The 57671-nt window shown below is 41.1% G+C and carries 54 protein-coding genes, 1 tRNA gene and 1 pseudogene (2 of these 56 cut by a window edge); 43 read left to right on the top strand and 13 right to left on the bottom strand.

The window, feature by feature from the left end; genetic code table 11:
- The 3 genes in view from ACVRYP_RS02030 to ACVRYP_RS02020 are tightly spaced (at most 15 nt apart) and all read left to right on the top strand, a layout consistent with a single transcriptional unit that may run on beyond the window.
- A protein-coding gene (locus ACVRYP_RS02030; protein WP_447467104.1) for a BglG family transcription antiterminator crosses the window boundary here: on the top strand, positions 1–1017 show its 3' portion. It extends 960 nt beyond the left edge of the window; the window shows 1017 of its 1977 coding nt (coding positions 961–1977); its start codon lies beyond the left edge, outside the window; the stop codon is at positions 1015–1017.
- Positions 996–1433, top strand: a complete 438-nt coding sequence (locus ACVRYP_RS02025; RefSeq protein WP_447467103.1) for a PTS mannitol transporter subunit IIA — start codon at positions 996–998, stop codon at positions 1431–1433. Before ACVRYP_RS02030 ends, ACVRYP_RS02025 begins: the two co-directional genes overlap by 22 nt.
- Positions 1434–1448: 15 nt before the next feature.
- A complete protein-coding gene (locus ACVRYP_RS02020; protein ID WP_447467102.1) occupies positions 1449–2597 on the top strand; it encodes a mannitol-1-phosphate 5-dehydrogenase in 1149 nt (382 codons plus the stop codon).
- 326 nt (positions 2598–2923) lie between these two features.
- On the opposite strand, the gene ACVRYP_RS02015 is transcribed toward ACVRYP_RS02020, so the two are convergent.
- Positions 2924–3775: a DUF975 family protein gene (locus ACVRYP_RS02015; RefSeq protein WP_447467101.1), complete on the bottom strand. Its 852-nt coding sequence runs from the start codon at positions 3773–3775 to the stop codon at positions 2924–2926.
- Between the two features lie 130 nt (positions 3776–3905).
- Here ACVRYP_RS02015 and tgt point away from each other — a divergent pair, with 130 nt between their 5' ends.
- The 7 genes from tgt (at position 3906) to ACVRYP_RS01980 (ending at position 12241) form a co-directional block, all read left to right on the top strand.
- Positions 3906–5048, top strand: a complete 1143-nt coding sequence (tgt, locus tag ACVRYP_RS02010; protein ID WP_447467100.1) for a tRNA guanosine(34) transglycosylase Tgt — start codon at positions 3906–3908, stop codon at positions 5046–5048.
- 47 nt (positions 5049–5095) lie between these two features.
- Positions 5096–5599 carry a free L-methionine (R)-S-oxide reductase MsrC gene (gene msrC / locus ACVRYP_RS02005; RefSeq protein WP_447467099.1) on the top strand — a complete coding sequence of 168 codons (504 nt, stop codon included), beginning with the start codon at positions 5096–5098 and terminating at the stop codon, positions 5597–5599.
- Complete coding sequence (gene dnaX / locus ACVRYP_RS02000) at positions 5599–7299, top strand: DNA polymerase III subunit gamma/tau (RefSeq protein WP_447467098.1); 1701 nt, start codon at positions 5599–5601, stop codon at positions 7297–7299. Before msrC ends, dnaX begins: the two co-directional genes overlap by 1 nt.
- 1 nt (position 7300) lies before the next feature.
- Positions 7301–7687 carry a YwiB family protein gene (locus tag ACVRYP_RS01995; RefSeq protein ID WP_447467097.1) on the top strand — a complete coding sequence of 129 codons (387 nt, stop codon included), beginning with the start codon at positions 7301–7303 and terminating at the stop codon, positions 7685–7687.
- A 241-nt stretch (positions 7688–7928) separates the two neighbouring features.
- A complete protein-coding gene (locus ACVRYP_RS01990; RefSeq protein WP_447467096.1) occupies positions 7929–10616 on the top strand; it encodes a cation-translocating P-type ATPase in 2688 nt (895 codons plus the stop codon).
- A 75-nt stretch (positions 10617–10691) separates the two neighbouring features.
- Complete coding sequence (locus ACVRYP_RS01985; RefSeq protein WP_447467095.1) at positions 10692–11480, top strand: DUF2785 domain-containing protein; 789 nt, start codon at positions 10692–10694, stop codon at positions 11478–11480.
- 20 nt (positions 11481–11500) lie between these two features.
- On the top strand, positions 11501–12241 hold the full coding sequence (locus ACVRYP_RS01980) for a glycerophosphodiester phosphodiesterase (RefSeq protein WP_447467142.1): 741 nt from the start codon (positions 11501–11503) through the stop codon (positions 12239–12241).
- Positions 12242–12326: 85 nt separating this feature from the next.
- On the opposite strand, the gene trhA is transcribed toward ACVRYP_RS01980, so the two are convergent.
- The 3 genes from trhA to ACVRYP_RS01965 form a co-directional block, all read right to left on the bottom strand.
- The gene (trhA, locus tag ACVRYP_RS01975) at positions 12327–12974 is read right to left on the bottom strand and encodes a PAQR family membrane homeostasis protein TrhA (RefSeq protein ID WP_447467094.1); all 648 of its coding nucleotides are present in this window, start codon (positions 12972–12974) and stop codon (positions 12327–12329) included.
- Positions 12961–13416: a DUF1836 domain-containing protein gene (locus ACVRYP_RS01970; protein WP_447467093.1), complete on the bottom strand. Its 456-nt coding sequence runs from the start codon at positions 13414–13416 to the stop codon at positions 12961–12963. The genes trhA and ACVRYP_RS01970 overlap by 14 nt, the downstream gene beginning before the upstream one ends.
- Positions 13417–13494: 78 nt before the next feature.
- On the bottom strand, positions 13495–14346 hold the full coding sequence (locus ACVRYP_RS01965; RefSeq protein ID WP_447467092.1) for a putative phosphoesterase: 852 nt from the start codon (positions 14344–14346) through the stop codon (positions 13495–13497).
- 94 nt (positions 14347–14440) lie between these two features.
- On the opposite strand from ACVRYP_RS01965, the gene ACVRYP_RS01960 reads away from it, so the two are divergent.
- The 5 genes from ACVRYP_RS01960 to ftsX all read left to right on the top strand — a co-directional run bounded on the left by ACVRYP_RS01960 (position 14441) and on the right by ftsX (position 19129).
- Positions 14441–15082, top strand: a complete 642-nt coding sequence (locus tag ACVRYP_RS01960) for a DUF4352 domain-containing protein (protein WP_447467091.1) — start codon at positions 14441–14443, stop codon at positions 15080–15082.
- Positions 15083–15184: 102 nt separating this feature from the next.
- On the top strand, positions 15185–16306 hold the full coding sequence (gene queG / locus ACVRYP_RS01955; protein WP_447467090.1) for a tRNA epoxyqueuosine(34) reductase QueG: 1122 nt from the start codon (positions 15185–15187) through the stop codon (positions 16304–16306).
- 33 nt (positions 16307–16339) lie between these two features.
- A protein-coding gene (gene prfB / locus ACVRYP_RS01950; protein WP_447467089.1) for a peptide chain release factor 2 occupies positions 16340–17435 on the top strand; the annotation gives its coding sequence in 2 pieces (ribosomal slippage) (positions 16340–16411 and positions 16413–17435; 1095 coding nt in all).
- A gap of 79 nt (positions 17436–17514) precedes the next feature.
- Positions 17515–18207 carry a cell division ATP-binding protein FtsE gene (gene ftsE, locus ACVRYP_RS01945; RefSeq protein ID WP_447467088.1) on the top strand — a complete coding sequence of 231 codons (693 nt, stop codon included), beginning with the start codon at positions 17515–17517 and terminating at the stop codon, positions 18205–18207.
- Positions 18200–19129 carry a permease-like cell division protein FtsX gene (ftsX, locus tag ACVRYP_RS01940; protein ID WP_447467087.1) on the top strand — a complete coding sequence of 310 codons (930 nt, stop codon included), beginning with the start codon at positions 18200–18202 and terminating at the stop codon, positions 19127–19129. The genes ftsE and ftsX overlap by 8 nt, the downstream gene beginning before the upstream one ends.
- Positions 19130–19166: 37 nt before the next feature.
- Here ftsX and ACVRYP_RS01935 read toward each other — a convergent pair whose 3' ends face one another.
- The 5 genes from ACVRYP_RS01935 to ACVRYP_RS01915 all read right to left on the bottom strand — a co-directional run bounded on the left by ACVRYP_RS01935 (position 19167) and on the right by ACVRYP_RS01915 (position 23737).
- Positions 19167–19910 carry an alpha/beta hydrolase gene (locus tag ACVRYP_RS01935; protein ID WP_447467086.1) on the bottom strand — a complete coding sequence of 248 codons (744 nt, stop codon included), beginning with the start codon at positions 19908–19910 and terminating at the stop codon, positions 19167–19169.
- Entirely contained in the window at positions 19898–20533 is a 636-nt protein-coding gene (locus ACVRYP_RS01930) for an MBL fold metallo-hydrolase (RefSeq protein WP_447467085.1), read from the bottom strand. The genes ACVRYP_RS01935 and ACVRYP_RS01930 overlap by 13 nt, the downstream gene beginning before the upstream one ends.
- Before the next feature lie 3 nt (positions 20534–20536).
- A complete protein-coding gene (locus ACVRYP_RS01925; protein WP_447467084.1) occupies positions 20537–21112 on the bottom strand; it encodes a beta-class carbonic anhydrase in 576 nt (191 codons plus the stop codon).
- Between the two features lie 415 nt (positions 21113–21527).
- The gene (locus ACVRYP_RS01920) at positions 21528–22763 is read right to left on the bottom strand and encodes an aminopeptidase (RefSeq protein ID WP_447467083.1); all 1236 of its coding nucleotides are present in this window, start codon (positions 22761–22763) and stop codon (positions 21528–21530) included.
- A 98-nt stretch (positions 22764–22861) separates the two neighbouring features.
- Positions 22862–23737, bottom strand: coding sequence for a LysR family transcriptional regulator (locus ACVRYP_RS01915; RefSeq protein WP_447467082.1), 876 nt, complete (start codon positions 23735–23737; stop codon positions 22862–22864).
- Between the two features lie 125 nt (positions 23738–23862).
- Here ACVRYP_RS01915 and ACVRYP_RS01910 point away from each other — a divergent pair, with 125 nt between their 5' ends.
- Positions 23863–24414, top strand: a complete 552-nt coding sequence (locus tag ACVRYP_RS01910) for a sugar O-acetyltransferase (RefSeq protein ID WP_447467081.1) — start codon at positions 23863–23865, stop codon at positions 24412–24414.
- A 108-nt stretch (positions 24415–24522) separates the two neighbouring features.
- Here ACVRYP_RS01910 and ACVRYP_RS01905 read toward each other — a convergent pair whose 3' ends face one another.
- A complete protein-coding gene (locus ACVRYP_RS01905) occupies positions 24523–26064 on the bottom strand; it encodes a BCCT family transporter (protein ID WP_447467080.1) in 1542 nt (513 codons plus the stop codon).
- Positions 26065–26142: 78 nt separating this feature from the next.
- A complete protein-coding gene (locus tag ACVRYP_RS01900) occupies positions 26143–27387 on the bottom strand; it encodes a threonine/serine exporter family protein (RefSeq protein ID WP_447467079.1) in 1245 nt (414 codons plus the stop codon).
- Between the two features lie 184 nt (positions 27388–27571).
- Here ACVRYP_RS01900 and ACVRYP_RS01895 point away from each other — a divergent pair, with 184 nt between their 5' ends.
- The 5 genes from ACVRYP_RS01895 to rpsU all read left to right on the top strand — a co-directional run bounded on the left by ACVRYP_RS01895 (position 27572) and on the right by rpsU (position 31466).
- On the top strand, positions 27572–28687 hold the full coding sequence (locus ACVRYP_RS01895; protein ID WP_447467078.1) for an aminotransferase: 1116 nt from the start codon (positions 27572–27574) through the stop codon (positions 28685–28687).
- Positions 28688–28761: 74 nt separating this feature from the next.
- Positions 28762–29577, top strand: a complete 816-nt coding sequence (locus ACVRYP_RS01890) for an ABC transporter substrate-binding protein (RefSeq protein ID WP_447467077.1) — start codon at positions 28762–28764, stop codon at positions 29575–29577.
- Between the two features lie 233 nt (positions 29578–29810).
- Positions 29811–29882, top strand: a tRNA-Arg gene (locus ACVRYP_RS01885).
- A 799-nt stretch (positions 29883–30681) separates the two neighbouring features.
- The gene (locus ACVRYP_RS01880; RefSeq protein ID WP_447467076.1) at positions 30682–30996 is read left to right on the top strand and encodes a GNAT family N-acetyltransferase; all 315 of its coding nucleotides are present in this window, start codon (positions 30682–30684) and stop codon (positions 30994–30996) included.
- A gap of 293 nt (positions 30997–31289) precedes the next feature.
- Complete coding sequence (gene rpsU, locus ACVRYP_RS01875; protein WP_002884573.1) at positions 31290–31466, top strand: 30S ribosomal protein S21; 177 nt, start codon at positions 31290–31292, stop codon at positions 31464–31466.
- A gap of 88 nt (positions 31467–31554) precedes the next feature.
- Here the strand turns inward: rpsU and mscL are convergent, their stop codons facing one another.
- A complete protein-coding gene (gene mscL / locus ACVRYP_RS01870; RefSeq protein WP_447467075.1) occupies positions 31555–31935 on the bottom strand; it encodes a large conductance mechanosensitive channel protein MscL in 381 nt (126 codons plus the stop codon).
- A gap of 270 nt (positions 31936–32205) precedes the next feature.
- Between mscL and dnaG the strand changes: the two genes are divergently transcribed.
- From dnaG to ACVRYP_RS01825, 9 genes are all read left to right on the top strand, one after another.
- Positions 32206–33984 carry a DNA primase gene (gene dnaG / locus ACVRYP_RS01865; protein WP_447467074.1) on the top strand — a complete coding sequence of 593 codons (1779 nt, stop codon included), beginning with the start codon at positions 32206–32208 and terminating at the stop codon, positions 33982–33984.
- 3 nt (positions 33985–33987) lie between these two features.
- Positions 33988–35106 (top strand): RNA polymerase sigma factor RpoD, encoded by a 1119-nt coding sequence (gene rpoD / locus ACVRYP_RS01860; RefSeq protein ID WP_447467073.1) that lies wholly within the window; start codon positions 33988–33990, stop codon positions 35104–35106.
- 94 nt (positions 35107–35200) lie between these two features.
- The gene (locus ACVRYP_RS01855) at positions 35201–35533 is read left to right on the top strand and encodes a metal-sulfur cluster assembly factor (RefSeq protein WP_447467072.1); all 333 of its coding nucleotides are present in this window, start codon (positions 35201–35203) and stop codon (positions 35531–35533) included.
- A 171-nt stretch (positions 35534–35704) separates the two neighbouring features.
- Entirely contained in the window at positions 35705–36613 is a 909-nt protein-coding gene (locus ACVRYP_RS01850; protein WP_447467071.1) for a LysR family transcriptional regulator, read from the top strand.
- Positions 36610–37074: a signal peptidase II gene (gene lspA, locus ACVRYP_RS01845; protein WP_447467070.1), complete on the top strand. Its 465-nt coding sequence runs from the start codon at positions 36610–36612 to the stop codon at positions 37072–37074. Before ACVRYP_RS01850 ends, lspA begins: the two co-directional genes overlap by 4 nt.
- A complete protein-coding gene (locus tag ACVRYP_RS01840; protein WP_447467069.1) occupies positions 37058–37951 on the top strand; it encodes an RluA family pseudouridine synthase in 894 nt (297 codons plus the stop codon). The genes lspA and ACVRYP_RS01840 overlap by 17 nt, the downstream gene beginning before the upstream one ends.
- Positions 37952–38157: 206 nt before the next feature.
- Entirely contained in the window at positions 38158–39228 is a 1071-nt protein-coding gene (locus ACVRYP_RS01835; protein WP_447467068.1) for a GntR family transcriptional regulator, read from the top strand.
- A 206-nt stretch (positions 39229–39434) separates the two neighbouring features.
- Positions 39435–41381, top strand: a complete 1947-nt coding sequence (locus tag ACVRYP_RS01830) for a glycoside hydrolase family 127 protein (protein WP_447467067.1) — start codon at positions 39435–39437, stop codon at positions 41379–41381.
- Positions 41374–41616: a DUF6171 family protein gene (locus ACVRYP_RS01825; protein WP_447467066.1), complete on the top strand. Its 243-nt coding sequence runs from the start codon at positions 41374–41376 to the stop codon at positions 41614–41616. The genes ACVRYP_RS01830 and ACVRYP_RS01825 overlap by 8 nt, the downstream gene beginning before the upstream one ends.
- Before the next feature lie 62 nt (positions 41617–41678).
- Here ACVRYP_RS01825 and ACVRYP_RS01820 read toward each other — a convergent pair whose 3' ends face one another.
- Positions 41679–42569 (bottom strand): ArsR/SmtB family transcription factor, encoded by an 891-nt coding sequence (locus tag ACVRYP_RS01820; protein ID WP_447467065.1) that lies wholly within the window; start codon positions 42567–42569, stop codon positions 41679–41681.
- A gap of 275 nt (positions 42570–42844) precedes the next feature.
- On the opposite strand from ACVRYP_RS01820, the gene ACVRYP_RS01815 reads away from it, so the two are divergent.
- The 13 genes and pseudogenes from ACVRYP_RS01815 to ACVRYP_RS01755 all read left to right on the top strand — a co-directional run.
- Positions 42845–44182: an ABC transporter substrate-binding protein gene (locus ACVRYP_RS01815; protein ID WP_447467064.1), complete on the top strand. Its 1338-nt coding sequence runs from the start codon at positions 42845–42847 to the stop codon at positions 44180–44182.
- 148 nt (positions 44183–44330) lie between these two features.
- Positions 44331–45242: a carbohydrate ABC transporter permease gene (locus tag ACVRYP_RS01810; protein ID WP_447467063.1), complete on the top strand. Its 912-nt coding sequence runs from the start codon at positions 44331–44333 to the stop codon at positions 45240–45242.
- 9 nt (positions 45243–45251) lie between these two features.
- Entirely contained in the window at positions 45252–46085 is an 834-nt protein-coding gene (locus tag ACVRYP_RS01805) for a carbohydrate ABC transporter permease (RefSeq protein WP_447467062.1), read from the top strand.
- 4 nt (positions 46086–46089) lie between these two features.
- Positions 46090–46356: pseudogene (locus tag ACVRYP_RS01800) on the top strand (DUF624 domain-containing protein); the annotation flags it as partial.
- Positions 46357–46413: 57 nt separating this feature from the next.
- On the top strand, positions 46414–46704 hold the full coding sequence (locus ACVRYP_RS01795) for a hypothetical protein (protein ID WP_447467144.1): 291 nt from the start codon (positions 46414–46416) through the stop codon (positions 46702–46704).
- Positions 46697–48133, top strand: a complete 1437-nt coding sequence (locus ACVRYP_RS01790; RefSeq protein WP_447467061.1) for a glycoside hydrolase family 43 protein — start codon at positions 46697–46699, stop codon at positions 48131–48133. Before ACVRYP_RS01795 ends, ACVRYP_RS01790 begins: the two co-directional genes overlap by 8 nt.
- Positions 48130–49089, top strand: a complete 960-nt coding sequence (locus tag ACVRYP_RS01785) for a glycoside hydrolase family 43 protein (protein WP_447467060.1) — start codon at positions 48130–48132, stop codon at positions 49087–49089. The genes ACVRYP_RS01790 and ACVRYP_RS01785 overlap by 4 nt, the downstream gene beginning before the upstream one ends.
- A gap of 60 nt (positions 49090–49149) precedes the next feature.
- Positions 49150–51537, top strand: coding sequence for a family 43 glycosylhydrolase (locus tag ACVRYP_RS01780; protein WP_447467059.1), 2388 nt, complete (start codon positions 49150–49152; stop codon positions 51535–51537).
- A 39-nt stretch (positions 51538–51576) separates the two neighbouring features.
- Positions 51577–52770: an arabinan endo-1,5-alpha-L-arabinosidase gene (locus tag ACVRYP_RS01775; RefSeq protein ID WP_447467058.1), complete on the top strand. Its 1194-nt coding sequence runs from the start codon at positions 51577–51579 to the stop codon at positions 52768–52770.
- Between the two features lie 23 nt (positions 52771–52793).
- On the top strand, positions 52794–54302 hold the full coding sequence (gene arfA / locus ACVRYP_RS01770; RefSeq protein ID WP_447467057.1) for an arabinosylfuranosidase ArfA: 1509 nt from the start codon (positions 52794–52796) through the stop codon (positions 54300–54302).
- Between the two features lie 60 nt (positions 54303–54362).
- The gene (locus ACVRYP_RS01765) at positions 54363–55802 is read left to right on the top strand and encodes an alpha-N-arabinofuranosidase (RefSeq protein WP_447467056.1); all 1440 of its coding nucleotides are present in this window, start codon (positions 54363–54365) and stop codon (positions 55800–55802) included.
- Positions 55803–55818: 16 nt separating this feature from the next.
- Entirely contained in the window at positions 55819–56637 is an 819-nt protein-coding gene (locus tag ACVRYP_RS01760; RefSeq protein ID WP_447467055.1) for an aldo/keto reductase, read from the top strand.
- Positions 56638–56749: 112 nt separating this feature from the next.
- Positions 56750–57671: the 5' portion of a xylulokinase gene (locus tag ACVRYP_RS01755; protein WP_447467054.1), read on the top strand. Its footprint extends 668 nt past the window's final position; 922 of the gene's 1590 nt are visible here — the first part of the coding sequence; its start codon is at positions 56750–56752; the stop codon falls past the right edge of the window.

The following is a 57671-nucleotide window of genomic DNA, read 5'->3' as shown; positions in this document are numbered from 1 at the left end:
CCTATCCTTTTCCCCGAGAAAAGCACGACAAACATTGCTTATCTAGCAACTCAGCAACATCAATTTCTACACAGCATTGTTAGTTTGGTTATGCGTGATATTTTTCCGTCATACATACAACATGAATTTGAATATGAATTGGTTACTCTTCACTTTGCATCCAGTTTACGACGAAGTCCGGATATTTATCCGATTCGAATCTTGCTGTTAACAGATGAACGGCCTTTAACGACTAGTGTTTTAGTATCAAAAATAAAAAATATCGCCCCTTTTGTGGAATGGATTGATGTTCGCAATACACGAGATTGGTCCGTTGTGAATCAGAATCAATACGATTATTGGTTGACAACTCGCCCCATCCCAAATCAGGATATTGATTTGATTTCTACGTTTCCAAATACCCAAGAAATATTGGAACTCCAAGAGAAGTTGCAGAACATACAAGAACACCGAACAATTTCCAAGAGAGAAGATGTGGTTAAGCAGCCAACTCATGATTTACAGCAATTTTTATTTGCAAGCTCTCATATCTTGCACCATTTTTCTCTAGTTCAGTTAGACAATCCGGTAGAATTTGAAGAAACGGTAGAATTAATTGTTGAACAGATGGAAGTAGTTTCTGATACATCTTATCTGGTCAAAAAACTTCTCTACCGCTTCGAATTAAGTCCACTGGCGATTCCAAATACAAATTTGGCCCTTCTTCATACACAATCCAGAACTGTAGAAGAAAGTCAATTTAGAATTATTGAATTGAAGAATCCGGTAGAAGCTAGAGCCATGAATGGTCAAACAGAAACGGTTTTTCGAATCTTAGTTATGTTGACCAAGGATTCCGAAACGGAGGAAATCAGAGAACTAATGACGGCTATTAGCCAGTCGATTATCGAAAATAATTTATACACAGAAATTTACCGTACAGGAAACCAAGAGATCCTGTACCAATTGCTTAATGCGATCTTTACTGAAAAAATTAAAAAAATGGAGAATGAAACATGGAATTTCAAAAAGAATTGATCAAACTTAATCAAAGCTTTTCCACCAAAGAAGAAGCTATTCGCTATTGCGGACGAGTCCTTTGTGATGCAGGGTATGTAAACAAAGCTTATATTGAATCTATGATTGACCGCAACAATGATTTATCAGTCTACATGGGGAATTTTATTGCCATTCCTCATGGGACAGATGCGGCCAAAAAAGAAGTGCTTTCATCAGGAATCACCATTGTTCAAGTCCCAGCTGGTGTAAATTTTGGAACGGAAGAGAATCCTCAGATAGCTACTATTTTATTTGGAATTGCAGGATTGGGTGATGATCATTTGGAGATGATTCAACAAATTTCCCTGTTTTGTGCCGATGTCGAAAACGTAGCTCAATTAGCAGATGCTCAATCAGAAGATGAAGTGATTGCCTTGTTAAACACTGCAGGGTAAGCAGGGAGGTAGAAGATGAAAAAAGCAGTTCATTTTGGTGCCGGAAACATTGGCCGAGGTTTTATCGGAGAAATTCTATTTGAAAATGGTTTTGAGATTGCTTTTGTAGATGTTAACGAAACCATCATAGATGCATTAAATGCGCGTGGTCAATACGAAATTGAAATCGCCGAAGAAGGCAAGCGGCGCATCGCTGTTTCGGGTGTCCGTGGCATTAACAATGGCAAGCATCCTGAAGAAGTTGTTGCAGCAATTTCAGAAGCTGATATTGTGACAACGGCTATAGGCCCTAATATCTTACCTTTTATCGCACCACTGATTGCAGAGGGCATTGAGGCGCGTTTGAAAAAAGGAAATACTCAACCCTTGGATGTATTGGCTTGTGAAAACATGATTGGTGGATCTAGCTTTTTGTATGAAGAAGTGCAAAAACACCTTACTTTAGAAGGTCTAGCATTCGCCAAATCCTATATTGGATTTCCAAATGCTGCAGTAGACCGTATTGTACCAGCACAGAGTCATGAGGATCCTCTATTTGTAATAGTAGAACCATTCAGTGAATGGGTCGTTGAGACAAAAGCTATGATGAATCCAGCTTTAAGTCTAGAGAAAGTTCATTATGAAGAAGACTTAGAACCCTTTATTGAGCGCAAATTATTCTCAGTGAACTCTGGTCATGCAACATCAGCCTATACAGGAGCTTTTTATGGCGCAGCAACTATTTTAGAAGCCCTTCAAAATGAGACGGTAAAAGAGAAAGTCGAAGCTGTTTTAGCAGAAATTCGTAGCCTATTGATCGCTAAATGGCAATTTGATGAACAGGCTTTAGTGGACTACCATCAAGTCATCATTAGCCGTTTTGAAAATCCATACATTGTAGATGAAGTGAGCCGAGTTGCCAGAACACCAATTCGCAAATTGGGATACGATGAACGCTTTATTCGCCCGATTCGAGAACTAAAGGATAGAGGCTTGCCGTACGATAGCCTCTTGCAAACTGTTGCTTATGTCCTCAACTATTATGATGAAAATGATCCTCAATCAGTAGAGCTTCATAAACTAATAGCAGAGGAACCAATCAAAGGGGCAATTAGTCAGATTACTGGAATTAAGGATGATGAATTAATTTCGCAGATAGAACGAGCTTTTTTTAGCTTAAATTAAGTTATCTTTTATTCAGTTTTAATTATTATTAAAAGAAGCATATTATGCTTATTTAATTCTAAAATCTGATTGTGATGAACTTCTTGATGCATTGTTTTTCGCTGTTGATTCATTATACACATATTTAATTTAGGTTGCCAAGTTGATTTAGATTTTTATTTGGTATTACTTGCAGCAATGCATAATACTAGAGAGGCTGGGTAAAAAGTCTCGAAAAATAGAAAATGGCATAGAATAACGTTGTTAAAACGTTATTCTATGCCATTTTGCTTTTAAAATAATAATTAAAATATAACTTTTTCCCCCAGCCTCTTTTATATCATAGGTTAATGGGTTTGTAAATAGTTGGTCAGTCGATTGTAAAAAACAGTTTGAGCAGTGTTATAGTATGGGATCACATAAACAGCTGCTATACCCAGAGTAATTGCGACCAAAATCCACCAACCAATAAAACTAAAGTGTAAAAGAAACAATTGGAATTTGTAGCCATTCATCATGTGTCTACTAGCAGTAATACATGAACTTGCAGATGTGTAGGTGTTGTTTTTCAATTCATCATAGAGGATGTATTCTGTCATAGCATAGCTATAGGACTTGATGATGAGGGGGATCAATCCTAATACTGATAGGAGAGCTCCAGCCAACAAAATGAGACCAAGCCTTGTTGGATCAATGGTTAAGGTGATTTCTTGCAGGTAATCTAGAAACAATAGGACTGTAGAAACGATCACAGTCGTAGCTCCAATTAAGAGAGGGAGGCTCCATAAGAAGAGAAAGAGGCCTTTCATGAACAAGGTAGCAAAGACTTTTCCAAAATGCTCCGATGAGAATGCGCGAAGACTATCTTTAAAGGCTACCTCAGAGCGAAGACCACGGATAGCTTCTAGCATTGTCCAAAGAATGCCAAGGGTGATAAAGGACATCAAGATGGAGATAGCAAAACTAAAAATATCTCCAGAGAATCCCCAAACTAAATTGGGGGCATTAGAGCTAAGGGCAGTTGGATTAGTAAGAGCTGGATTACTCATTCCTTGTTCACCTAGTGTGTTCCACTGCACTCTAATCGTATTCATGGTTGAAAAGATTTGTATAACGATAGGAATGAGAAAGAGCAGGTACTTCCCTTTTAAGGTTGCAAGGATCTGACGGGCTTCCTCACGGATATCATAATTTTCCATAAATTCCTCCTTTTTTATCATTTTTCATTATACCCCAAAAAGCTGTTAAAGTAAATGCAGGCTTCTGCATAATATGGTATAATCAAGTCTAAAAGACAACTAGGACTGTTTTTCCTAGGAGGAGGAAACCATGTCAGAATCACCGATTCAATATCGTTTGATTAAAAAAGAAAAGCACACAGGTGCTCGCTTAGGAGAAATCATCACACCTCATGGCACTTTTCCAACCCCAATGTTTATGCCTGTGGGTACCCAAGCAACTGTAAAAACCCTATCTCCAGAAGAACTGAAGACTATGGGGTCAGGTATCATTTTAGCTAATACTTATCACCTCTGGTTGCGCCCAGGAGATGAATTGGTTGCAAAGGCTGGTGGCCTACACACCTTCATGAACTGGGACCAACCGATTTTAACAGATAGTGGTGGTTTCCAAGTCTATTCCTTAGCAGATAGCCGTAATATCACGGAAGAAGGTGTTACCTTCAAGAATCACCTAAACGGGTCAAAAATGTTTCTTTCACCTGAGAAAGCCATTTCCATTCAGAATAATCTTGGTTCGGATATCATGATGTCGTTTGATGAATGTCCCCAATTTTACCAACCTTATGACTACGTCAAAAACTCTATTGAGAGAACTAGTCGTTGGGCGGAGCGGGGGCTGAAAGCACACCGACGCCCACATGATCAAGGCCTTTTTGGGATTGTTCAAGGAGCAGGTTTTGAGGACCTCCGTCGCCAATCCGCACAAGATTTGGTCAGCATGGATTTCCCAGGCTATTCTATCGGAGGGTTAGCAGTTGGCGAGACACATGATGAGATGAATGCAGTGCTCGATTTTACGACGCCACTCTTGCCAGAACACAAGCCGCGTTATTTGATGGGCGTAGGAGCTCCCGACTCCCTCATTGATGGGGTCATCCGTGGGGTCGATATGTTTGACTGTGTGTTGCCAACTCGCATCGCCCGTAATGGCACCACCATGACCAGTCGAGGCCGTCTTGTGGTCAAAAATGCTCAATTTGCAGAAGACTTTGGTGCACTGGACCCGGACTGTGATTGTTATACTTGTCAGCATTACAGCCGTGCCTATTTGCGCCATTTGCTGAAGGCTGATGAAACCTTTGGTATTAGGCTAACCAGCTATCATAACCTCTATTTCTTAATCAATCTCATGAAAAATGTGCGTCAAGCGATTATGGATGATAACCTTCTAGAGTTCCGTCAGGACTTTATGGAAAAATATGGTTATGGTAAGAATGGCCGTAATTTCTAATAATGAATAAACAAGACTTATTTGTAAGATAAAGAAAAGGAGCGCCAATGACATCAACTCAAAAAATAGAAGCCTATAACCTTTTGATAGCTCAGTTAGAAGCCCTATTAGAAGGTGAAACAAATCCCTTGGCAAATCTGTCAAATGCGTCTGCACTTCTAAATCAGGCACTGCCCAATTCGGTTTTCACGGGATTCTACCTATATGATGGAAAAGAGCTGATTCTTGGGCCATTTCAAGGTGGCGTTTCCTGTGTGCATATCGCACTTGGCAAAGGTGTCTGTGGAGAATCTGCGTTAAAACAACAGACATTGATCGTTGATGATGTCACGACACATGCCAATTATATTGCCTGTGACTCAGCTGCCATGAGTGAGATTGTGGTGCCAATGATGAAGGAAGGTAAGTTACTTGGGGTCCTCGATTTGGATTCACGTTTTAAGGCTGATTATGATAGGATTGATCAAGACTACTTGGAGCGTTTTGTGTCTCTGTTAGTAGATAAAACACAGTGGAACTTTGCCATGTTTGGATTAGGAGAAATGCGTTAATGTATCAAGCACTCTATCGGAAATACCGGAGTCAATCGTTTGCGGAAATGGTCGGTCAAGAAGTAGTAGCAACGACACTGAGACAGGCTGTTTCTTCAGGGAAAATCAGCCATGCCTATCTCTTTTCTGGTCCTCGAGGAACCGGAAAAACCAGTGCTGCGAAAATATTTGCCAAGGCCATGAACTGTCCCAATCAGGTTGATGGTGAGCCATGTAACAACTGTTATATTTGCCAAAGTGTGACAGATGGTAGCCTTGAGGATGTCATTGAAATCGATGCCGCCTCTAATAATGGGGTTGATGAAATCCGTGATATTCGCGATAAATCAACCTATGCCCCTAGTTTGGCGCAATACAAGGTTTACATCATCGATGAGGTGCATATGCTGTCAACAGGGGCCTTTAATGCCTTGTTGAAAACCCTTGAAGAACCTACAGAAAATGTCGTCTTTATTTTAGCAACGACAGAACTTCATAAAATACCAGCCACTATTTTGTCTCGTGTGCAACGGTTTGAATTTAAGGCGATTCAAACTGCTGCTATTAAAGACCATTTAGCAAAGGTCTTGGATCAAGAAACCGTTCGTTATGACGATGAAGCCTTGGGCGTGATTGCCAGACGGTCTGAAGGGGGAATGCGTGACGCTCTCTCTCTCTTAGACCAAGCTTTGAGCTTGACGACTACGGATCAGATTACCCTAGCTACAGTCGAGGAAATAACCGGATCGATTAGTTTACAAGCTCTGGATCATTACGTCGCTGCGATCATCCGGCAAGATAGTCAAGAGGCACTTAGACAACTTCAAACGATTTTTGAAGAAGGTAAGAGTATGAACCGCTTTGCGACGGATCTTCTTGTCTATCTACGCGATTTATTATTAGCGAAGTCGGGAATCGAGAGTAGTCGAGTATCAGACTTGTTTATAGAAAATGCCTCAATTGATCAAGACCATATTTTTAGATACATTGATCAGGTGACTATTGGCTTAAGGGAAATTAAAGCAAGTGCTCAGTCTAAAATCTATGCCGAAGTCATGACAATGAGATTGGCAGAAGCTAGTTTTTCTCAATCTGAGATATCTCCAGCATTTTCAGCTGAGATAGAAAGCCTACAACGTCAAGTAGAGTCCTTACAGCAAAAACTGCAGCAATGGCAAGGTGCTATCCCAGTGCAGCCTGTAGTTCCAAAAGCGCAACCGAAAACAGCTCAAAAGAGACCGAATTATCAAATTGATCGTAGTCGGATCACCCATATTTTAGAAGAAGCAGTCGAAAATCCAACCCTAGCTCGAGAAAATCTGACCAAACTCCAAAATGCTTGGTCCGAGGTAATAGAGCATTTATCAGGAGCTGATCGAGCTTTGTTAACAGGTTCACAACCTGTAGCTGCTAATGAAAATCATGCGATACTAGCCTTTGAATCACGATTCAATGCTGAACAGACGATGAAACGCGATAATCTCAATGTGCTTTTTGGCAATATTCTGAGTCAAGCTGCTGGATTTTCACCTGAGATATTAGCGATCGCCCAAGAGGATTGGGTAGCTATTCGGGCCGAATTTTCAAGTCGTAGCCGTGAAAAAAAGGAGATGAGCTCAATTCCTCAGGCATCATCAGCAGATCTAGAGGACCAGCAAGTAGTAGAGATTCCTGAAAATTTTGCTTTTCTAGCTGAAACCCTCGAGATAAAGGAAGATTAAGATGAAAATTCACCTTAGAAATGAAATTCAAATAGATGAAGAAACTGAAATTATCCTCCAAACCTTTGATGTGACAGTCCAGCAAAAAAAGAACTTTACCTACCTCATTTATCATAATGATGAAGGAGAAAAAGTGGTGTTAAAGCTTGATCAAGATGAGCTAGTGATGACCCGCTTTTCAGATCCAAAATCAATCATGCGTTTTGTAAGAAAAGAAGATGCTATCGTCACCGTTCCGACCCCCATGGGCTTACAACATTTAGTAACGCGAACGCATCAGTTCGTCTTTGATAGAGAAGAGCAGAGTCTATTGCTTCACTATGATTTAAAACCTCTTGATGGTAATCAGTTATTTGCCTCCTATCAGATGATGATTTCCTGGCAATAAGGTGTTGAAAATGTTTGGAAATTCATGAAAAAAACGAAAAAATAAATCTGAGAAACTTGATTTTTCATCCTAAAATGGTATAATATCACTTATATCAAGGGAGTAGCAGACGGTTCTTTGAACCGTGATTATGTCGTCAATACGAGTTTATCCGGCGTAATCTTAAACAGCGAGACTTGTTTTTTTTACAAGTCTCTTTTCTTTTTTGAAAAGAGGCAAAAACAAAAAAAGGAGAAGAACAGTGTCAAAAGAACAATTGCGTGATAAGTTTTACACCTTATCTGAATCAGACGTCCTATCGAAACTCGATACGACAACTGATGGTTTGACCAGTGCACAGGCTGAGGAGCGTTTAGCGACCTATGGCCGTAACGAATTAGAAGAGGCTGAAAAGCGGACCCTCTTCCAAAAATTTCTTGATCAGTTCAAGGATTTGATGATTATCATCCTCTTGGCAGCCGCAGGTCTGTCAGTTCTAACAGAAGGAATGCACGGCTTGACCGATGCCATCATCATCCTCTTGGTTGTTGTCTTGAACGCTGCCTTTGGGGTTTACCAAGAAGGTCAAGCGGAAGCAGCCATCGATGCTCTTAAGTCTATGTCAAGTCCGAGTGCGCGTGTCTTGCGTGATGGGCATGCTAAGGAGGTTGACTCAAAAGAGTTGGTTCCTGGCGATATTGTCATGTTAGAAGCTGGTGATGTCGTACCAGCGGATATGCGTCTCCTTGAAGCAAACTCTCTTAAGATTGAAGAAGCAGCCCTTACGGGTGAGTCTGTTCCAGTTGATAAAGATCTTTCAGTTGAATTAGCTGAGGATGCCGGTATTGGGGATCGCCTCAATATGGGCTACCAAAACTCAAACGTTACCTATGGTCGTGGATTAGGTGTCATCACCAATACTGGTATGTATACAGAGGTCGGTCACATTGCTAACATGTTAGCGAACGCTGATGAGTCAGATACGCCACTGAAACAAAACTTACACCAACTGTCTAAGATCTTGACTTATGCGGTCTTGGTGATTGCGGCGATTACCTTCGTTGTCTCAGTATTTGTGCGTGGGGAAGCACCACTCAATTCCTTGATGACTGCAGTTGCCCTTGCGGTAGCAGCAATCCCTGAAGGTCTTCCTGCGGTTGTAACAGTTGTCCTTTCTATGGGGACACAAGTTCTTGCCAAACGGAACTCCATTATCCGTAAATTACCAGCAGTTGAAACCCTCGGATCAACTGAGATCATCGCTTCTGACAAGACTGGTACCCTTACCATGAATAAGATGACAGTTGAGAAGGTCTACCAAAGCGGTACGATGGCTGATGCGGCTGAGCCAATTTCACATAACAGCATGACTCTTCGTGTCATGAACTATGCTAACGATACCAAGTTTGACCAAGAAGGGAAATTGATCGGTGACCCGACTGAGACTGCCTTGGTTCAATTTGGATGGGATAAGCAATTTGATGTCCGTCAGGCACTGAAAGCTGAGCCACGTGTGGCTGAAATTCCATTTGATTCAGATCGTAAGCTCATGTCAACCCTTCATACACAAGCAGATGGTAGAATTTTAGTAGCCGTGAAAGGTGCTCCAGATCAGCTTCTACAGCGTGTGACCCAAATTGATATAGATGGTCAAGTGCGTCCAATTACAGATGAAGACCGTGACGAAATCCTTCGCGTTAACAAATCTCTTGCCAAACAAGCTCTTCGTGTCCTCATGATGGCTTACAAGTATGAAGATGCAGTCCCTACTGACTTGACTTCTGAAAGAGTTGAAAATAATCTTATCTTTGCTGGTTTGGTTGGTATGATTGACCCTGAGCGACCAGAAGCTGCAGAAGCGGTTCGTGTCGCTAAAGAAGCAGGTATCCGTCCGATCATGATTACGGGTGACCACCAAGATACTGCTGAAGCCATTGCCAAGCGTCTTGGAATTATTGACCCTAATGATACAGAGGACCATGTCTTTACCGGTGCAGAGCTTAACGAATTAACGGATGAAGAATTCCAAAAAGTCTTCAAACAATACTCTGTATACGCTCGTGTGTCACCAGAGCATAAGGTTCGTATCGTGAAGGCTTGGCAAAATGAAGGCAAAGTTGTTGCCATGACTGGTGACGGGGTTAACGATGCGCCATCTCTTAAGACAGCTGACATCGGTATCGGTATGGGGATTACAGGTACTGAGGTATCTAAAGGTGCTTCTGACATGGTCCTTGCCGATGATAACTTTGCAACGATTATCGTAGCGGTTGAAGAAGGACGTAAGGTCTTCTCCAACATCCAAAAAACAGTCCAGTACTTGCTCTCAGCCAATACCGCAGAGGTACTCTGTATCTTCCTTGCAACTCTCTTTGGATGGGATGTCTTGGAACCAGTTCACCTTCTTTGGATTAACTTGGTAACCGATACGCTTCCAGCGATTGCTCTTGGTATGGAACCAGCTGAGCCTGGTGTTATGCAGCACAAGCCTCGTGGACGTAACTCAAGCTTCTTCTCGGGTGGTGTTCTTGGAGCGATTGCCTACCAAGGTATCTTGCAAGCTGCTCTAGTTCTTGGGGTTTATGGTTACGCCATTGCAAACCCAGTTCACTCAACTTATGCTGAAATTCACGCGGATGCCCTTACGATGGCCTATGCGACTCTTGGTTTGATTCAGTTGGTACACGCCTTTAACGTTAAATCTGTTTACCAATCTGTCTTTACGGTAGGACCGTTCAAGAATAAGACCTTCAACATGGCTATTATCGGTTCATTTCTGCTTTTAGTAGCAACCCTTACTATTCCATTCTTGGAAAAAATCTTCCACGTGTCACACCTTGACTTATCACAGTGGGGTGTTGTCGTTGCAGGTAGTTTAGCTATGTTTGTCCTTGTTGAAATCGTTAAATCCATTCAACGCGCTCTAGGCATGGCTAAGAAAGCTATCTAACCTATTTTGATATGGTTTACTTAAGAAGCTAGGACCTGTTCCTAGCTTCTAATTATCGCTTTAAGGGGGGTTGAAATGCAAGATTGCTTATCACTAAAATTAGCTATGGATAACTGTGTCTATACTGATGAGGAAATAAACTGGTGTTTAGAAAACATTGGCGATGTCAATCCGGATATCCGTGATGGTTTGGTTTACCTGTCGTTCTGTAAAATGATTGACGAAGAAAGATTGACGGTGGACCAGTTTAAAGCAATCGGTCAGTGGTGTCAATCAGAGCAATCCATTTATTCTAAGTTACCAGAGATGGGGGTGCCTACGCTAAAAAGGTCTTTTACAGCCTTGCTTCAAACCCTCTTGCTTTGGGCTGATGACAGGGATGGCAGTGCTTTTCAAGGAAAGTTATCACGGGCTGTGAGAGAGTATTTTTTTAAGACGGCACTAGAGTATCTACGTCTTGAAACAGATGATACAGCTTTGCATCCTGATTTTGGATGGGTTCATGCTTTTGCTCATGGAGCCGATCTTTTAGCAGTCGCCGCTTGTCATTCACAATTCCCGTCGATTCAGATGAATAAGTTATTAGAAGTGCTTGGTGACATTTTTCTAACACGGCAGAGGCGCTTTGTAGGGGATGAGGAAGGACGATTGGCGGCTGTTATCATTCGGACAATTCTTCAGGGGAAACTATCTGTTCAAGGATTGATAGACTGGTTAAAAAAGGGGAATTTTTCGAATGAATTTATAGATGACTGGGATAGGCAACAATCGTTTCGTCTCTTTTTGCTACCAATCTATGTAGAGCTCGATCACGCTAATCTTCTCGAGGCATCTGACAAGGATGTCCTTTATGCATTGATTTAACTTCAGTAAAGGATGATGTTATAACTAAAATTATTGCGCATCGTGGCAGTAAAAGCAATCGCCCAGAGAATACAATCATAGCCTTTCAGGAGGCTCTGCGAGTTGGTGCTGATGGGATTGAATTAGACGTTCATATGACAAAAGACGGTCAACTCGTTGTGATTCATGATGAAAGTGTTGATCGGACGACTAGCGGACGTGGTCTAGTTAGAAAGATGACCTTGGCTGACCTCAAACAATTTGATGCTGGTTCCTGGTTTTCTCCGGAGTTTTTCCGAGAAAGAGTTCCAAGCTTAGAAGAGGTGCTGTTCTTTTTGGAACAATCTCAGTTTGATGGTGAGTTAAATATTGAGGTGAAGACGGATAAGTACCCTTACTTTGGAATCGAAAAGGTACTTGCAAAGCTTATGCAGTCTCAAAAGTGGTCATTTGACTATTATTATTCGAGCTTTAACCCCTGTACACTATACAGGATGAGTAAGTTCGATCCAGGTATTGAGTTAGCCTTTCTGATGAAAGAAGAAAACCATCTCATGTGGCTGGCGGACAAACTACCTTTTATCCAGACTTTACACCCGCATCGCAAAACATTTTCCAAAGGATTGCCGAAATCCCTTCAAAAACCCTATCGCTTATGGACAGTAAATCGCACAGAGGATATGCAAAAAGCCTTTAGACTGGGAGTCAAAGGCTTTATCACAGATAAACCAGAAGAAGCTTTGCGGCAGCGACTCTTATGGGAAAGAGATACAACTTTTTAAGCATAAAATCAATAAAGAGGGAGAGCGACATCGGATCTTTCCCTCTTTATTATTGTTTGTTAGATTTAGCTCTTATCAAATAGCATTAAATCATGAAAAATACGATAGCAATATACTGTAGAACTGAGGCTAATAGAATGAAAAAGTGCCATATCATATGTGAGTAGGGCCGCTTGCGGGAGTAGAAAATAGCGCCAACAGTGTAAGCTAGACCTCCAAAGAGCATGAGCAGGCTGAAGACGGGTTGAGCTTTATTAAGGACAGCAGGAATAATCAAGATAATCATCCAGCCCATGATGAGGTAGAGGGCCATACTAAATTTTGCATTGATGTGCTTGGCGAAGATTTTATAAAAAATGCCAAAGAGGGTGATTCCCCACTGAAGCGCAATAATGGTATATCCCAGCCAGCCTCCAATCAAAGAAAGCGCAACAGGCGTATAGGAACCAGCAATAGCGATGTAAATCATACTATGATCAATAAGCCGACAGATATACTTCTGTGGTGTGCCGTAGCCCATAGCGTGGTAAATCGTGGAGGAGAGAAACATGAGAAAGAGGCTGATGATAAAGATAGACATGCCAACAACCGCTTTTAGGTCATAATGCTGGTGGGCATAGGCTACCGAAATTGGCAACAATACTAGCATGGCAAGTGAGCCAATTGCGTGTGTGACACTATTAGCAACCTCTTCCCCGAAGGTCAATTGTCGGCTAAGTTTAGTCATGTTCATAGTTAGTGTCCTCCATAGATTGTAATATGTCTAAGGTTGCATGGTAATGGTGCAACGTTTTGCAAGCGAGTTGGATAACTTTAGGTATTTCACTCTCTGGGTCAAAATTCCTTTGATTTAGGCAAGCGCTTAGAGCATCAAAAAGGTCTTCTTTTTCATAAGTTTGAGAAAGTGTCATCATGGCCTGGGTTAATTCCTGAATACTGAAAACATCCTTGAGCAGTGAAATAACAGTCAACTGAGCCAGTTGAGTCTTTCCGTATTTCTTTTTAATCGGTTTACGAACATAACCATGTTTGACATAATTATTGACCATTGCAGCTGTTAAAGGTTTTTGATATCTGGGATTAAACTGAGATGTCAAGTCATTAATATAGAGCAGGACCTGATCGAGATAAAGGTCAATCGTCGGTAAATCCGTCCACACAGGAAAATTAGTCATTATAACAATCCTTTTATCTTGTTTTGATAACTAGATTATATCCTTTTAAAAATAAAAAAGCAAGCAAAAGCTCACCTTTTAGTTGAAAAAGCTGATAGACTGCAAAAACTCCTTGGCCAGATGCTGTCTGTAGAAGGCCTGGAATTCTGGTAGACTTTTAATGAAACGGTAGCGCTTGGCAAATTCGTAAGTGGGACCCTTAAGATATTGGGGATAGGTTTTCAGAAAGCTCTGGACCATCTGCCACTCACGCTTATACCCGAGAGGTCTAGCCTGATAATGAATCCCATCAATCACCTGATTATGTTTGTGATGCAGGTGGCCAAAAACAACATTCTTGACACCGTGCTTGAGGAAAAGGGGATGGAAATCTGGACTTCCTAAAAAGGCACTGAAACGGGCAAAGTAAGGATGGTTGGGAATAAAAGAACTGTGTGGCACAAAGTGCATGGCAACAATGACAGGTTGTTGAGCTTGTAGTAGTAACTCATCTAACTTTGCAAGACTTTGTTCAGTGAGTGATTTATCAGATAAGGGGCGGTTGAGTTTGCGGTCAAACCAGTAAAAATTCTTGCTGGCCAGATGTTCTCCGTCTGTTTTATTAGGGTTGAAGCCATAATCATACCAACCGGCAAGATGAATCAAGGAGTAACCGTCTAGTTCAATAATTTGCCCATCCTGTTTCTGAATGATGCTTTCATCAAGCCCCAGCATATCATGATTGCCTAGGTTATAGGAAAGAGAAATGTCCTGCGAGAGGTCAGCCAAAAAGGGCTTGGTGATAGTTTGAAAATCATTAGAAAGATCGCCTGCCAGATGGAGGTGGTCAACATTGGCTTCTTTTAGAGTAGAAAGCAGGGTATCCCTTTCAAATGCTCCAAATTCATTCACATCAATATGGAGGTCACTCATAATTGCAAGTTTAGTCATGGTCATATTATACCAGAATCCCATCTAAATTTTCAAAAAAGGGGTTGACAATATATATATATAATATTCTTATAACAAATTTTAGGAGAATATGATGGCCAAACGAATCAAAGACGAAAACGGTAGAGTATATGTAGAGAAAAAACCTTTTTATAAAAAGTGGTGGTTTATTTTACTAGTGGTTTTGTTAATTGTTAGTCCATTTTTAGGTAAAAATGCTCAAAATAGTACTACAAATAGCTCTACTGCACAAAAGACTACGACAACATCTAATAGTCAATCAGAACAGACGGAGTCTAATGAAGAAACTGTGACTGTTGACAAACCAGTGTTCAACATCGGTGATTCTGTGACTGTTGGAGATGTGGTTTATATCGTACATGGTATAGAATCAGCAAAAACAGTTGGTACAGAGTATTTCAATGAAACTGCAGACGGACCCTTTATGATTATTAATATGACTATCACGAATAATGGAAAAGAGGCTTTGTCTGTTAGTGACGGATTTTTTAAAGTCCTTAACAATGATGTTGAGTACTCTCCAGACTCGGCGGCATCAATACATATCAATGAAGATTCTCAGGGATTTTGGCTTGAGTCTATTAATCCAGGATTATCTAAATCTGGTAAAGTAGCATTTGATGTGACTGATGCAGTTATTGCTGGACCAGGCAGCCAACTTAAAGTTCAGACAGGTATTTGGGGAACACAAACTGAGGTTATTAACCTCAATTAGTTATCAAATAAAAGGGGTAAGCTGAGATGGTTTATCCCTTTTCAGTATTGTGCGGATTCAGGATGTATTTTCTTTTTCCTTTATTTTTGCTAAAATAAATCTATGGATCTCAAGGAAAAAATTATTGAGCTCAGTCAGGAAATCGGGATTTCCAAGATTGGCTTTACAACGGCAGATGATTTCGCTTATCTGGAAAAGTCCCTTCGGGCTTCGGTCGAAGAGGGGCGAAATTCTGGCTTTGAGCATAAAAACATTGAGGAGCGGATTCAACCGCGCCTCTCTTTGGCGTCTGCCAAAACCATCATCTCGATTGCAGTTGCCTATCCGCATAAGCTGCCTGTTAATCCGCCCAAGTCGCACTATAAGCGGGGCAAGTTTACGCCAAATTCCTGGGGGTTGGATTACCACCATGTCCTGAAAGAAAAGCTGGACAAGCTGGCGCGTGGCATTGAAGCCTTGACCGCTGATTTTGAGTACAAAGGTATGGTGGATACCGGGGCCTTGGTCGATACGGCAGTCGCTAGACGGGCTGGGATTGGATTTATCGGAAAAAATGGCCTAGTGATTTCCAAGGAATTTGGTTCTTACATGTTTTTGGGGGAATTGATCACTAACCTAGAGATTGCCCCAGACCAACCCGTCGATTATGACTGTGGGGACTGCAGACGCTGTTTGGATGCCTGTCCGACCTCTTGCTTAATCGGGGATGGGACCATGAACGCTCGGAGATGCCTCAGCTTTCAAACTCAGGACAAAGGCATGATGGATCTGGAATTTCGCAAGAAAATTAAGACGGTCATCTATGGTTGCGACATCTGCCAGATTTGCTGCCCTTATAACAAGGGAATTAACAATCCCTTGGCTACCGAAATTGATCCAGAGTTGGCCCATCCGGAGTTGATTCCCTTCTTGGAACTGTCCAATGGTCAGTTTAAAACTAAGTTTGGGCATATTGCGGGCTCTTGGCGGGGAAAAAATATTCTCCAACGCAACGCCATCATCGCTTTAGCTAATGCCAATGACCGCTCAGCTATTCCCAAAATCCTTGAAATCATTGACAAGGGGCAAAATGATATCCATGTGGCAACAGCTATCTGGGCACTGGGTGAATTGGCCAAGCAACCCAATGAGGCTATGATTCAAATGGTAGCGGATATCGACAGTGAGCATCCCGATATTCTTGCAGAGCAAAGTGCCTTCTTGGCAAAATACGCGCAGGTGTGATATAATAACGAGATAGAGTAGAATGGAGGCCTTATGGATACTGCTGAAATCAGACAAAAAATCGATGATAACCGTACCAAATTAGCTTCATTCAGGGGGTCTCTTTGACTTAGATCGCCTGGAAGAAGACATCGCCGTCTTGGAAAATAAGATGACGGAACCCGACTTTTGGAACGATAATATGACTGCTCAGAAAACCTCTCAAGAGCTAAATGAGCTCAAAGCGACTTATGAAAATTTCCAAAAAATGGAAGAATTGCATGAGGAGAGTGAGCTTTATTTGGAGATGCTGGCTGAGGATGAGAGTCTTAGAGATGATGTAACAGCCCATTTAGCCGAGCTGGATCAGATGATGACCAGCTATGAAATGACCCTGCTCTTGAGTGAGCCTTATGACCATAATAATGCCATCTTGGAAATCCATCCGGGATCTGGCGGAACAGAAGCCCAAGACTGGGGCGACATGCTCCTTCGCATGTACCAACGCTTTGGCAATGCCAAAGGCTTTGGCGTTGAAGTCATGGACTACCAAGCTGGAGATGAAGCGGGTATTAAGTCAGTGACCTTGAGTTTTTCTGGCCCTAATGCTTATGGTCTCCTGAAGTCCGAAATGGGCGTTCACCGTTTGGTCCGTATCTCACCTTTTGATTCAGCAAAGCGCCGTCATACCTCCTTTGCGTCAGTAGAAGTCATGCCTGAATTGGATGATACCATTGAGGTTGAGATTCGAGATGATGAGGTCAAGATGGATACCTTCCGTTCAGGTGGTGCCGGTGGTCAGAACGTCAATAAGGTATCAACCGGTGTTCGCCTGACTCACCTTCCAACAGGACTTGTGACTCAGTCGACGGTTGACCGAACCCAGTATGGGAACCGTGATCGTGCTATGAAATTGCTCCAGGCTAAGCTTTATCAGCTGGAGCAGGAAAAAAAGGCGGCGGAGGTCGATTCACTCAAAGGAGATAAAAAAGAAATTACTTGGGGAAGCCAGATTCGCTCTTATGTCTTTACACCTTATACTATGGTAAAGGATCATCGGAATAATTTTGAAGTGGCTCAGGTAGATAAGGTCATGGACGGTGAAATCGATGGGTTTATCGATGCCTATCTCAAATGGCGGATCAGCTGATATTCCTCAAACATTTTTCATAAAGGTGTTTTTGGAGATACTATCAAGAAAGGAGCTGCTTTAGCAGCTATAGCATACCATGGGAATTATAGAAATGCGTGATGTTGTCAAAAAGTATGACAACGGAACAACAGCCCTAAGAGGGGTAAGCGTCAGCATCGAACCGGGGGAGTTTGCTTATATTGTTGGACCTTCTGGTGCTGGCAAATCAACTTTTATCCGTAGCCTTTATCGAGAGGTAAAAGTGGACAAGGGTCGCTTAAAAGTGGCAGGATTTGATCTTTTAAAAATTAGGAAAAAAGAAGTCCCTTATCTTCGGCGGTCAGTTGGGGTGGTCTTCCAAGATTATAAACTTTTACCGCGTAAGACTGTGTATGAAAACATTGCTTATGCTATGCAGGTAATCGGTGAGCGACCACACGTCATCAAAAAACGTGTCATGGAAGTATTGGATTTGGTTGGACTAAAACACAAGGTACGTTCTTTCCCAAATGAGTTGTCAGGTGGGGAGCAACAACGGATTGCCATTGCACGGGCTATTGCAAACAGTCCTAAGGTTCTCATTGCTGATGAGCCAACAGGTAACCTTGACCCAGAGAACTCTTGGGAGGTTATGAACCTTTTGGAGCGAATCAACTTGCAAGGAACTACTGTTTTGATGGCGACCCACAATAGCCAGATTGTAAATACATTGCGTCATCGTGTTATCGCCATTGAAAATGGTCGCGTTGTTCGTGACGAAGCGGAAGGAGAGTACGGTTATAATGATTAGAAGATTTTTCCGACACCTCTGGGAATCCATTTTGAGTCTTAAGCGTAATGGTTGGATGACCATTGCAGCTATCTCATCAGTTACGATCACACTTACTTTAGTTGGAATTTTTGCGTCAGTTATTTTAAATACTGCCAAAATTGCAACAGATATTGAAAACAATGTTCGTATCAATGTTTTCTTGAGGGTTGATTCCACGGATAACCAAGAAACAACAGTCAACGATATGGGTGAAACTGTAGCGAATGATAGTTACCATATTGTCTATGATCAAATTGCTGAAATGAAAAATGTTGAGAGTATCAGTTTTTCAAGTAAAGATGATCAGCTAGAATTACTCAAACAAAAAATGGGTGACACATGGAGTCTGTTAGAGGGTGACGCTAATCCGCTTTACGATACTTATGTGGTTGACACAAGTGCACCAGAGTATGTTCAAGAAATAGCTGGTAAGATTGAGAAAATTAACGGTGTTGCAAAAGTAGAGTATGGTGGAGTTAATACTGAAAATCTCTTTAAACTTGCTAAAAATGTCCGTATTTGGGGCTTGATAGCGACTCTCCTTCTCCTATTTACTGCTGTTTTTTTGATTTCAAATACAGTTCGGATAACGATTATTTCTCGGAGTCGAGAAATCCAAATCATGCGACTAGTAGGAGCAAAGAATTCTTATATTCGGGGTCCTTTTCTTTTAGAAGGCGGGTGGGTAGGACTTCTAGGAGCTATTGCCCCAGCTTTTCTCGTTTATTTTGGGTACGATGTTGCCTATAAGGGACTCAATCCGAGTTTGATTCCCCAAAATCTTTCCATGATTAATCCTGTCTACTTTGTACCTGGGATGATCATTGCCTTATTTATCATAGGAATCATCATCGGTTCCCTTGGTGCCGTCTTATCGATGAGACGCTACTTGAAAATTTAAGTCATCAAAAAACGACCAGTGGGTCGTTTTTTGCTTTTTATTGAGCTTCAAGAAAACGCGTAATGATACTAATCAGTTCTTTCTGCTGTTGGAGAGGAGTCATAGTACTCTGTCCGTCACCATCCTGCTGACCATAAAGGCCAAAGCCACTATGGTTACCACCTGGAATGGTCACATACTGAGTGTTTTGAGGCAATCGTTTTTTTGCCTGATCATATGTCTCCCAATTGAGGACCTGGTCATGGTCAGCCGTGATAGACAAAACCACTAACTTTGATTGACTTAAATCAGTTTTCTCACTTGGATAACTTGCAAGGAGAATCAACCCCTTAATAGTATCACTAGAACTGGCAGCAGTACTTGCTGCAACACCACCTAAGGAATGGCCAATTAAGTGGACATCTTGTAAGTCATGTTGCTCAATGACTTGAAGAGCTTGATCTTGATTGAGAATTGGCAGTTTGAGAGGGCTTTTCAAGAGATAGACGGGAGAGCCATTCTCTGCTAAGGATACCGCTAGGTAAGCATAAGCTTGTGTTTCGACTAGGCCTCCTCCGTAAATAATGAGAGGCGGACCTTTGTGGCTTTCTTGCGTGACAGTCGGTTTAAAAAAATAGTAACTTGCCGTCTGCTGCCTAGCGACTGAAACAGATTTCTGGGCATAACTGTCAGCTTTATAAGTCTTTAATCTAAGGAAGAGTCCTGCTAAAAGAAATACAACAGCAAGTAATAGAAAGATAAAAAGAATTCTTTTTTGACGCTTAGATTTTAATGGAACCATGGGTTGAACGTTTTCTCATGTGCAATGGTTGTGTTTTGACCGTGACCCGGATGGACCGTATAGTGCTTGGGAAGGCTGAAAAGGTGCGTGATAATACCTTCTTTCAATTGAGAAAGGTTTCCAGTGTAGAGATCAGTGCGTCCAATACTTTCCTTGAAGAGAGCGTCGCCAGTGATGACACACTCTTCCTTATTAAAAATAAAAGAGACGCCACCTATAGAATGCCCAGGTGTTGGAACCACGGTAAACTCAAAACCATCAAACTGATAAGGCTTATGGAGGTCAAAGCTTTCAGCAGGTGCTTTAATAATGAGATTTTCCATATCATCGTGCCGTGGCAAGCCAGAAAGGTTTAGTTCTGGATTGGTCAGCCAATCCATTTCCTCAGCTGCGACATAGATGGTTGGTTGTCCAAAGGTATCATAGATAGCATCAAGACTCAGAATATGGTCATAATGCGTGTGGGTCAAAAGAATAGCTGAAACAGGTTTTTCCAGTTGATAAATTTTTTCCTGAATTTTCTCACGATCGCTACCTGGGTCAATAACCATTAAATGACTGTCATTTTCTAAAATGTAAGTATTTTCTCCAGCAACTTGGTTAACTATTTTAATGATGTTCATACATTATCCTTTCAGTGTTTCATAGCCATCAACTACAAGTGAGAGTGCTCCAGTTTCAGGATTAATAACTAATCCGTGGACAGGAACGTCTTTGGGTAAGAGGGGATGATTTTGGACCATACTAACATCGTGGGCAACAGATTCAAAGACATCCTCAAACCCATTAAGCCAACTGTCAAGATTAACACCCGCATATTGCAACATTTTAAGGTCTTTCTCACTAACCCCACGCTCAATCATGTGTTGAGCGATAGAAGTGGTGTCAACTTGGCTCATCCCACAATCCTTATGGCCCATAATAATGATCTCGTCAGCTTTAAGCTCGTAAACAGCTACGATCAAACTTCTCATGACCGAGCCAAAAGGATGACTTATAACTGCCCCAGCGTTTTTAATAACCTTAACGTCACCATTAGACAAGTTAAGAGACTTCTGAGACAATTCAACCAAGCGGGCATCCATACAGGTAACCATGACCACATTTTTTTCAGGGAACTTACTTTCTGTTTGATAGGGTAAGTAGGCTTGATTGGCCACAAATTCTTTATTAAAGGTCAGTATATCAGACAATAACGACATGACAGCCTCCTTTTTAAAAAGAGGAAGTAGTAGGAACTTCCTCAATCATCAATTAATTTTGACACAGAATTTTTACAACACTTCCTAATTTAAACTCTTTAACCATAAGTTTTTTAGGAAACTAGTGAAGTGTTTAGACAATTCACCGATAGCGATTGCCGTACTTGGAATAGGTGCTTTAGCACTATCATTAGAGATACGACGTTATTAACCAATCTTCGACAAAAAGATTGGTTAATAACTAGTGAGTCGTCTAGTCAAAGCCGCTATCGATATAATAGCTGAGCAATTACGACGTTACTTCAAAACCTTCGATAATAAGGCTTTGAAGTAACTAGTGAAGTGTTTAGGCAATTCGCCTATAGCGATTGCCGTACTCGGAATAGGTGCTTTAGCACCATTCCGAGTTAACAATTTAAAACGCCCAATTCCCATCGCGGAAGACTGGTTCACGGGTACCGTCTTCAAGAATGCCATCAATGTTCATGTCGGCACAACCAATCATAAAGTCAACATGGGTAGCTGATTGGTTAATGCCGGCTGCAGCTACTTCTTCAGGTGTCATATCACCACCGCCTTCAATGTTGGTTGGGTATGCGGCACCAAGGGCAACGTGGTTTGCTGCGTTTTCATCGTAAAGAGTGTTGAAGAAGAGAAGTCCTGAGTTTGAAATAGGAGAGTCATGTGGTACAAGGGCAACTTCACCTAAGTAGCGAGACCCTTCGTCCATCTCAATCAAGTTTTTCAACACATCATAACCTTGCTCGCATTCAAAATCGACAACAGCACCGTCTTTGAAATGAAGTTTGAAGCCGTCGATAATATTTCCTTGGTAAGACAGAGGCTTTTTATTAGACACATAGCCATTGACACCTGTTTTTTCAGCTGCGGTAAAGACTTCTTCAGTTGGCATGTTTGGTACGAATGACGTCCCTTTTTCATTACGACCACCAGCAGCAATCCAAAGGTGAGTTTTAGGTAATTCGATGGTCAAGTCAGTACCGTCAGCAGTGTAGTGAAGGGCTTTATAATGCCTGTTGTTGAGGTGAGTGGCTCTTTCAGTCAAGCGATCGCGGTGCTCTTGCCATTCTTTAACGGGATCTTCAACGTTAATACGAGTCGCTTCAAGCATGGCATCTAGTAACTTAGCAACAGCTTTATCCTCATCGGATTCTTCAGGGAAAACAAGTTTAGCCCAAGCAGGAGAAGGATAAGCAGCGATGGTCCAAGCGTTCTTATCTGACATGACGCGAGAACGGTAATAAGTCATTTTTTCACCAGCAACCTTGGCAGCGGTAGCCAATTTCTCAGAGTCAATTCCTGCCAAAAGGTCTGGGGCAGACGAATGAATACGAATAAGAACCACATTGTCATCCAAGTAGAAGTTCATCTCATCAATGACATGTTGGGGCAATTCAGAGTAATACTCAGTTGTTTGATACTCAGCATGAAGGCGAGTGATGGCATCGTCCGTCAATTTAACATGGACGTCAGAAGCACCAAGTTTATAGGCTTCTTCAACGACTAAACGTGTCAAAGGGAGTGAGTCTGTGCTACAGTTGATCCATACCCGTTGGCCAGGTTGGACATTGGCACCTACCTGAGTGATAGCTTTAGCATATTTGCGTAAGCGCACATCGATTTGTGACATAAGATCTCCTTTTGGGCAGAGCCCGATTTAAATAATATAGTTATTATTTTAGCATAAAGTAAGACTATTTTCAGAATTCAAGGCCACATAATATTTTCCTAAGAAACGTTAAGCAATGCTTGAATAAGAGCATTGACTGCTGGAGAGTGTTGCTGGTATTTTTTAGTGACTAAGTAAAGATCTGTTGAGATGGTTGGAGCAAAGGATTTAAAAACAAAGTCTGAGTCTGTTAACGAAATCATATTTTCTAAGCCCATTAAAAGCCCCATCCCTGATTTAGCTAGGAAAACGGCATTGTATATCAAGTTATAGGTGGCCACAAATCTTAATTGTTCTTCTAAAGCCCCGAAGTATTCAATCCGTTGCGGATCTCTTAAAAATTGTTGAGAGGTAATGAGGGGAAGGCTTCTAAGTTGTTCAGGACGAATAACTTCTTCATGCGCCAGAGGGTGGTCCTTTGGGACATACAGACCAAAAGGATGGGTAAACGGAAGTTTATAATAATCAAGCTCTGGTAACATGAGAGGGTTGAGTAAGAGTCCTATATCGACGACTCCAGACTTAATACGGTGAAGAATCTGGCCGGCATCCCCGCTGTGAATATGAATATGCAGTTGAGGGTGATCTTTTTGAAGGGTAGTAAGCTGTTGAGCAATGATTTCCATTGAAGGCACTTCAGCAGCTCCGATAAAGAGGTCCCCAGCAAGGATACTATCAGTCTGTTTAAGAGCTACTTCTGTTTGTTCCACCAATTGCAGAATTTCTTGAGCTTTTTCCTTAAACAATTGCCCCTCTTCTGTTAAGGAAACCTGACGTTTTCCCCGAACGAATAACTGTCTTCCCAATCGGTTCTCCAAATCCTGCATTTGTTTGGATAGGGTAGACTGACTGATAAAAAGCTGCTCCGCAGCGCGTGTAAAATTACCAGCTCTTTCAATGGCTAAAAAATAGTAGAATAAACGGGTTTCAATCATAGCAGGTCCTTCGATTTTTTTCTATTTTACTACAACTAAAAACGATTGTAAACTAAAGTTAATAACTGTTGGAGATTTCTCAGAAAATCCCTTACAATGTAGTTAAACCATCTAAGGAGGACCACATGTTTAAAAATCCATACCCTATTAATACCGTTATCCATAAAGATCAGATTGCGTTCAAAGAGATTCATGATCAGGTAGCACGGAATCGAACACATCAGGTGTCGCTTCAAAATCCTTCAGCAAGCGCTGAGGAGATTACGAATACCTTTAAAGAATTGACAGGACAACATTTGGATCCTTCGGTTTCCATAAGTTTACCTTTTTACACTGATTTTGGATCTCATATTAGTCTAGGAAAAAATGTTTTTATCAATACTGGTGTCATGTTTGTTGATTTAGGAGGGATCACGATTGAGGATGATGTGCTGATAGCTCCTTTTGTTAAAATCACAACTGTTAATCACCCGACAGATCCAAAAGATCGTCGAGGTGTTATCCTAAAGCCTGTTCACATTAAGAAAAATGTCTGGATTGGAGCAGGGGCCACCATTTTACCAGGCATAACAATTGGTGAGAATGCTATAGTCAGTGCAGGGGCTGTCGTCACCAAAGATGTTCCAGACAATGCTATCGTAGCAGGTGTGCCAGCTAAGGTCATTCAATCCATTTAGGCGTATAAACGCATAATAGGATTATTAAAAAATTCGATGTTAAGGAGACTAATCCAAAAAAAAGAAACTTGGGATAGATCATTGTCCAAGTTTCTTTTTGATGCCTTATTATTCATAAGATTTGAAGGGTTGATCCTTTTTAGGATAGCGGTCTGGTGTGATGCTTAATCCCATCTTATCCTTTTCATGCATGAGTTCTTTTAAAAGAGAAACGGTTACTAGAATGAGGACGAATGAGAAGGGCAGAGCTACAGTTATCAGGACATTTTGCAGAGCTGTCAAACCACCTGAGAGAAGGAGTGTAATGGCTATGATAGCAAGGCTAACGCCCCAGATGATTTTAATACGATTTGAAGGGTTAAGTTTGCCATCCTCAGAAAGCATGGCAAGGACATAGGTTGCAGAATCTGCTGATGTAATGAAAAAGCTGAAAATCAGAAAAATGGCAACGATGGATAAGAGAATCCCTAATGGGTAATGTTCAAAGGCAGCAAATAATAACTCTTCAGTATTAAATCCAGTTAAATCAATACCGATTGATTGCAGGTGGGTTGATAGGGTTCCAAAGGCAGAAAACCAGACAAAGCTGAGAGTACTTGGAACGAGAAGGACAACAGAAAGAAACTCTCGAATGGTACGTCCTTTTGAAATGCGGGCTATAAAGACACCAACAAATGGTGACCAAGAAATCCACCAAGCCCAATAGAAAATCGTCCAGGTATTAATCCACTCTCGCTTAGACCCATCAAAAGCAGCAGCCCTGAAACTCATTTGGAAGAAATTTTGCAAATAAAGTCCAAGACTATCCGTCAGGGTATTAAAAATTTGAACAGTTGGCCCTAGAATAATAGCTAGAGCTAGAAGTGCAAGTGCCAGAGTTAAATTTAAATTAGATAAAATTTTAACGCCTTTTCCCAAGCCAGATAGAGCAGAAATTATAAATAAGGCTGTAGTAATTAAGATGATAACAATTTGAACAAGGCTGTTGTTAGGAATCCCGAAGACCTGAGAAAGTCCACCGTTAATCTGAGCAGCCCCAAACCCCAAGGTTGTGGCAACACCGATAACTGTTGCGATAATGGTTATCGTATCAATGAGTGTTGCAATCGACCCATCTGCCTTTTCCCCTAGAATCGGCTTTAAACTGACAGAGAGAAGGTATTTTTCTTGTTTCCGAAACCCAAAATAAGCCAAAGTTAGTGCCACTAAGGCATAGACGGCCCAAGCGTGAAAGCCCCAGTGGAAAAAGGTGAAGCGAAAAGCATCTGCTAATGCCTGAGGAGAAACGAGTGGAGCACTAGGCGTGGAGATCGCATAGTGACTGAGTGGCTCAGCTGCTCCATAAAAGACAAGACCTATCCCCATACCAGCAGAAAACATCATGGCAATCCAAGAAAGGGTACTGTGTTCTGGTTTAGAATTTGGATGTCCCAGCCTTATTTGCCCGATAGGACTTGCAATTAAGAAAACACAGAAAATAAGAATACCAGTGACGAGTAAAAGATAAAGCCATCCAAAATTATCAGTGATGCTTTGACGTAATTGTCCACTATAAGCCTGAAATGATTTGGGAACAGCTAGACCTAAAACAACCAATAAAAGTGTGGTTACCGCTGAAAATCGGAAAACTTTCGTAATTTTTTTTGACATGACATTTCCTTCCTACCTTCCATTATAGCACAATTGAAACACCTCCCTGAAAAAAAACAGAAAGGCGTAACGACTGTATTATTTGATTTTCCTTGCGATAAATTGTTTTAAAGCCATTTGCTGAACGATTGCAATTGCGATAGCAATGGTAAAGGAGGTGATAAAACTACTTTGAATATGGTCAATAGCTAACTGATCGGAACCTGTTATGAAGAAATACACTGCTCGATAAAAACTCAAGCCAGGAATGAGTGGGAACATACTAGTCGCTAGAAAGATCGTAGCTGGGGCCTGTCTTTTTCTGGCCAATACTCTGGATAAAAAGGCCATAATCAGTGCGGGAACAAAAACCGCTAAAGCCTCCATTTGAAAATAGTGCCATAGAAGTCTATAAACTCCCCAAGTGAGTCCCCCTAAAATGCCTAAGTCAATAAAATGCCTTTTTGGAGTTTGGTAGAGGATAGAAAAGGCAACTGTGCCCAAGCCTGCCGCAAGGATTTGAATGAGCAGTTGAGGCCACGTTAATTGCTCAATCGTAAAACTACTGGTCATCTGTTCAGCGAAGGGTAAAAAAGCGATACTGACAGCAACACCTGCAGAAATCGAGCTACAGGTAAGAAGAGCAGACATGGTTAAAGACAAACCTGTAAAGTAATTATTTTGTGAAAATTCTCGAATGGCATTAACAAAGAAGGCTCCTGGAATCATGACCATCAATGCTCCCAAGATAATTAAACTGCGGTGTTGACCTAACCCCCAAAAATAAAGTATATTAGCGATCAAAGCAACTGCCGTAGCCCCGAAAATATTGAGGAGAAAGCGTGTTTGGATGTAGGGACTAATGAGTTGAAAAAGCCAACCGAGTATGGCTCCTGTTATGGCTGATGCCAGAGAATCAGCTGCTGTACTTCCCAAGGCCAAGGAAAATCCTCCTGCCCCGAAAAAATAACTCATGATAACTTGCCAATCGTTGTGGAAGCGAGATGTTTCAATGTCTTTAAGTTCCTGATAAAGAGCTGCAAGATTATGGTTATGATTTTGGGAAAGTTTTCGAGAGAAAGTATTAACAGTCTCTAACCGCCCAAGGTTAATATTAGTTTCCGCAACTGTCGACGTTCGTGATTCGGAAAGTCCTTTTGTATTCAAAGCAGAGACGATGATAGCACGATTGACCACGTAGCTATCGAATTGCTCTAATCCAAGAGCGTTAGCGATTCGTGACATCGTTTCCTCGACACGGTATATTTCTGCGCCACTTTCCAAAAGAATTTTGCCCGCCAAAAGGACCAAATCCATTTCAGAGTATTTAATCATTTTTTTCATTGAAAAGAAACCCTTTCTGTCATCATCTATTATAAAAGGTATTTCTGTGTTTGACAATTGTTTTTTCTAGTTTCTTCTTGATTTTGAAATTTCTTAAATGGGACTTTCTGCCTTTTAACTTTACAAATGAATAAAAATATCATAGAATTGTATAAATAATCAACTTTATTTGGAAAGGAAACCTATGCAACTGCCTGTTTTTGGTGTTGAAGAATGGTTAAATCAACATGAAATGTCCGCTGTATACGATATCGCTGGCGTTTCAATTGCTTCCTTGACCTTAGAAGAAATCATCGCTCTAGGGCCTTTGTCGCCAGAAAACTTCTTTGACCAGTTGGTTAGGAAAAAGATGGATTACGGCTGGATTGAAGGCTCTCCAGAATTTAAGGAGGTTGTTAGCCAATTATACAAGCATCAAACTCCTCACAACATCCTCCAGACCAATGGCGCAACGGGTGCTAATTTTCTTGTCCTTTATGCTCTGCTAGAAGCAGGGGACCATGTCATTTCTCTCTATCCTAGTTATCAGCAACTCTATGATATTCCTAAATCTTTAGGATGTGATGTGGAGTTTTGGATTGCCCGGGAGGAGAACGATTGGTTGCCAGACCTTGAAGAATTAAAAGGGATGATCCGGCCTAATACAAAGATGATCTGCATCAACAATGCCAATAATCCAACAGGAGCTGTCATGGATAAAGCTTTTCTCACAGAGTTAGTTACAGTTGCTCGTTCGGTAGGAGCATATATACTATCTGATGAGGTTTACCATCCTCTTACCGATGAAATAGAATATGAAGCCATCTGTGATCTCTATGAGAAAGGCATTTCAACAGATAGCCTATCAAAAACCTACTCTATACCGGGAGTTCGAGTCGGATGGGTGGCAGCCAGTCAAGAAATGACTGATATCCTCCGCCATTATCGTGATTACACCTTAATTTGTGCAGGTGTCTTTGATGATTTTACTGCTACCTATGCTTTAAAAAATCGTGCTGCCTTATTGGAGCGGAATCGTCAACTGCTCAGCAATAATCTGACTATTTTAAAACATTGGGTAGAGAGTGAACAGAGAGCAACTTTATCTGGCCCAGCCTACGTGTCAACCAGTTTCGTTCGGTTAGACGTTCCCATTCCGATAGAGGAATTTTGCCGTCAATTATTGGAAGAAACAGGCGTTCTAGTTGTTCCTGGAAATCGCTTTGGATATGAAGGCTACATACGTATCGGCTACTGTTGTCAGGAAGATGTCCTCAAAGAGGGATTGAGCAGGCTTTCAGACTTTATTGCAAAACACTAGAGAGCATAAGGGGAAACGAACCCCTTTATTCGCTCAACATAATCAAAAGAAAATATAAAAAAGGAGAAACCAAAATGTTTCTAAAAAAAATAAGTTTAATGAGCCTCAGTTTGCTTGCTGTTTTCGGTTTAGCCGCTTGTTCTGGCAGTTCTAATAACAACGAGGATACCTCCTTATCAGATATTAAGAATTCAGGGAAGTTGGTTGTTGCAGTGAGTCCTGATTACCCACCCTTTGAGTTTCAAAGCCTTATTGATGGTAAGAATGAAGTCGTTGGTGCTGACATTGATTTAGCTCAGAAGATTGCAGACAAATTGGGAGTGACCTTAGAGATTTCAACCATGAGCTTTGATAACGTTCTTTCAAGCGTTCAATCAGGTAAAGCTGATTTGGCCATTTCGGGTCTTTCTTATACGGAAGAGAGAGCCAAGACCTTTGATTTTTCTGAGTCTTATTATGAAACTGAAAATGCTATTTTGATTCGAGCTGAAGATCTCGATCAATACACTAGTCTTGAAGACTTTAAGGGTAAAAATATCAACGTCTTAAAAGGATCTATTGAGGAAAGATTGGCTAAGGAGCAATTACCAGACAGCCATATTGTGTCCTTGCCTAATATGGGGACTGCGATTAATGAACTCAAAACAGGTAAGGCTGATGCTGTTGATTTAGAGGGGCCTGTTGCCGAGGGATATGTTGCTCAAAATCCTGACTTAGCCATTGCTAAGGTTAATCTCAAAGTCGAAGATGGAGATGCCAAGGCTGTTGCTATGGCTAAGGGAAGTACCGCCTTGAAACAAGCGGTCGATGAAGTAATTGCAGAATTAAAAGAATCAGGAGATTACCAGACCTATCTTGATAAAGCCAATCAACTGACCGTTTTAGAATAAAGCTTAAGGCCACTCTTTGGAAAACAAGGAGTGGTCTTTAAACTTTATCAAATTGATCGTCAAAACTAAAAGAGCTAGAAATTATAGTTATTAGGGAAGACCGGACAACCTGACTTAAATCAAGGTTAACTTATAACAGAATATACCTTTGAAGGTAATGGCGATTGGATGAGACAAATTCCTATCGGTTTCTCTTGTCAAAAAACGCTAATTCTGATAGACTATAGTAGTTGCCACTCTTAGTGTAATGGATATCACGCAAGATTCCGGTTCTTGAGATGGGGGTTCGATTCCCTCAGAGTGGATTGTGTTACTGAGAGTGGGACAGGCCAAAATGATTGCTTCGTAATCATCTCAGAAACATCCGAGTGAGGCTGGGACAAAAGTCCTAGCCTCTTTTTAATTTATCATCAGTTAAACAAGTCGCAGTGGTTGGGAGTGACACTCACTGGCTTTACCAGTTTTAGTGTTACCCCTGCATAGGTCATTAGGTGCTTTAGCACCAATGAGCCACTGCTGAGTAGGCTCTAATTCGGCGATTTCATCAGCTTTTATAGCCCAAACAAAAGAGGGAAACACCGTTTCCCCTATTTCCAACCTCAAACAGTCACTTTATGACTATTTCAGCTATGCAGGGGTGGGAGTGAGAAGGTCTGGGGATAGACCTTCTCAGCCCTAACCTAAAAAATGAAAAAGGGAGGGGAAATTGAACCTATTCGGTTACCGATTTTTGTCCCACTCCCACTTTTATCACAGCAGAAAGTTTCAATAATTGCTCGCTTAGCTCGCAAAAAAGTCAACTCTTTAAATCCTTGTTAGAACTTCGTAATGTTCTGTTGACAGAAAACTAGTGTTTGTCTACTTTCTGAGGACATCAGCCATACTTGAAATAGATTTTTTAATAATAGTAGGTATATCAAGCCTCATATAGTTATCTGTCTTACATAAAGAAAAAGGAACCAATTAGGATGACATTATCTTTATATAGTGAACGTGAACATGAAAATTCTTTAAGATCATATTCTTTAAATGATACGACGCACACTGATACCCCCTGAAAATATTATTAGGATATCTAAAAAAGACAACAATAGATACCCAATAGTGATTCTTAATAAAAACAGTGAGATTGTTGGCTTTTTTTGTCTACACTTGAACACTGGTCCCAAAGAGTATGGTTATTATCAAAGTGATTACGCGCTTATTAGGGGGTTCTCTATCGACGACACCTTCCGAAATCAAGGATATGCCTCTAATGCCCTGACTGAAATATTTAACTTCATAGATTCCAGTTTAAAAATAGAGATTAACCATATTGTATTGGCTGTCAATGAACAAAATACATTAGCTCAAAAGGCATATAAAAATTCGGGATTTGTGACCGTAAAAAGAGATTTAGAAGGGAAAAAGGGAAATTGATAATTATGCTTAAAAGCAGAAATCTGTCACGATAGGAGATAGTTTTTCTGCTGACTGTATCATAAAAGCTAATACGGTTAATGCTCGTTCCTTGGAGTCATATGCAGCGGACTAAAGATTACTAATCTAAAAATCCGTTTCATACTAATTTTCACTTTGGGAGAAGGGGTGTGATTTACTATGGGTAATTTCTTATTGTTTTTTATTAAAAATATTCGTAAATTCTTGACAGTTTCATGAAAGTCATGTAACATAGAACAGTAATATCTTTGAAATTGAAGGGAGTGAAAAAAATGTCAAAAACAGTCGTACGTAAGAATGAATCACTTGACGATGCCCTTCGTCGTTTCAAACGTTCTGTGACCAAAGCTGGTACGCTTCAAGAAGCACGTAAACGCGAACACTATGAAAAACCATCAGTAAAACGCAAACGTAAGTCAGAAGCAGCACGCAAACGTAAAAAATTCTAAGGGATTTATAAGCAGCCTTCGGGCTGTTTTTTTCTTCTCTCCTTTTTTGAAAAAATAAAAAAACAGACCGAAGCCTGTTTCACTATTATTATGCTTTGTTTTTCAACAAATCACGAATTTCAGTAAGAAGCTCTTCTTGCGTTGGAGCAAGGATTTCTTCCACTTCTTCCTCTTTTTTACCAAATGACTGAGCTTTTTCAATTCCTTTGATGACAAAGAAGAGCGATGTACCAACGATGACAAAGTTAATAACAGCGCTGAGGAAGCTGCCGTATTTTACACCATTCCATGCCAATTGAGCAATGTTTTCAACGTTTGCTGCTTTAAGAGCAGGGTTGAGAATAAGTGGTGTGATGATATCCTCTACAAATGAGGTGATGATAGCACCGAAAGCACCACCGATGATAACAGCAACAGCTAATTCAACAATGTTTCCACGTAACAAAAATGCTTTAAGATCTTTTAACATAAAAAGTCTCCTTCTAAAATTATTAACTTACTCAGTATATCTCAGTCTTAAGACCTAGTCAAGGGATATGAATCACAAAACTCAAAAATAAACGAATCAAAAAATGAAAGCGATTTATTTGGCTTTTATTAGTCATCAATGAGAGAAAACAATCTCATTTGTCGTAAAATACTGCACCTGTTTTTTCTATTTTACATTTAGTCTAAATCGTGTTATCATTACTATGTTATACTGTGCTCAGAGTTTGCATTGAAGGAGGGTGATAGCTTCATGGACAAAGACTTTATTACAGAAGTAAAAAGTAATGTCAACATTGTTGATGTCATCGGAGAAGTGGTAAGCTTGACAAAAGCAGGCCGTAATTTCTTAGGCCTGTGCCCTTTTCATGGAGAGAAGACCCCCTCTTTTAATGTCGTTGAGGACAAACAGTTTTTTCATTGTTTTGGTTGTGGTAAATCTGGTGATGTCTTTAAATTTATCCAGGACTATCGGGATGTTTCTTTCCTTGAAAGTGTTGCCATAGTGGCGGAAAAAGCGGGCATTCCATTGCCAGCAGCTAATGTTAAGCCTTCCCGTCAAAGGGTAAGTCCTCATCAATCTCTTTACGATATTCACAAAGCTGCAGCTGATTTTTATCACACGGTTTTGATGACGACGAAACTAGGGGAGCGTGCTCGTTCCTATCTATATGATCGCGGCTTGGATGACGCAGTTATTAAGCATTTTCATTTGGGTCTCTCCCCTAATGAAGGTGATTATCTTTACAAGGCTCTTTCGTCTCAGTTTGATGAACAGACCTTGTTAAATTCGGCTTTATTCAATCCCAGTGAGAATCAAAAAATTTATGATGCGTTCCAAAACCGTATCATGTTTCCATTAACAGATGATAGTGGTAGAATTATTGCCTTCTCGGGTCGTATTTGGGAGTCACAAAGCAAGGATAGTCAGGAAGCCAAATACAAAAATAGCCGAGCCAGCTTAATTTTTAATAAAAGTTATGAACTTTATCATCTCAGCCAGGCTAAGGCCTCCATAAGGAAGCACCATGAAGTTTACATCATGGAAGGGTTTATGGATGTCATTGCTGCCTATAGGGCAGGAGTTGATAACACAGTAGCCTCTATGGGAACGGCTTTGACCTCTGAACATGTCAAACATCTATCGCACCATACGCAAAAAGCAGTACTCGTCTATGATGGCGATAAAGCTGGACAGGCAGCGACAGCCAAGGCTTTGGAGGAATTAAAATCGTTTACCGTCGAGATCGTTCGGTTACCGGATCAGATGGATCCAGATGAGTTTATCCAAAAGAACTCTAAAGAGGAACTAGCAAACGTCTTAAGCAAGCAACGCTTGAGTCCTGTTGAGTTTCTGCTCTATTATCTTAAACCGGATAATCTTGAAAACCTACAGGCTCAAATAAGGTTTGTGGAGCAGATGGCGCCTTTAATTGCTCAGACGTCATCCATCACGGCTCAAAATACTTATATTCATAAGCTAGCAGAATTATTGCCTGACTTTGATTACACTCAGGTCGAGTCCTCTGTGGATCAAGTTAGAGTTGCTCATAGGTCTAATCATGGTCAATTAATTCAGCATGGGGCACAAAGGCAACGAGTTACTGAACTTCCTTTTTTAAGGCAGACTAGTCCTCTGCAGAGAGCAGAAAACCAACTTTTTAATCGAATGGTTCATCATGGACTTGTATTGAATGAGTATAGACAAAGAGAGGATTTTCAATTTGTATCTCAAGAACTACAGATTCTCTACCAATTATTGTGTCAACAGGGGGAGATTACTGCAGTAGAATTAAACCAATTGGATGAAGCGGTTCAGAATGCTTGGTATTTGGCTATGGAAGAAAATCTCCCTAAAGAAGTGTCCACGGAGGAGCTCTTTCAGATTGAACGGACACGGCAACGCGAATTGCTCAAACAAGATAGCCGTCAAATAGCCCAACGCATTCGAGAAGAATCAACGATTGGGAACGAAATCGCCGCTGTTGATGAACTTAATCGACTCATCGCTCAGAAAAGAAATATGGAGTAAACTATGACAGTAAAAAAAGATGCAAAAAAAGAAGTGACTACTTTTGATGTTCAAGTAGCCGAATACATTCGAAGTCGTAAGCAAGATGGGAATGCGGTTGATGATGATATCAATGATAGTTTAGTAGTACCTTTTGGATTGGAAGCAGATGCTATTGATGACTTGTTGCAGCGTATTCAAGATGCTGGGATAGCCATTGTGGATAAAGAGGGGAATCCTTCTGCCCGTGTCATGCAAAATGAAGAAGAACCAGATCTTTCTGATGAAGAGCTTTTGGGAAGCAATTCTGCTAAGGTCAACGACCCAGTCCGCATGTATCTAAAGGAAATTGGTGTTGTTCCACTCTTAACCAATGAAGAGGAGCAAGAATTGGCTCTGGCGGTTGAGGCAGGTGATGTGGAGGCTAAGCAACGGTTGGCAGAAGCTAACTTGCGTCTGGTGGTTTCCATTGCTAAACGGTATGTTGGCCGTGGGATGCAGTTCTTGGATTTGATCCAAGAAGGAAACATGGGACTCATGAAGGCCGTTGACAAATTTGACTACTCTAAAGGGTTTAAGTTTTCGACCTATGCAACCTGGTGGATTCGTCAAGCCATTACACGTGCGATTGCTGATCAAGCCCGTACGATTCGTATCCCAGTGCACATGGTGGAAACGATTAACAAATTGGTCCGTGAACAGCGCAACCTCTTGCAGGAACTGGGCCAAGACCCGACGCCAAATCAGATTGCTGAGCGTATGGACATGACACCTGATAAGGTGCGTGAAATCTTGAAGATTGCCCAAGAACCAGTCTCGCTTGAAACGCCTATCGGTGAAGAAGATGATAGTCACTTGGGAGATTTTATCGAAGATGAAGTTATTGAAAGCCCAGAAGAGTATACGACACGTATCGTCTTGCGTGAGCAATTGGATGAAGTCCTAGATACCCTTACCGACCGTGAAGAAAATGTCCTTCGTCTACGCTTTGGTCTTGATGATGGTAAAATGCGCACCCTTGAGGATGTGGGCAAAGTCTTTAACGTGACCCGTGAGCGGATTCGCCAAATAGAGGCGAAAGCTCTCCGTAAACTCCGCCATCCGAGTCGTAGCAAACCGCTCCGTGACTTTATCGAAGATTAAAGTGGGAATGAACCGCTATTTGGAGAGTCTGTTTCAGGTTGTTGCCTTTAAAAAGGTAAGAAGAGTACTAATTGAGAGATAAGAAAGGAAGGTCATGACAGAAAAAATCTATTCCCCTGAAGAGGTGGAAGTTATCAAGCAGAACATTTTCGAAGCGCTTGAAATGGTTATTGACCCTGAGCTTGGAATCGATATTATTAATCTTGGTCTCGTCTATGACATCCGATTTGACCAAGGAAAAACGGAAATCGACATGACACTGACAACTATGGGCTGTCCCTTAGCAGATCTTTTGACCGATCAAATTTATGATGTTGTTGGTCAAATTCCGGAAGTGACAGAAACAGATGTTCGTCTAGTTTGGTCGCCAGCTTGGACAGTTGATAAAATGAGTCGTTATGCGCGTATTGCGCTTGGCATTCATTAAGAGAAAGAGTGATAGCTTTAGGCCCTTTTGAAGGATTAGCCTAAAGCTATTCTTTTTTGTTTTGGAAAGAAAAGACGAAAAAAGACTTTTAAGTTGTGCATAGAATGCGATTGAGGATTAGCGAATACCTTTTATTTCTGGTATAATAATGGGATAAGTAGAGGAAATAATATGAACATTCAACAATTACGGTATGTCGTTGCGATTGCAAATAGCGGTACTTTTCGAGAAGCGGCTGAAAAAATGTTTGTCAGTCAACCCAGTCTTTCCATTTCTGTGCGTGATTTGGAAGAGGAGCTTGGATTTAAAGTCTTTAATCGTACTAGTTCTGGAACGGTTTTGACACAAAGAGGCATGACCTTTTATGAAAAAGCTGTCGAATTGGTTAAACGGTTTGATTCTTTTGAAAATCAGTACTTGCAAAGTGAAGATGACCATGAAGAGTTTTCAATTTCAAGTCAGCATTATGATTTTTTACCACCTTTAATGGTTGAGTTTTCAGAGATTTACCCAGAACATTCAAACTTTAGAATCTTTGAATCGACTACGGTTCAGATATTGGATGAAGTGGCTCAAGGCTATAGTGAACTTGGAATTATTTATCTAAATAAAACGAATGTCAAGGGAATCACTCAAAAACTGAATAAACTTGGCCTAGAAATCGTTGATTTGATTGATTTTCAGACTCACATTTACTTGAGAAAAGGGCATCCTCTGACAAAGAAAAGTCTGATTGAGTTGAGTGATTTAAAAGGGTTACCGACGGTTCGATTTACTCAAGAAAAGGAAGAGTACCTTTATTACTCTGAAAATTTCTTTGATACCAGTGATTCCAGTAAAACCTTTAATGTAACTGATCGTGCTACTTTAAACGGAATTTTAGAACGGACAGATGCTTATGCAACAGGATCAGGTTTCTTAGATAGTGAAAGTGTCCATGGTATTGTGGTTATCCCTGTGAAAGATGGCCAAGAAAACCGTATGGTCTATGTCAAACGCAAGGATCAAGCCTTATCACAAGTTGCTGTCAAATTTGTTGCCGTCATGCAAGACTATTTTGATAAAAAGAGGACTTTATGAGAAAGAGAATCATTGCTCTCATTATTGTTAGTTTAATTGCCTTAGACCAGTGGGTCAAACTTTATACAGTTAATACCATTGGGTTAGGTGAAACAAAAGCCTTTATACCAGGGATTATGAGTTTAACCTATTTGAAAAATTATGGCGCCGCTTTTTCAATTCTGCAAAATCAACAGTGGTTCTTTATTCTCATTACAATCGTCATTATGGGTATTGCTATACGTTATTTGTGGCGGAATATTGATGAAGGCCCACTAGTAATAACGAGTTTAATCTTGATTATTGCAGGGGGGATCGGTAACTTTATTGATCGGGTACGTCTAGGCTATGTTGTGGATATGTTTCAGACAGAGTTTATGAATTTTGCAGTGTTCAATGTGGCTGATAGTTATCTGACGGTAGGAGTTGTCCTGCTATTTATTTATATTTTGAAAGAGGAGATGCATGGAAGTCATCATTAAAACAGGAGGGGTTCGCCTCGATAAGGCCTTGGCTGATGAAACAGATTTGTCTCGGACCATTGCTAACGAGCAAATTAAAACAGGTCAGGTACTAGTCAATGGTCAGGAGAAAAAGGCGAAGTATATCGTGCAAGCTGGTGATGTGGTGACTTATGAAGCTCTTGTTGAAGAAGTATTAGATTATGTCGCAGAAAATATTCCTTTAGACATTATTTATCAGGATAATGACGTAGCAGTGGTCAATAAGCCACAAGGGATGGTGGTTCATCCTTCAGCTGGTCATACTAGAGGGACATTGGTCAATGCATTACTGTATCACATTAAGGACCTATCAGCTATCAATGGCGTCATTCGTCCTGGAATAGTGCACCGGATTGATAAAGATACATCAGGCCTTTTAATGGTTGCTAAAAATGACCAAGCACATCTAGCGCTTGCTGATGAATTAAAAGCTCAAAAGTCCTTGCGAAAATATGTCGCCATTGTTCATGGTAATCTGCCCAACGATCGTGGTATGATCGAGGCACCTATCGGTCGATCAGACAAAGATCGCAAGAAGCAAGCTGTGACAGGAAAAGGAAAACCTGCTGTCACGCGCTTTCAGGTTTTGGAACGCTTTGGAGACTATACGCTAGTGGAATTAACCCTTGAAACAGGTCGTACTCACCAAATCCGTGTTCACATGGCCTATATCGGTCATCCTGTTGCGGGAGATCCAGCTTATGGACCCAAGAAAACCTTGCCTGGCGAGGGACAATTTCTCTATGCAGAAACTCTAGGATTTACACATCCAACTACTGGAGAGCTGATGACATTCACAGCTCCTTTGCCAGAAGTGTTTGAACAAACGTTAACGAAACTTCGTCAAAATAGCTAAACCTAGCAAACCAGATTAGCAGTTGCCAAATCTGGTTTTTAAGTACGACGATTAATCATAAAACATATGCCCTGCAGTTTTAGGCACCAAATCATTTAATTTCTCTACGATAGAAGTAGTATTGACAAGGTGCGAACTCAAGCTTTGACTTGCATACATCTCATCAGTGTGTTAGACTAGATGTATGGACAATTAGGAGAGTAAGCATGGTAGCTAAGTATCAGCAAATCGCAGATGATTTGCAATCAAAAATCAAAAATCAAGAGTATCCAACAGGGAGTATGATCCCACCAGAAAGTAAGTTAAGGGAAATCTATCAAGTCAGTCGCTACACTATCCGTCAAGCAATTGGTGTATTGGTAGATAAAGGCTATTTGAGGGCTGAAAAAGGAGCTGGGACGTATGTACTGGATCCTGATGTACCGCTCGCCCAAAAGGCAACGAAGACGATTGGGGTTATGACGACTTACTTGTCAGACTATATTTTTCCAACCATTATTGAAAGTATTGAGGAAGTGCTTCGCTCTAAGGGCTATGCACTCCTTTTAAGTGCAACCCACAATGACCCTATCCAAGAAGAAGCCTGTCTTCAAGCTATGATTGCGCAAGGTGTTGATGGACTTTTAATCGAGCCGACCTCCAGTAACCTCTATAATGCGAATATCGCCTACTATGCCAAGCTCAAAGAAAGTGGATTGCCGATTCTATTTCTCAATGCCTACTATGATATGTTGGACATTCCTTATGTCAGTTTGGATGATAGTAAAGCGGGAGAAGTTGCCACTCATTACTTGATTGAAAATGGTCATACAGATATTGGGTTGTTGACAAAGCTTGATGACCTCCAAGGTAAATTACGCATGAAGGGCTATGTTCGAGCCCATGAAGCTGAAAACATGGCTTTTAGAGCTGAGAACATTGCTACCTTTACTACTAAGGATCAAAAAGAGGTTGTTAAAGCCTATGCGGATGCTCTTGTGACATCAGACAGTGCTCCTACAGCAGTAGTTTGTTATAATGATGAAGTGGCTAGTCAGCTCATCAGACAACTTCAAAAACATCACTATACTGTCCCAAAAGATTTATCAATCGTCAGTCATGATAACTCCTACCTTGCTAAGGTTTATCAACTTACGAGTGTTATCCATCCTCAACGACAGTTAGGCAAATACGCTGCTGAACAGTTAATTCAATGCATCGAAAAACAAAAAACGCTCCAAATCAAAGAATTCGGAGCTGAATTGAAAATGAGAAGTTCGGTGGAGAAGAAAAACTAAAAACGGTTAGGGCTGATCAAAATAAAAAGCTAGTTGTAAAACTGGTTTTTTATTTTTAGAACAAAAGTCATAGTATTATTAAAATCAGAAACCATTTTGATAATTCTATTGCTAATATTATGACAACGATTTCTATAGAATAACTTTACATGTCTGGACAAAGTTGTTAAAATAAACTGTAAGCGTTTTATGGTTATGGAGGAAGAATGAAAGCATTTCGTTTAAACCAAGTAAACATAACGTCAGAGTTTTGGAACTATTACCTTGACCTTATTCGCACGGAGACCCTACCTTATCAATTAGCAGTCCTAAAAGATGAGATTGATGTTGATGTGCAGGCAGAACGTCAGGATGCTAGCTTGCCTGCTGGGAAAAGTCATGCGATTGAAAACTTTAAAATTGCAGCCGGCTTATCAGAGGGAGATCTTTTTGGCTGGTTTTTCCAAGACAGCGATGCCTATAAATGGTTAGAGGCTGTTGGCTACCAACTGCAAATAACTGAAGATTTCAAGTTAGAAGCTGCAGCAGATGAGCTCATTGACATCATTGCCCAGGCTCAGGAACCGACGGGTTACCAGAACACCTATTTTCAATTACGCTTCCCAGATTTAAAATACCGTCAGCTCTATTTTAGCCATGAACTGTATTGCGCAGGTCATTTGATTGAAGGAGCTATTGCCTATCATCAGGCCACCGGTAAGGCTAAAATTTTAGATATTGTCCTTCGGTTTGTGGACAATATTGCAGAGCATTTCGGCTGGGGCCAAGGACAGATACAGGGAGCAGATGGGCACCAAGAAATTGAACTAGCTCTTTTGAAACTCTATGATTATACAGGTGATGAAAAGTGTCTCGAGCTGGCAAACTTTTTCTTAGAAATTAGAGGGCTAGATACTGATTTTTACCACAAGGAAATTGTCCGTAATTTGAAAGATGGCTTGTCGTCTGATAATCCACCAGTTGATTTGATCTATTTACAGGCTTATACTCAACCTAAATATCAAGAGGTTGCGCTTGGTCATGCAGTCCGTATGCTTTACATGTCTACAGCGATGGCCAAGCTGGTTCAGTATCTGGATAATGAAGAGTTAAAAGAAGCTTCCCATAAGATTTGGGAAGACATCACCAAGCACAAGATGTATATTACGGGTGGCGTGGGCAGTACAGTCCATGGGGAAGCCTTTGTAGGTCCCTACGATTTGCCCAATGATACCATGTACTGTGAAACCTGTGCCTCTATCGCCCTCCTGTATTTTGCCTATGAACTCTTTAAGATATCTCCTAAGGGTGAGTATATTGATGTGATGGAGCGGGTTCTCTACAATGGTATCTTGTCAGGGGCTGCCTTAGACGGGAAGCATTTCTTCTATGTCAATCCGTTAGAGGTAGACATAGAATCATGTCGCTTTAATCCGGATAAGGGGCATGTCAAGCTAGAACGTCCTGACTGGTTGGGGTGTGCGTGCTGCCCACCGAATTTCGCAAGAACCATTTCGTCTATTGGGAACTATATCTATACGCCGTTTGAGGATTCCATCTATCTGAACCTCTATGTGGCATCTGATCTGGTCACAGAAGACTTTGAGTTACATCAAGAAACAGCTTTTCCAACTGGTGACAGTGTCAGCGTGTTTTATAAAGGAATGCCTAAGCATTTAGTTCTTAGAAAACCTTACTGGGCGACAGAATTTCAGGTCACTTGTTGTGGCGGAGACATAATGGCTGAGACAGATGACTGGGTAACAGTGGCACTAAGTAATGAAGCAGAAGTCAAGATTAGCTTTAAACAGCCTTTGTTGACTATTACAGCAAATCCACTTGTTCAGTCAACAGTTGGAAAAGTGGCCTTTCAAAAAGGGCCCTTTGTCTACTGTGGACAGACACTTCAAAATCCTTGCCTTGACTGGTGTCGTATTCCGAAGCATTTTGAGGGTGAATATGAGGCCACTCTAGCGACGGATCTTGCTCTTTCCTATCCGCTAGTAACCATCCCTGCCTTAAAAGTTCCGGCTTGGGAAGGTCTTTATCGCTTTAATGGAGATAAAGAAGTAACAGAGCCAACACCACTTCACCTGATGCCTTATTTCCTCTGGGCTAATCAAGGGGTGACTGGCATGCGCGTGTGGTTCCCTAAGGAGGTAGCAGATGACTAATCTTTGTTTTGGGTGCGATATCAAAAAACACGTCGAAGGCGAAGCCATAGAAGAAATGATTGCTTTTCAATTGGCAATGGAAACCAATAAGGTGGATGAAAAAGAGTGGCAAAGACGTCAAAGCATTTGTGAAAGTTGTCCTGCCCGTCAAGGGCCTACATGTAGTAAATGCGGTTGTTTCTATAAATTTAGAACAGCTCTTGAAGGGAAATCCTGTCCTATTAACCTTTGGTAATTAAAAAAAACTAGCGATATTGGTCACTACAGATGTTGTGATCAGTATCGCTAGTTTTTGTGTTAGTTGTAAAAAAGTTTTATCTTGATATCTTGGTCGTAGTTCCCAAAAGCTTTCCCAAATAAGGTACAGCCACCAACGTTTTTAGCATCTTCCTTGACTTCAACTTTAAATTTCCAGGTATCCACAAAGGGATCAATATCAGAAATTACAAGATCAGAGATAGGGTCACCATCCATATAGGTGCCGTGATTCATGATACGAATGGTCTTTAAGAGTCCATACTGGTTTAAATTATCGGGATACCAGTCGGGGGTGTTTTTCCCTCTGATATCTGCAAAGTCTCCAGGACTGGTCCAGGTTCCTAATTCCATATCGTTAAGAAAAAAAGTGATGTCTGATGGCCAGTTGTCATTGGCAAAGGGGAATTCTGATGAGATTTCAAAGGAAATCTCCATCATCATCAATTCTTCGTCATCATTTAGTAGATTAGGGGATTTATACTCCAAAAACCCTTTGGTAAACCAGACAATTTGCGCGTCCATTCGCTCCGGAACAATAAAGTACTTGGGCTCGTCAACTGGTCCAATAAACTGCTCAGCACTAGCCAGACCGCAAGTCGGTTCAACGGAGTAGTCAGTATAGTGGCCGACTGGGATAGAGATTTCCTTGGTTGAATAAGAACTGAAGAGCTGCTTAGGAAAATGGATAACGACCTTCTCAACCCTAAGGCTACACACTTTTTGGTGCCCAATGCGTTCCGTTTTGATCAATTGGGCCTTTTCCAGTTTTTGAATATGCTTTGTTGTGATAGCGCTACTGAGCTTTAAAGTATCAGCAAGTTCCCTGATATTCATTTTATGTTTTGCTAGCAGTTGGACAATTTCTAACCTTACCTTGCTAGCCAGAGCTTCATAGACCGGCAGAGCGTCCTGAGTTGTTTCTAGTTCCATATCCGTTTCTCCTTTTTTTAATCATAACAAAAAAATTAACAAATGTAAACGATTTCTGTTTATCTTATATTATATTTAACTAATAAGTTAATCTAGTAAAAAATATTAATATTTTTGATAAAAAGTGTTGACAAAGGCTATTTATAAGGATATACTATAATCGTAAAAAATAATAAAACGCTTACAAAAATAAAGGAGGTATCCAAAATTCGAAAAAGATTAATAAAAAAGTTAATTAAAACCAAAATTTATTTATTTTAAAAAAGGAGAAAAAAATGAAGAAATGGTTGAAAAGCGCGCTTGTTTTAGCAGGATTAAGTTCACTTGTTTTGACAGGTTGTGGAAATGGCGGAGGGTCCTCTAGTGATGGTGGAGACTCTGATACTCTGACGTTCATGTTCCGTGGCGGTGAGGACGAGAAAAAAGCTTACCAAGCAGCAATCAATAAATTTGAAGAAGCTGAAGGTGTTAAAGTAAAAATTATTGCTACTGATGCAGACCAATATGCTACCAAACTCCAGGCAGCTATCTCAGGCGGGAATACACCAGATGTCTTCTATGTGGAGCAACATAATTTGATGGCCTATGTGGACAATGGTGTCCTTCTTGATATTACAGGATATGTGGAAGATTCAGACTTCGATCTTGGTAATATTTGGGAATATGGGGTAAATACCTATCGTTATGATGGTAAGCAAGTAGGAAAAGGTCCTCTCTATGGACTTCCGAAAGACTTAGGTCCTTTTGCCCTTGGTTATAACAAAGACATGTTCAAAGAAGCTGGAATTGAGTTACCAGATAAGGACAAGCCTTATACATGGGATGAATTTGTTAAAGTTTCTAAAGATTTAACTAAGGATACCAGTGGTGATGGCAAAGTTGATCAGTGGGCTACTGGTTTCAACGTTAACTGGAGTTTACAGGCCTTTGTTTGGAGTAATGGTGGTGACTGGGTTAACGAAGCTAAAGATACTGTAACCGTTGATACACCAGAATTTGCAGAAGCTCTTCAATACTTCGCTGATTTGCAAAATGTCCATGAAGTAACACCTTCTATTGCAGATGCTCAAACACTTGATACTTATCAACGTTGGATGAATGGTGAAATTGCCTTCTTCCCAGTTGGACCTTGGGATATGAGCACCTATGCAGGTCTTGATTTTGAGTATGACTTAATTCCTTGGCCAGCTGGTAAAACTGGTAAACCGGCTACATTTATTGGTTCACTAGGTATCGGTGCATCTAGTAAAACTAAAAATCCTGAAAAAGCTGCTAAACTGGTAGAGTATCTCAGTGCATCTGAAGAAGGTCAGCAACAATTGGTTGATGCTCAAATTCAAATTCCTAACTTGATTGATATGGCTGAAGAATGGGCTTCAGATACGACTACTGTTCCAAATAACCGTAAAGAATTCCTTGACATTGTTCAAGATTACGGTCATCCAATGCCAGCGGCATGGACTTACACAGCTGAATGGTATGATGAGTTCTTCATTAATATTCAAACAGTACTTGATGGTGATGTTACTGCTGAAGATTACGTGAAGGAAATGCAACCTAAGATGCAAGAAAAATTAGATGCGGCAAATCAACAAAAAGAAATGGCTCAGTAACTTTTATACGCTTTGTTAAAATACTGCAGTAACCTAAAACAAGCTGTATCGAATGATTAGTGCTCTTGTTTCTTATCACTCTATAAAGATTAGGTGGGGCTGAGAGTCAATAGATTTCTCAGCCCTCTTTTTAAAAAGGAGAACCAACATGTCTCAAACTCAAACTGTCAAAAGGCCCAAAAGTAAACTTCATGCAAGTGAGCATCGGGCTGCATTTCTGTTTGTAATCTTACCCATAGTAGGATTTTTAGCCTTTTCTCTACTGCCCTTCCTCTATTCCATCTATGCTTCACTAACGGACTGGAATGGTTTGGGGAGAATGAATTTTGTAGGGATGAGTAATTTTCAAAAATTATTTAAAGATCCCTATTTTTATCAAACCATGGGGAATACGGTCTATCTGATGATTGGTATCCCAATCGGATTGCTGTTGTCATTTGCTCTAGCATCGGCTTTAAGTCGCGGTATTAAAGGAACGACTATTTTTAGGACAGTTTACTACATCCCTGTTATTTCTTCCTTGGCAGCGATTTCTATTTTGTGGCAATGGGCTTATAACGGTGACTTTGGTTTGGTCAACCAAGTGTTAGAAATATTTGGTATTGATGGACCTAACTGGTTGCAAAACCCAACAACCGTTAAACCAGCTATCATCATTATGACTATTTGGAAAGGGCTTGGGCACTCCATGTTGCTCTATTTAGCAGCCATTCAAAGTGTCCCTAAGACATTTTATGAAGCGGCCGAACTTGACGGTGCCTCTTCGTTCCAGAAATTTACCAACATCACTTGGCCTATGGTAAGACCAGTAACATTCTTCTTAATTGTAACCAACATTATTGGTGGTTCACAAATCTTTACTGAAATTAACATTATGACACCAACAGGTGGACCTAAATACGGGTCAGCTACTATTGTTTGGTATATCTGGCAAAAAGCCTTTAAAAACTTCCAAATGGGGTACGCAAGTAGTATGGCCTTAGTATTGGCAGTCATTGTGTTTGCTGTTACAGCCCTACAATTCTGGTTGAATAAGCGCTCAGAATACACTTTAGATTAGGAGAAGAAAATGAAACAAAGAAAACTTTCAAATGTCCTAATTGTAATCATCTTACTGATTGGTTCAATCGTCATGGTTGGCCCACTCTTGTGGATGGTTTCGACCTCTTTAAAAGACAAGGCAGGGGTTTTTCAACTACCACCTCAATGGATTCCTAATCCTATCAAGTGGGATGCTTATCAACGTCTCCTCGAACTAGATACCTTGATATCAGGTATCAAAAATACGGTTATTGTTTCCCTGACTGTTACGATAATAGGGACCATTACATCTAGTATGGCGGCCTTTGCGTTTGCAAAATTAAGACTTCCATTTAAAAACTTGCTGTTCATTATTCTTCTTGGAGCTTTGATGGTTCCTTATCCAGTTGTCATGATTCCGCAATTCATGATGTTCTCAAAAATTGGATGGGTTGATACCTTGCTTCCACTGATCATACCTGGTTTGTTCGGTAATATCACGATGATTTTCTTCTTGAGACAATATCTGTCTAATATTCCTGATTCGGTAGTAGAAGCAGCTAAGATTGATGGAGCTACTTACCCCAAAATCTTCTTTAATTTGATTTTCCCGTTGATTCGACCAGCGGTAGCCGCTCAATTTATTCTATGGTTTATGGCGGTATGGAATGACTACCTTGCGCCATTGATTTACCTCAATACTCCAGAAAAGCAAACCTTGCAAGTTGTTATTGCGAACTTGAATGCAGCTTATGCTATTCAAACAGACTATCCATTGATTATGGCGGCATCTGTCATCTCATTGTTACCAGTATTGACAGTATTCATTATTTTCCAAAAACAAATTATTGAATCTATCGCCTTATCTGGTATGAAAGGTTAACATTATGGTATGGAATAGATTAATGGAGTGGCTTCATATTGCAGTCTTATTCATCCTTTTGAACATCTTATGGATCTTGGCGTGTATTATTGGACTGGGGATTTTTGGTCTTATTCCGAGTACAGTAGCCACTATGGATGTTATAAAAGATAGAATGTATTTTAAAACTGACTACAGTTATTTTGAAATCACGAAACAGTTTTTCAAGAGTTTTTCTTTAACCTTCAAACATCATAAATTAGTTTTAGTTGTACCAACTGTTCTATTAATCGTTTTTATATTGGAGTGGTTTTTAATTAGAGGAGTGGACATCCTCAGAGCAGGTTTTATGATTCCAACGACCTTGATTATTTTCTATCTCCTAATCATGATTCTCAATAGTTCTTATCTGATGACAGTTGAAACGAAAATTGATTTGTCTTATTTCAAGTTTATTGTTTTAAGTCCCTTGGTATTTTTAAGATCATCTTTGATTAGTGTGCTTAGCCTCATTACCTTCTTCATTTTATCTATTTCCTATCCTTTGATAAGCTTGTTTTCGATTGCTCTGTTTATTTTCACGATTCATAGAGTTCTTAAAATGGACTACGCCAAGAAAGGATGGGGAGTTCTTGACTAAAAAACGATTAGCTTTCTTATGTTTAACCATGTGTTTACTTGCTGGTTGTAAAAGCCAAGTAGAACCAGTGAAACAGCAGCTTCAGGACCCACAGTTTGAAAATGTGAGTGTACATGATCCGTCGATCATTAAAAGTGACGATGAGTTCTATATCGTGGGTTCCCATGCTATGTTGGCAAAGTCAGTGGATTTAATCAAGTGGGAACAATTAGCAGATTCCGTCCCAACAGATATTTTGTTTGAAGATATTCGAGCAGACTTAAAAGAAGAATTTGCTTATGCAAAAACCAATACACTTTGGGCAAGTGATCTTGTTCAATTAAAAAATGGTAAGTATTATTTATACTATTGTCTCTGTGTTGGAGATTCTCCTTTGTCTGTTTTGGGAGTTGCTGTAGCAAATTCTGTTGATGGTCCTTTCAAGAAGGTCGAGTCCTTCCTTTATTCTGGCACCAGCCCACAGTTTGGCCAAACCTATGATGCTACCAAGCATCCTAATGTCATAGATCCTCATGTTTTCTATGATAATGATGAGAAACTATGGATGGTCTATGGGTCTTATTCGGGCGGTATCTTTATTCTTGAGATGGATGAAGAAACGGGATTACCACAAGAAGGTCAGGGCTACGGAAAACACCTACTAGGTGGTAATCATAGTCGTATTGAAGCGCCTTATATCCAATACAATAAGGATACAGGTTATTACTATCTCTTTACGTCCTTTGGCGGTTTAACAGCAGATGGGGGTTATCAAATAAGAGTAGCACGCTCTAAAACACCAGATGGTCCCTATGAAGATATGGAAGGCAACCTCATGGATTCTGTAAAAGGCGCTGCTGGCACTGTGTTTGATGATTTCAGTATTCAAGACTACGGTGTCAAACTAATCGGTAATTTTAGCTATGAACCGGACGATGGATTGACTAATGCTGGTTATATGTCTCCAGGACATAATTCCACTTATTATGATGAAGAGACTGGTAACTACTATGCCATTTTCCATACTCGGTTTTTAAATGCTGGGGAAATACATGAAGTCAGGGTTCATCAAATGTATTTTACAGAAGACGGATGGCCAGTGTTAGCACCATTAAGATATAGTGGCGAAGTTATTGATCAGTATCAAATCAATCAAGTGGCCAGTTCTTATCGCTTGCTTGAGTTTGATAAAGACATTACAGCAGATTTTATAGAACCTCAGTCTGTTCAATTGGGCAGAAATGAGAAGTTAACGGGTGATTTATCAGGAACGTGGCAATTAGCTTCAGATAACATCACCGAAGATTCTAGTATTAAGATTGAAGGAGTCACCTATCGAGGGAAGTTTGTCTCAAATTGGGATGAACGACAAGAGAAACAGGTAATGACTTTTACAGGTATTTCTGCTAAGGGCGTTCCCTTATTTATGATAGAGGAGAAAGAAAAATGAGTATTAATGGAATTTATAAAAATCCGATTGTATTAGAGCGAGCAGATCCTTGGGTATACAAACACACGGATGGCTATTATTATTTTACAGGATCAGTTCCTGGCTATCAGTCTATTGAATTGCGTCGTGCCAAAACATTGAATGATTTAGGCGATCATGCTGAAATCGTGACCGTTTGGGAAGCGCATGAATCTGGTCCACTCAGTGAGTTGGTCTGGGCGCCAGAGATTCACTTTCTTCAAGGGAAGTGGTATATCTACTTCGCAGCGAGTAACCACGCGGTTGAACGTAATCAGCACAATCACCATAGAATGTTTGTCATTGAAAACAGCAATGCTGATCCAATGACAGGTGATTGGGTGGAAAAAGGCCAAATCAAAACACAGTTTGAAAGCTTCAGTATTGATGCGACTGTTTTTGAAGTTGAAGATGAATTGTATTACGTTTGGGCACAGTTGGATCCAAGGATTCCTGGCAACTCAAACCTTTACATTTCAAAAATGGCTAATCCATGGACCTTGGAAGGCAAGCAAACGGTCTTGACCATTCCTGAATACGATTGGGAAAAAATCGGCTTTATGGTTAATGAAGCACCGGCAGCGATTATCCGAAATGGCAAAGTTTTTGTGACCTTCTCTGCCAGTGCGACTGATGAAAACTATGCTGTAGGCTTGTTGTGGGCCAATGTTGGCGATGATCTTTTAGATGGTTATTCTTGGAACAAACTGGACAAACCAGTCTTTGTATCGTCGGAAAAAAATAGCCTGTATGGTCCCGGACATAATTCCTTTACCCGTAATGAAGATGATACTGAAGATGTGATGATCTTCCATGCACGGCCAGAAAAAAATAAAGAAGGCGATCCTTTGGACAATCCAAACCGTCATGCCAATGCTCAAGTCTTTACTTGGGATGAGAATGGATTCCCGGTATTTGGGGAACCTGGTGATGCCTAATCGAAAATAAATAAGTAATTGCAATTCTGTCATAGTTAAATAAGTAGTAAAGGAAATCAGATGAAACATAATCCATTTGCATTTAACAATTGTCGTCAACGTTACTCACTTAGGAAAAGCTATATGGGCGCTTGCAGCGTACTATTAGGGACAATTTTATTGCTTTCAGTCGCTCCTGTTGTATCAGCTGATGAATCAAGGCCATCTGATAACTCAACAACATTATTAGAGCCTACGGCTCTAACTAATGATGAACAGTCAACAGACAACATCGGTGAGGATACATTATCTAGTAAAGATAATGTGTCTTCTGAAACGGTACCTGGAGTTTCAACACATCCAGATGAATCTGAATTACTCGCCAATGATGTTCAAGATGGAGAGGTTCCTGAGGTCGTTGCTCTGACTGAACCCGCAAATGAAGAAGCCTTGAGCGGAGACACAGAGAATCTGGAATCAGTAGCTGTAACACCAGTATCTACAAGACAAGCGGTAGGAACATTAGAAGAGAGAGAAGCTTTTAGTCGCGTGTCAGTCCACGACCCATCCATTTTTTATGATGACACCACTGGCACTTACTATGTCTTTGGCTCTCACTTAGCTCAGGCTAAGTCAGATGACTTACAGAATTGGACAGCACTATTTGGCAGAGAATATGAAAATCCGTCTAGTGTTCTGGGAGATCTCAATGAGAACTTAGCGCCAGTCTTTGAATGGGCTGGTTATGATGATGCAGATACTGCTGGAGGCAGGTATTCTGTCTGGGCACCTGATGTACTGTGGAACCCTTCTTATCAGTGGGAGGATGGCACAGCAGGGGCATACATGTATTATTTCTCCTCCTCGTCAACATGGAGACGGTCTGTCATTGGTTATGCAGTCTCTAAGGAAGTAGAAGGCCCTTACGACTTTAAAGATACGCTGATTTACTCAGGATTCACCAAAGAAAATGCAACGGATGGTAGCAGTCGTAACATTCATTACTCCAATACGCATATCGACGAATTGATCGAAGCAGGTATTATCGTAGATGGTTTCAATGACAAGTGGAACCGTGACAACGGTCATGCCTATGATAATGACTATGCACCAAATGCGATTGATGCCAATGTCTTTTTCGATAAGGACGATCGCCTCTACATGTCCTATGGATCGTGGTCTGGGGGTATCTATCTTTTAGAGCTTGATCCAGTGACTGGTAAAGCGATTTACCCCGGTATCGATGGTGTAACGCCTGATGGACGGCGGATTGATCGTTATTTTGGAACCCATTTGCTGGGAGGATGGCACCAATCCGGTGAAGCCCCCTACATTGTTTACGATGCCGATACGGATTATTACTACCTCTTTGTCACTTATGGTGGCTTGACCCGTGAGGGTGGCTACAACATGCGCTTGTTCCGTTCTAAAACGGTAGACGGCTTGTATGTAGATACCCAAGGCAATAATCCTCAATACACTGGCTGGACCCCTGAGCCAATTAATACGGCGTATGGCCTCAAGGTGATGGGGAATTATAATTTTAATGATTTTGATGCAGCTTACATGTCTCCGGGCCATAACTCAGCCTTCATTGATGAAAATGGTGACTGGTACCTGGTTTATCATACCCGATTTGATCAAGGTAGTGAGTATCATGAAGTCAGAGTGCATCGCATGGTCATGACGGAAGACGGCTGGCCTGTAGCCTTGCCGTATGAATTTTACGAAAAAGAAAAAGCGCTTACCTTGGCTTCTGATTCTGAGTTGGCAGGTGAGTATGAATTTGTTAATCACGGGACAGATAGTAGCGGTCGCGCGATTCCAAAAGCTTCTATCATTTTACATGAGGATGGCACAGTTTCAGGAGGATTTACAGGAACTTGGACAACTGCATCTCAAGATGGTCTCTATCACCTTAACCTCACAAGTGTGGATGGTCATGTTTATAAAGGTCAGTTTGCTCTTCAATATGCTGAAAGGTCTAGTCAAGTGAAACTTGTTTTCGCTCTTGTCGGTGATGATAATACGGTTCTTTGGGGAAGTAAAGACTATGAACTCAAAGAGATTGAGGTTATTGATGATCCGGAAGATGACGACCTTGAGCTTCCTGAAAACATTGACAAGCCAGAGGAAGAGCCTAATCCTGAAGAAACGCCTAAACCAGACGTAAATGGCCATGTTAAGCCTTTGATTCCTAATAATTCAATACATGAAGCAATTGGAAATTCAACGGTCACTAATAGTGGTCAATCTGAAGTGGTATCAAATGCAGTTAAAAAAGAATCAAATGACTTAAACCTCCCACAAACTGTCGAGACGGATGCTGAAGTAAGTCTTAATCTGTCAAATTCCTCAAAATCCTTGCCAAAAACAGGAGATAAACGGTCATTTAGTTCGTCAATAGGCCTCATTCTTTTCGGCCTTTTGGGGAGTGTTCCTTTCTTATCAAAAAAGAAAAAGTCATAAGGCAGAAATGCTGTAGTATAGAGAGAAAGAGATAAGATCATGGTAAAAGAAAGTCAACTGGAATTCGGTGTTCATGACCCGACAATTATTGAAGCAGATGGTGTTTTCTATCTGTATTCCACAGATACGAGACAGCCTGAAACCTCTGGGGTTCCTATTCGGAAATCTTCTGATTTAGTCTATTGGAAGTTCGATAGAAGTGCGCTAGATGGTGTCCCAGAGGATGCCAAAGCCTGGAGTAATGCTGTCGGGTTGTGGGCTCCAGAGATCATCAACTACCAAGGGGAGTATCGCATGTATTATTCGGCATCGACCTTTGGAAGCACGACTTCATATATAGGGCTTGCTACGGCTACCTCACCTACGGGACCTTTTATAGATCAGGGTGTCGTGGTCAAGACAAGTCCAGACCTCTGCACGCATAATGCGATTGATGCTAACATCGTAACAGATCGTGACGGTGAGCAGTGGATGGTTTACGGGTCTTTCTTTGGGGGGATTTACATTCTACCGATTGATAAAAACACTGGTAAACCGAGTCAAGATGGATTTGGCAAACGAATCGCAGCACGACCTAAGAGTGTGGATACAGCCATAGAAGGTTGCTTTGTTTACTACCATCCAGAAACGGATTATTTCTATCTCTTTAGCTCTTATGATTCCTTGAGCAATACCTATCATATTCGTGTGGCACGCTCTCGCAATGTTGATGGCCCTTATCTGGACATCAAGGGACAAGATATGAACGATTTAGAGATTGATCCGCTCTTAAATGGTGTGAAGCTCTTGGGTAGTTTCCAGTTTGAGGACGAATTGCCAGTCTATGCACCAGGCCACAATTCCATTTTAAAACGTTCTGATGGCCGATTGTTTGTCGTCCATCATGCCAGACGGAAAACTTTTTCGGATCAATTTTTCTTAAACGTCAGGGAATTGAAATGGTTGTCCAATGGCTGGCCAGTAATTTCCCCGCTCCTTTATGATGGCGGTCAACCGGAATCCGTTAATGATTTACTAGGAGAATGGGACATTGTCCGATTTGCAGCTGACAGTGACTTGAAACAAAGTGAGTTGGTTTCACTGAAGGAACAAGATTTGACAGCTGTTACAGACAATGAATATCTCTGGGAAGGGTACAGACTTCTTTTCTGGCAAGAGTTAGAAAATGGTGTGATGACACCATGCTTGGCTGGTCTGAATGCCGATGGTTTTGGTGTTATCGGGAAAAAATGATTATCATAAGGAAAGGAACAGATATGCAAAAAGCATCTTTAAAACTTGTGAAAGACATGCAAATCTCACAAGTGGATAAACGGATTTATGGCTCCTTCATTGAGCACATGGGACGTGCGGTTTATGGAGGGATTTACCAACCAGATCACGCGTCGAGTGATGCCAATGGTTTCCGTAACGACGTTAAGGAATTGGTCAAAGAATTAGGAGTTACCCTGGTCCGTTATCCAGGCGGGAACTTCTTATCTGGTTATAACTGGGAAGATGGTGTTGGTCCTAAAGAAAAGCGCCCTAGACGTACAGATTTAGCTTGGCGGGCGATCGAGACCAACGAAGTCGGCATCCATGAATTCTTTGATTGGGCGGAAGAAGTCGGAGCAGAGGTCAATATGGCGGTCAACATGGGAACGCGCGGGATAGATGAAGCTAGACAACTCGTCGAATACTGTAATTTCCCAAGTGGGACAGAGTGGAGTGACCGACGCATTGCCAATGGACGTCAAGAACCCTTTGCCATTAAAACCTGGTGTATCGGTAATGAGATGGATGGTCCATGGCAAATTGGGCATAAAACAGCTGAAGAGTACGGGCGTGCAGCGAGTGAGACAGCCAAAGCAATGAAGTTGGTGGATGATTCCATTGAGCTTGTCGCTTGTGGTAGTTCAAATAGCCAAATGCCAACCTTTGGAGACTGGGAATTAACTGTTTTAGACCATACTTATGACTATGTGGATTACCTTTCCCTTCACCAATATTACGGCAACCATGCCAACAACTTAGAAGAGTACTTGGCTTGCTCTCTTGATATGGATGCGTTTATTAAGGGTGTAACTGCTATGTGTGATGCCATCAAAGCTAAAAAACATAGTCAAAAACAAATGAACCTTTCCTTTGACGAATGGAATATTTGGTACCACTCTAATGAGTTTGACAAGACCATCAAGCCTTGGTTGATTGCCCCACCACAGTTGGAAGATCATTATAACTTTGAAGACACACTTGTTTTGGGGACACTGTTAATCACGCTTCTGAAACACGCTGATCGTATTAAAATCGCTTGTTTGGCTCAGTTGGTTAATGTTATCGCGCCGATCTTTACGGAAGAAAACGACAATGAAAGTCCAGCATGGCGCCAGACTATTTTCTATCCGTTTATGCAGGCTGCTAAATACGGCCGCGGTACTGTGTTGACACCACTCATCCAAACGGAGTCTTATAGTGCTGGTAACTACGATGCTATTCCGTATCTGGAATCTATTGCAGTCCTCAACGAAGATGAAACAGAAGTTACTGTCTTTGCGGTTAACCGCTCAAGAGAGGAAATGGCCTTTACCATCGACAGCCTTGGCCTTGATGTGACAGGTGTTACTGCCTTTACTCAAATTGCAGGACATGATATTAAGGCAGTCAACACACTAGCATCAAACGATATCAAACCAGTTGACTCAGACCGTTATGAGCTATCAGAAGATAGTGTTGCCCTACAATTAGAGCCATTGTCTTGGAATGTGATTCGCTTAGCGGTTAAATAACATATTTAGTCATTATAAGCTAAAGAAAATTATCTCGTTTGACGTTAAAAAGGAGCAAACATGAAAGTAACATTGACCGAACAACAGGGTCCAAAAATTTCAAAATACATCTACGGTCATTTCGCGGAGCATCTTGGCCGCTGTATCTACGAAGGCCTCTATGTGGGTGAAGACTCATCTATTCCTAATGTCAATGGCATGCGCATTGATGTGGTTGAAGCCTTGAAAAATATCCAAATTCCGGTTCTCAGATGGCCGGGTGGCTGTTTTGCAGACGAATACCACTGGAAAGACGGTATTGGCCCTAAAGAAAATCGTAAGAAAATCGTTAACACCCACTGGGGTGGTGTCACAGAAAATAACCATTTTGGGACCCATGAATTTTTTGAGCTAACCAAGCAACTCGGTTGTGAGGTTTATGTCAACGGTAACGTCGGTAGCGGAACCGTTCAAGAAATGCAGGAATGGGTTGAATACATGACCATGGGAGGCGAGTCTCCTATGGCCAACCTTCGCCGAGAAAATGGCCAAGAAGAGCCATGGTCTGTCAAGTTCTTCGGTGTGGGGAACGAAAGTTGGGGCTGTGGTGGTAACATGCGTCCTGAATATTATGCGAATGAGTACAGACGCTATCAGACTTATGTTCGCCAATATGGTACCGAAAAGATTTATAAGATTGCTTGTGGGCCAAACATTGATGACTACAACTGGATGGATAAGGTCATGCAAATCGCTGCACCCGTTATGGATGGCATCAGCTTGCACCACTATGCCTTGACTGGTGAATGGCTGGATAAAGGCCCTGCTACTGGCTTCAAAGAAGAACACTGGTGGTCTCTCATCAAGAGCGCTCAAAAGATGGATGAGCTCATTACCAAACACAGCACTATCATGGACAAATACGATCCTGAAAAACGGGTTGGTCTCATTGTCGATGAGTGGGGTTCATGGTTGGCGGTTGAACCAGGAACCAATCCAGGCTTCCTTTACCAGCAAAACACGATTCGTGACGCTATGGTAGCAGCAGTAACCCTTAATATTTTCCATAAACATGCTGAGCGTGTTCACATGGCTAACATTGCCCAAACCGTTAACGTTTTGCAATCCATGATCCTGACCGAAGGGGATCAAATGGTGAAAACCCCAAGTTATCACGTCTTTGATCTTTATAAAGTCCATCAAGATGCTGAGTTGGTTTCATCATATGGTGAAAGTGATGACACTGTTTCTTACACTGTGTCTAAGAAAGATGGTCTTGTTTCTATTTCTGTATGTAACTACTCATTAGAGGAATCGAAAACCTTAGACGTTACAGGGGCATACTCTGGCAAAGTAGTGGACGCACGCTACATCACTGCAGATACAATGGATGCGCATAACGATTTTGATCACCCAGAAACCATCACCATCAAATCCTTTGACGGTGTATCAACAACAGATGGGACTGTGAACTTAACCGTGCCACCGATGTCTGTGGTGACCGTGCAAATCGAACAATAATGAAAAAGGAGACCTCATGTCTATTTTAAAAGAAACCTTTACCCTAGCAAACGGGGTGGAAATCCACAAAGTGGGCCTTGGAACTTGGCAATCGGCACCTAATGATGCTTATCGTGCCACCAAGTTTGCCCTTGAAAATGGCTATTACCATGTGGATACCGCTTACGTCTACGGTAACCAAGAAGAAGTGGGGCGTGGTGTCAAAGATAGCGGACTGGACCGCAAAGATGTCTTTATCACGTCAAAAATCCCTGCAGAATGGAAATCCTATGAGGAGTCTGTTCGAGCCATTGATGAGAGTTTAGAACAACTGGGGGTGGATTATATTGACCTCATGTTGATCCATGCTCCCCGTCCTTGGAGTGAAATGCATGAACGTCCTATCGTTAACCACTATTATGACGAAAATGCAGAAATGTGGCGTGCTTTAGAAGATGCCTATGAAGCAGGAAAACTCCGTGCCATTGGGGTGTCTAACTTTAGCGTTGACGATTTGGAGCATCTGCTTGAAAAAGCACGGATTACACCAATGGTCAACCAGATCATTTATCATATCGGAAATACTAATCCAGAAGTCCTCGCTTTTTGTGAAAAGCACAATATCTTGGTGGAAGGTTATTCCCCAATTGCGACAGGGCGGTTACTCGGTGATGAAGGGATTCAGAAGATGGCTGATAAATACGGCAATTCAATCCCTCAAATCTGTATTCGTTACCTTTTGGAGAAAAATATTCTCCCATTACCAAAATCTGTCCATGAGGAGTATATCCTTCAAAATGGCCAAGTTGACTTTACCATTGAGCCAGAAGATGTTGCTTATTTAGACAGCTTATAATGAAAAAGAGATAACTCTAAAATGTCCATACATTTATCGAGTTATATCTTTACATGTCTGGACATATCTGGTAAAATAAAAGTATCTTAGAAAACGATTACAGGAGGTTATCATGCTTCAAGAAAAACAAGACATCCTTAATGGTCGGACAGCTCTTGGGATTGAATTTGGATCAACACGGATTAAGGCTGTGTTGATTGATAGTCGTCAATTACCGATTGCTTCTGGTAGCCATGAATGGGAAAACCAGTTGGTAGATGGGGTTTGGACCTATGACTTGGATGCCATTTGGACTGGCATTCAGGATGCTTATGTAAACTTAGTGGCGGATGTTCAGGAAAAATTTGAAACACCATTGACTACTTTTGGTAGCCTTGGTATTAGCGCCATGATGCATGGGTATATGGCGTTTGACAAAGATGATCAGTTGTTGGTGCCGTTTCGTACTTGGCGCAATACCATGACTGGACAGGCAGCTGAGGCTCTAAGTGAGCGTCTTGACTTCAATATTCCAGAACGCTGGAGCATTGCCCATCTTTATCAGGCTATCTTAAATGACGAAAAACACCTGCCAGACCTCACTTTCTTCACAACACTTGCGGGCTACGTTCACTGGCAGTTAACTGGTGAGAAGGTATTGGGTGTTGGGGATGCGTCAGGCATGTTCCCGATTGATCCAAAGACCGCTGACTATCGGCAGGACTATGTTCAAAGCTTTAATGATTTAATCGCACCTAAAGATTTCCCATGGACCCTTGAACAAGTCTTACCAACTGTTTTAAGTGCGGGTCAAGCAGCTGGCAAACTAACTGAAAAAGGTGCCAAGCTTCTTGATCCTTCTGGTCTCTTAGAAGCTGGTATTCCACTTTGCCCTCCAGAAGGCGATGCTGGAACTGGTATGGTTGCCACCAACAGTATTGCTCCTCGAACAGGGAATGTTTCCGCTGGAACCTCTATCTTTGCCATGATTGTCTTGGAAGATGACCTCAAAAATCGCTACCCTGTAATCGATGTGGTAACAACTCCAGTTGGCG

The organism is Streptococcus rifensis, assembly GCF_053203525.1.
Note: the sequence above shows the minus strand (reverse complement) of the source record. Positions and strands in the feature narration are given on the sequence as shown.

What these genes read in the sequence shown, in the direction of transcription:
- ACVRYP_RS02025 (WP_447467103.1), top strand. Translation starts at nt 996, where the DNA reads ATGGAATTTCAAAAAGAATTGATCAAACTTAATCAAAGCTTTTCCACC.
- ACVRYP_RS02020 (WP_447467102.1), top strand. Translation starts at nt 1,449, where the DNA reads ATGAAAAAAGCAGTTCATTTTGGTGCCGGAAACATTGGCCGAGGTTTT.
- ACVRYP_RS02015 (WP_447467101.1), bottom strand. Translation starts at nt 3,775, where the DNA reads ATGGAAAATTATGATATCCGTGAGGAAGCCCGTCAGATCCTTGCAACC.
- tgt (WP_447467100.1), top strand. Translation starts at nt 3,906, where the DNA reads ATGTCAGAATCACCGATTCAATATCGTTTGATTAAAAAAGAAAAGCAC.
- msrC (WP_447467099.1), top strand. Translation starts at nt 5,096, where the DNA reads ATGACATCAACTCAAAAAATAGAAGCCTATAACCTTTTGATAGCTCAG.
- dnaX (WP_447467098.1), top strand. Translation starts at nt 5,599, where the DNA reads ATGTATCAAGCACTCTATCGGAAATACCGGAGTCAATCGTTTGCGGAA.
- ACVRYP_RS01995 (WP_447467097.1), top strand. Translation starts at nt 7,301, where the DNA reads ATGAAAATTCACCTTAGAAATGAAATTCAAATAGATGAAGAAACTGAA.
- ACVRYP_RS01985 (WP_447467095.1), top strand. Translation starts at nt 10,692, where the DNA reads ATGCAAGATTGCTTATCACTAAAATTAGCTATGGATAACTGTGTCTAT.
- trhA (WP_447467094.1), bottom strand. Translation starts at nt 12,974, where the DNA reads ATGAACATGACTAAACTTAGCCGACAATTGACCTTCGGGGAAGAGGTT.
- ACVRYP_RS01970 (WP_447467093.1), bottom strand. Translation starts at nt 13,416, where the DNA reads ATGACTAATTTTCCTGTGTGGACGGATTTACCGACGATTGACCTTTAT.
- ACVRYP_RS01965 (WP_447467092.1), bottom strand. Translation starts at nt 14,346, where the DNA reads ATGACTAAACTTGCAATTATGAGTGACCTCCATATTGATGTGAATGAA.
- ACVRYP_RS01960 (WP_447467091.1), top strand. Translation starts at nt 14,441, where the DNA reads ATGGCCAAACGAATCAAAGACGAAAACGGTAGAGTATATGTAGAGAAA.
- queG (WP_447467090.1), top strand. Translation starts at nt 15,185, where the DNA reads ATGGATCTCAAGGAAAAAATTATTGAGCTCAGTCAGGAAATCGGGATT.
- ftsE (WP_447467088.1), top strand. Translation starts at nt 17,515, where the DNA reads ATGGGAATTATAGAAATGCGTGATGTTGTCAAAAAGTATGACAACGGA.
- ftsX (WP_447467087.1), top strand. Translation starts at nt 18,200, where the DNA reads ATGATTAGAAGATTTTTCCGACACCTCTGGGAATCCATTTTGAGTCTT.
- ACVRYP_RS01935 (WP_447467086.1), bottom strand. Translation starts at nt 19,910, where the DNA reads ATGGTTCCATTAAAATCTAAGCGTCAAAAAAGAATTCTTTTTATCTTT.
- ACVRYP_RS01930 (WP_447467085.1), bottom strand. Translation starts at nt 20,533, where the DNA reads ATGAACATCATTAAAATAGTTAACCAAGTTGCTGGAGAAAATACTTAC.
- ACVRYP_RS01925 (WP_447467084.1), bottom strand. Translation starts at nt 21,112, where the DNA reads ATGTCGTTATTGTCTGATATACTGACCTTTAATAAAGAATTTGTGGCC.
- ACVRYP_RS01920 (WP_447467083.1), bottom strand. Translation starts at nt 22,763, where the DNA reads ATGTCACAAATCGATGTGCGCTTACGCAAATATGCTAAAGCTATCACT.
- ACVRYP_RS01915 (WP_447467082.1), bottom strand. Translation starts at nt 23,737, where the DNA reads ATGATTGAAACCCGTTTATTCTACTATTTTTTAGCCATTGAAAGAGCT.
- ACVRYP_RS01910 (WP_447467081.1), top strand. Translation starts at nt 23,863, where the DNA reads ATGTTTAAAAATCCATACCCTATTAATACCGTTATCCATAAAGATCAG.
- ACVRYP_RS01905 (WP_447467080.1), bottom strand. Translation starts at nt 26,064, where the DNA reads ATGTCAAAAAAAATTACGAAAGTTTTCCGATTTTCAGCGGTAACCACA.
- ACVRYP_RS01900 (WP_447467079.1), bottom strand. Translation starts at nt 27,387, where the DNA reads ATGAAAAAAATGATTAAATACTCTGAAATGGATTTGGTCCTTTTGGCG.
- ACVRYP_RS01895 (WP_447467078.1), top strand. Translation starts at nt 27,572, where the DNA reads ATGCAACTGCCTGTTTTTGGTGTTGAAGAATGGTTAAATCAACATGAA.
- ACVRYP_RS01890 (WP_447467077.1), top strand. Translation starts at nt 28,762, where the DNA reads ATGTTTCTAAAAAAAATAAGTTTAATGAGCCTCAGTTTGCTTGCTGTT.
- rpsU (WP_002884573.1), top strand. Translation starts at nt 31,290, where the DNA reads ATGTCAAAAACAGTCGTACGTAAGAATGAATCACTTGACGATGCCCTT.
- mscL (WP_447467075.1), bottom strand. Translation starts at nt 31,935, where the DNA reads ATGTTAAAAGATCTTAAAGCATTTTTGTTACGTGGAAACATTGTTGAA.
- dnaG (WP_447467074.1), top strand. Translation starts at nt 32,206, where the DNA reads ATGGACAAAGACTTTATTACAGAAGTAAAAAGTAATGTCAACATTGTT.
- rpoD (WP_447467073.1), top strand. Translation starts at nt 33,988, where the DNA reads ATGACAGTAAAAAAAGATGCAAAAAAAGAAGTGACTACTTTTGATGTT.
- ACVRYP_RS01855 (WP_447467072.1), top strand. Translation starts at nt 35,201, where the DNA reads ATGACAGAAAAAATCTATTCCCCTGAAGAGGTGGAAGTTATCAAGCAG.
- ACVRYP_RS01850 (WP_447467071.1), top strand. Translation starts at nt 35,705, where the DNA reads ATGAACATTCAACAATTACGGTATGTCGTTGCGATTGCAAATAGCGGT.
- lspA (WP_447467070.1), top strand. Translation starts at nt 36,610, where the DNA reads ATGAGAAAGAGAATCATTGCTCTCATTATTGTTAGTTTAATTGCCTTA.
- ACVRYP_RS01840 (WP_447467069.1), top strand. Translation starts at nt 37,058, where the DNA reads ATGGAAGTCATCATTAAAACAGGAGGGGTTCGCCTCGATAAGGCCTTG.
- ACVRYP_RS01835 (WP_447467068.1), top strand. Translation starts at nt 38,158, where the DNA reads ATGGTAGCTAAGTATCAGCAAATCGCAGATGATTTGCAATCAAAAATC.
- ACVRYP_RS01830 (WP_447467067.1), top strand. Translation starts at nt 39,435, where the DNA reads ATGAAAGCATTTCGTTTAAACCAAGTAAACATAACGTCAGAGTTTTGG.
- ACVRYP_RS01825 (WP_447467066.1), top strand. Translation starts at nt 41,374, where the DNA reads ATGACTAATCTTTGTTTTGGGTGCGATATCAAAAAACACGTCGAAGGC.
- ACVRYP_RS01820 (WP_447467065.1), bottom strand. Translation starts at nt 42,569, where the DNA reads ATGGAACTAGAAACAACTCAGGACGCTCTGCCGGTCTATGAAGCTCTG.
- ACVRYP_RS01815 (WP_447467064.1), top strand. Translation starts at nt 42,845, where the DNA reads ATGAAGAAATGGTTGAAAAGCGCGCTTGTTTTAGCAGGATTAAGTTCA.
- ACVRYP_RS01810 (WP_447467063.1), top strand. Translation starts at nt 44,331, where the DNA reads ATGTCTCAAACTCAAACTGTCAAAAGGCCCAAAAGTAAACTTCATGCA.
- ACVRYP_RS01805 (WP_447467062.1), top strand. Translation starts at nt 45,252, where the DNA reads ATGAAACAAAGAAAACTTTCAAATGTCCTAATTGTAATCATCTTACTG.
- ACVRYP_RS01795 (WP_447467144.1), top strand. Translation starts at nt 46,414, where the DNA reads ATGATTCCAACGACCTTGATTATTTTCTATCTCCTAATCATGATTCTC.
- ACVRYP_RS01785 (WP_447467060.1), top strand. Translation starts at nt 48,130, where the DNA reads ATGAGTATTAATGGAATTTATAAAAATCCGATTGTATTAGAGCGAGCA.
- ACVRYP_RS01780 (WP_447467059.1), top strand. Translation starts at nt 49,150, where the DNA reads ATGAAACATAATCCATTTGCATTTAACAATTGTCGTCAACGTTACTCA.
- ACVRYP_RS01775 (WP_447467058.1), top strand. Translation starts at nt 51,577, where the DNA reads ATGGTAAAAGAAAGTCAACTGGAATTCGGTGTTCATGACCCGACAATT.
- arfA (WP_447467057.1), top strand. Translation starts at nt 52,794, where the DNA reads ATGCAAAAAGCATCTTTAAAACTTGTGAAAGACATGCAAATCTCACAA.
- ACVRYP_RS01765 (WP_447467056.1), top strand. Translation starts at nt 54,363, where the DNA reads ATGAAAGTAACATTGACCGAACAACAGGGTCCAAAAATTTCAAAATAC.
- ACVRYP_RS01760 (WP_447467055.1), top strand. Translation starts at nt 55,819, where the DNA reads ATGTCTATTTTAAAAGAAACCTTTACCCTAGCAAACGGGGTGGAAATC.